The organism is Methylotenera sp. (assembly GCF_030653755.1).
In the GTDB taxonomy this organism is placed as follows: Bacteria; Pseudomonadota; Gammaproteobacteria; order Burkholderiales; family Methylophilaceae; genus Methylotenera.
Window position 1 is genome coordinate 1 of record NZ_JAURYU010000017.1, and the last position, 57,671, is coordinate 57,671.

Annotated in this window: 55 protein-coding genes, 2 tRNA genes and 1 pseudogene (1 of these 58 running past the window's edge); 43 read left to right on the plus strand and 15 right to left on the minus strand. The window is 42.3% G+C overall.

Annotated features, from left to right (window positions below; all coding sequences use genetic code 11):
- Both Q7U33_RS03380 and rpoH read left to right on the plus strand, forming a co-directional pair.
- Positions 1–91 (plus strand): annotated as a pseudogene (locus Q7U33_RS03380) (IS1595 family transposase); the annotation flags it as partial.
- Between the two features lie 324 nt (positions 92–415).
- Complete coding sequence (rpoH, locus tag Q7U33_RS03385; protein ID WP_304858177.1) at positions 416–1,273, plus strand: RNA polymerase sigma factor RpoH; 858 nt, start codon at positions 416–418, stop codon at positions 1,271–1,273.
- Positions 1,274–1,381: 108 nt separating this feature from the next.
- On the opposite strand, the gene Q7U33_RS03390 is transcribed toward rpoH, so the two are convergent.
- Positions 1,382–3,343, minus strand: a complete 1,962-nt coding sequence (locus Q7U33_RS03390) for a dynamin family protein (RefSeq protein ID WP_304858178.1) — start codon at positions 3,341–3,343, stop codon at positions 1,382–1,384.
- A 202-nt stretch (positions 3,344–3,545) separates the two neighbouring features.
- Between Q7U33_RS03390 and Q7U33_RS03395 the strand changes: the two genes are divergently transcribed.
- The 5 genes from Q7U33_RS03395 to Q7U33_RS03415 all read left to right on the plus strand — a co-directional run bounded on the left by Q7U33_RS03395 (position 3,546) and on the right by Q7U33_RS03415 (position 8,494).
- Entirely contained in the window at positions 3,546–3,926 is a 381-nt protein-coding gene (locus tag Q7U33_RS03395) for a gamma-butyrobetaine hydroxylase-like domain-containing protein (protein WP_019897576.1), read from the plus strand.
- A gap of 12 nt (positions 3,927–3,938) precedes the next feature.
- Positions 3,939–4,679, plus strand: coding sequence for a bifunctional demethylmenaquinone methyltransferase/2-methoxy-6-polyprenyl-1,4-benzoquinol methylase UbiE (ubiE, locus tag Q7U33_RS03400; RefSeq protein WP_304858179.1), 741 nt, complete (start codon positions 3,939–3,941; stop codon positions 4,677–4,679).
- An 11-nt stretch (positions 4,680–4,690) separates the two neighbouring features.
- Positions 4,691–5,359: an SCP2 domain-containing protein gene (locus Q7U33_RS03405; protein ID WP_304858180.1), complete on the plus strand. Its 669-nt coding sequence runs from the start codon at positions 4,691–4,693 to the stop codon at positions 5,357–5,359.
- Positions 5,360–5,362: 3 nt separating this feature from the next.
- Positions 5,363–6,910: a ubiquinone biosynthesis regulatory protein kinase UbiB gene (gene ubiB / locus Q7U33_RS03410; RefSeq protein ID WP_304858181.1), complete on the plus strand. Its 1,548-nt coding sequence runs from the start codon at positions 5,363–5,365 to the stop codon at positions 6,908–6,910.
- A gap of 120 nt (positions 6,911–7,030) precedes the next feature.
- A complete protein-coding gene (locus Q7U33_RS03415; RefSeq protein ID WP_304858182.1) occupies positions 7,031–8,494 on the plus strand; it encodes a sodium:solute symporter family protein in 1,464 nt (487 codons plus the stop codon).
- A gap of 32 nt (positions 8,495–8,526) precedes the next feature.
- Here Q7U33_RS03415 and mutM read toward each other — a convergent pair whose 3' ends face one another.
- The 5 genes from mutM to Q7U33_RS03440 form a co-directional block, all read right to left on the minus strand.
- A complete protein-coding gene (gene mutM / locus Q7U33_RS03420) occupies positions 8,527–9,342 on the minus strand; it encodes a bifunctional DNA-formamidopyrimidine glycosylase/DNA-(apurinic or apyrimidinic site) lyase (RefSeq protein ID WP_304858183.1) in 816 nt (271 codons plus the stop codon).
- A gap of 88 nt (positions 9,343–9,430) precedes the next feature.
- Positions 9,431–10,327 (minus strand): DUF4340 domain-containing protein, encoded by an 897-nt coding sequence (locus tag Q7U33_RS03425; RefSeq protein ID WP_304858184.1) that lies wholly within the window; start codon positions 10,325–10,327, stop codon positions 9,431–9,433.
- A 65-nt stretch (positions 10,328–10,392) separates the two neighbouring features.
- Positions 10,393–11,778 (minus strand): GldG family protein, encoded by a 1,386-nt coding sequence (locus Q7U33_RS03430; RefSeq protein WP_304858185.1) that lies wholly within the window; start codon positions 11,776–11,778, stop codon positions 10,393–10,395.
- Between the two features lie 14 nt (positions 11,779–11,792).
- The gene (locus Q7U33_RS03435; RefSeq protein ID WP_304858186.1) at positions 11,793–12,539 is read right to left on the minus strand and encodes an ABC transporter permease; all 747 of its coding nucleotides are present in this window, start codon (positions 12,537–12,539) and stop codon (positions 11,793–11,795) included.
- A 78-nt stretch (positions 12,540–12,617) separates the two neighbouring features.
- Positions 12,618–13,553, minus strand: coding sequence for an ATP-binding cassette domain-containing protein (locus tag Q7U33_RS03440; RefSeq protein WP_304858187.1), 936 nt, complete (start codon positions 13,551–13,553; stop codon positions 12,618–12,620).
- 373 nt (positions 13,554–13,926) lie between these two features.
- On the opposite strand from Q7U33_RS03440, the gene Q7U33_RS03445 reads away from it, so the two are divergent.
- From Q7U33_RS03445 to Q7U33_RS03525, 17 genes are all read left to right on the plus strand, one after another.
- The gene (locus Q7U33_RS03445; RefSeq protein WP_304858188.1) at positions 13,927–15,702 is read left to right on the plus strand and encodes a lipopolysaccharide assembly protein LapB; all 1,776 of its coding nucleotides are present in this window, start codon (positions 13,927–13,929) and stop codon (positions 15,700–15,702) included.
- Positions 15,703–15,764: 62 nt separating this feature from the next.
- Positions 15,765–16,370, plus strand: coding sequence for a lipoprotein insertase outer membrane protein LolB (gene lolB, locus Q7U33_RS03450; RefSeq protein WP_304858189.1), 606 nt, complete (start codon positions 15,765–15,767; stop codon positions 16,368–16,370).
- 62 nt (positions 16,371–16,432) lie between these two features.
- On the plus strand, positions 16,433–17,308 hold the full coding sequence (gene ispE / locus Q7U33_RS03455; protein ID WP_304858190.1) for a 4-(cytidine 5'-diphospho)-2-C-methyl-D-erythritol kinase: 876 nt from the start codon (positions 16,433–16,435) through the stop codon (positions 17,306–17,308).
- An 18-nt stretch (positions 17,309–17,326) separates the two neighbouring features.
- Positions 17,327–17,403 (plus strand) — tRNA-Gln (locus Q7U33_RS03460).
- A gap of 111 nt (positions 17,404–17,514) precedes the next feature.
- Positions 17,515–18,468 (plus strand): ribose-phosphate pyrophosphokinase, encoded by a 954-nt coding sequence (locus Q7U33_RS03465; protein ID WP_370651978.1) that lies wholly within the window; start codon positions 17,515–17,517, stop codon positions 18,466–18,468.
- Between the two features lie 74 nt (positions 18,469–18,542).
- Positions 18,543–19,157: a 50S ribosomal protein L25/general stress protein Ctc gene (locus Q7U33_RS03470; protein ID WP_304858191.1), complete on the plus strand. Its 615-nt coding sequence runs from the start codon at positions 18,543–18,545 to the stop codon at positions 19,155–19,157.
- Between the two features lie 129 nt (positions 19,158–19,286).
- Entirely contained in the window at positions 19,287–19,862 is a 576-nt protein-coding gene (pth, locus tag Q7U33_RS03475) for an aminoacyl-tRNA hydrolase (protein WP_304858192.1), read from the plus strand.
- Between the two features lie 159 nt (positions 19,863–20,021).
- Positions 20,022–21,107 (plus strand): redox-regulated ATPase YchF, encoded by a 1,086-nt coding sequence (gene ychF, locus Q7U33_RS03480; RefSeq protein ID WP_304858193.1) that lies wholly within the window; start codon positions 20,022–20,024, stop codon positions 21,105–21,107.
- 206 nt (positions 21,108–21,313) lie between these two features.
- Positions 21,314–21,390 (plus strand) — tRNA-Met (locus tag Q7U33_RS03485).
- A gap of 105 nt (positions 21,391–21,495) precedes the next feature.
- Complete coding sequence (locus Q7U33_RS03490; protein ID WP_304858194.1) at positions 21,496–22,953, plus strand: N-6 DNA methylase; 1,458 nt, start codon at positions 21,496–21,498, stop codon at positions 22,951–22,953.
- An 85-nt stretch (positions 22,954–23,038) separates the two neighbouring features.
- A complete protein-coding gene (locus tag Q7U33_RS03495; protein ID WP_304858195.1) occupies positions 23,039–23,392 on the plus strand; it encodes a GIY-YIG nuclease family protein in 354 nt (117 codons plus the stop codon).
- The gene (locus Q7U33_RS03500; RefSeq protein WP_304858196.1) at positions 23,389–24,546 is read left to right on the plus strand and encodes a restriction endonuclease subunit S; all 1,158 of its coding nucleotides are present in this window, start codon (positions 23,389–23,391) and stop codon (positions 24,544–24,546) included. Before Q7U33_RS03495 ends, Q7U33_RS03500 begins: the two co-directional genes overlap by 4 nt.
- Before the next feature lie 188 nt (positions 24,547–24,734).
- On the plus strand, positions 24,735–25,811 hold the full coding sequence (locus Q7U33_RS03505; RefSeq protein ID WP_304858197.1) for a Fic family protein: 1,077 nt from the start codon (positions 24,735–24,737) through the stop codon (positions 25,809–25,811).
- A gap of 5 nt (positions 25,812–25,816) precedes the next feature.
- On the plus strand, positions 25,817–28,159 hold the full coding sequence (hsdR, locus tag Q7U33_RS03510) for an EcoAI/FtnUII family type I restriction enzme subunit R (protein WP_304858198.1): 2,343 nt from the start codon (positions 25,817–25,819) through the stop codon (positions 28,157–28,159).
- Between the two features lie 700 nt (positions 28,160–28,859).
- Positions 28,860–29,177: a flagellar transcriptional regulator FlhD gene (flhD, locus tag Q7U33_RS03515; RefSeq protein WP_019897544.1), complete on the plus strand. Its 318-nt coding sequence runs from the start codon at positions 28,860–28,862 to the stop codon at positions 29,175–29,177.
- 12 nt (positions 29,178–29,189) lie between these two features.
- Positions 29,190–30,536: a flagellar biosynthesis protein FlhF gene (flhF, locus tag Q7U33_RS03520; RefSeq protein WP_304858199.1), complete on the plus strand. Its 1,347-nt coding sequence runs from the start codon at positions 29,190–29,192 to the stop codon at positions 30,534–30,536.
- Positions 30,529–31,362 (plus strand): MotR, encoded by an 834-nt coding sequence (locus Q7U33_RS03525; RefSeq protein ID WP_304858200.1) that lies wholly within the window; start codon positions 30,529–30,531, stop codon positions 31,360–31,362. The genes flhF and Q7U33_RS03525 overlap by 8 nt, the downstream gene beginning before the upstream one ends.
- A 92-nt stretch (positions 31,363–31,454) precedes the next feature.
- On the opposite strand, the gene Q7U33_RS03530 is transcribed toward Q7U33_RS03525, so the two are convergent.
- Complete coding sequence (locus tag Q7U33_RS03530) at positions 31,455–31,871, minus strand: BLUF domain-containing protein (protein ID WP_304858201.1); 417 nt, start codon at positions 31,869–31,871, stop codon at positions 31,455–31,457.
- 299 nt (positions 31,872–32,170) lie between these two features.
- Here Q7U33_RS03530 and Q7U33_RS03535 point away from each other — a divergent pair, with 299 nt between their 5' ends.
- Positions 32,171–32,461 (plus strand): EF-hand domain-containing protein, encoded by a 291-nt coding sequence (locus tag Q7U33_RS03535; RefSeq protein ID WP_304858202.1) that lies wholly within the window; start codon positions 32,171–32,173, stop codon positions 32,459–32,461.
- Positions 32,462–32,550: 89 nt separating this feature from the next.
- On the opposite strand, the gene Q7U33_RS03540 is transcribed toward Q7U33_RS03535, so the two are convergent.
- Complete coding sequence (locus Q7U33_RS03540; RefSeq protein ID WP_304858203.1) at positions 32,551–33,681, minus strand: GNAT family N-acetyltransferase; 1,131 nt, start codon at positions 33,679–33,681, stop codon at positions 32,551–32,553.
- 71 nt (positions 33,682–33,752) lie between these two features.
- On the opposite strand from Q7U33_RS03540, the gene Q7U33_RS03545 reads away from it, so the two are divergent.
- Positions 33,753–34,019, plus strand: a complete 267-nt coding sequence (locus tag Q7U33_RS03545) for a hypothetical protein (RefSeq protein ID WP_304858204.1) — start codon at positions 33,753–33,755, stop codon at positions 34,017–34,019.
- A gap of 176 nt (positions 34,020–34,195) precedes the next feature.
- Here the strand turns inward: Q7U33_RS03545 and Q7U33_RS03550 are convergent, their stop codons facing one another.
- On the minus strand, positions 34,196–34,708 hold the full coding sequence (locus Q7U33_RS03550) for an EF-hand domain-containing protein (protein ID WP_304858205.1): 513 nt from the start codon (positions 34,706–34,708) through the stop codon (positions 34,196–34,198).
- 377 nt (positions 34,709–35,085) lie between these two features.
- On the opposite strand from Q7U33_RS03550, the gene ompR reads away from it, so the two are divergent.
- Together ompR and Q7U33_RS03560 are read left to right on the plus strand one after the other, a co-directional pair.
- Positions 35,086–35,814, plus strand: a complete 729-nt coding sequence (ompR, locus tag Q7U33_RS03555) for a two-component system response regulator OmpR (protein WP_304858206.1) — start codon at positions 35,086–35,088, stop codon at positions 35,812–35,814.
- Positions 35,815–35,895: 81 nt separating this feature from the next.
- On the plus strand, positions 35,896–37,203 hold the full coding sequence (locus Q7U33_RS03560) for a sensor histidine kinase (RefSeq protein ID WP_304858207.1): 1,308 nt from the start codon (positions 35,896–35,898) through the stop codon (positions 37,201–37,203).
- A gap of 107 nt (positions 37,204–37,310) precedes the next feature.
- Here the strand turns inward: Q7U33_RS03560 and cysG are convergent, their stop codons facing one another.
- Positions 37,311–38,699: a siroheme synthase CysG gene (cysG, locus tag Q7U33_RS03565; RefSeq protein ID WP_304858208.1), complete on the minus strand. Its 1,389-nt coding sequence runs from the start codon at positions 38,697–38,699 to the stop codon at positions 37,311–37,313.
- A 115-nt stretch (positions 38,700–38,814) separates the two neighbouring features.
- Between cysG and miaB the strand changes: the two genes are divergently transcribed.
- From miaB to Q7U33_RS03600, 7 genes are all read left to right on the plus strand, one after another.
- A complete protein-coding gene (gene miaB / locus Q7U33_RS03570; RefSeq protein ID WP_304858209.1) occupies positions 38,815–40,143 on the plus strand; it encodes a tRNA (N6-isopentenyl adenosine(37)-C2)-methylthiotransferase MiaB in 1,329 nt (442 codons plus the stop codon).
- Positions 40,144–40,145: 2 nt separating this feature from the next.
- Positions 40,146–41,093: a PhoH family protein gene (locus Q7U33_RS03575; protein ID WP_304858211.1), complete on the plus strand. Its 948-nt coding sequence runs from the start codon at positions 40,146–40,148 to the stop codon at positions 41,091–41,093.
- A gap of 91 nt (positions 41,094–41,184) precedes the next feature.
- Positions 41,185–41,604, plus strand: a complete 420-nt coding sequence (locus tag Q7U33_RS03580; RefSeq protein WP_304858212.1) for a phosphate-starvation-inducible protein PsiE — start codon at positions 41,185–41,187, stop codon at positions 41,602–41,604.
- A gap of 9 nt (positions 41,605–41,613) precedes the next feature.
- Complete coding sequence (gene ybeY / locus Q7U33_RS03585; protein ID WP_304858213.1) at positions 41,614–42,051, plus strand: rRNA maturation RNase YbeY; 438 nt, start codon at positions 41,614–41,616, stop codon at positions 42,049–42,051.
- 11 nt (positions 42,052–42,062) lie between these two features.
- On the plus strand, positions 42,063–42,911 hold the full coding sequence (locus Q7U33_RS03590; RefSeq protein ID WP_304858215.1) for an HlyC/CorC family transporter: 849 nt from the start codon (positions 42,063–42,065) through the stop codon (positions 42,909–42,911).
- Between the two features lie 127 nt (positions 42,912–43,038).
- Positions 43,039–43,425 (plus strand): hypothetical protein, encoded by a 387-nt coding sequence (locus Q7U33_RS03595; protein ID WP_304858216.1) that lies wholly within the window; start codon positions 43,039–43,041, stop codon positions 43,423–43,425.
- A gap of 279 nt (positions 43,426–43,704) precedes the next feature.
- A complete protein-coding gene (locus tag Q7U33_RS03600) occupies positions 43,705–44,475 on the plus strand; it encodes a GNAT family N-acetyltransferase (RefSeq protein WP_304858217.1) in 771 nt (256 codons plus the stop codon).
- Here Q7U33_RS03600 and Q7U33_RS03605 read toward each other — a convergent pair.
- From Q7U33_RS03605 to mscL, 3 genes are read right to left on the minus strand one after another with little or no spacing between them, the layout of a single operon-like run.
- Positions 44,457–45,179 carry a 4'-phosphopantetheinyl transferase superfamily protein gene (locus Q7U33_RS03605; protein WP_304858219.1) on the minus strand — a complete coding sequence of 241 codons (723 nt, stop codon included), beginning with the start codon at positions 45,177–45,179 and terminating at the stop codon, positions 44,457–44,459. The genes Q7U33_RS03600 and Q7U33_RS03605 overlap by 19 nt on opposite strands.
- A gap of 2 nt (positions 45,180–45,181) precedes the next feature.
- A complete protein-coding gene (locus Q7U33_RS03610) occupies positions 45,182–47,734 on the minus strand; it encodes an AMP-binding protein (protein ID WP_304858220.1) in 2,553 nt (850 codons plus the stop codon).
- Between the two features lie 48 nt (positions 47,735–47,782).
- On the minus strand, positions 47,783–48,205 hold the full coding sequence (gene mscL, locus Q7U33_RS03615) for a large conductance mechanosensitive channel protein MscL (protein WP_304858222.1): 423 nt from the start codon (positions 48,203–48,205) through the stop codon (positions 47,783–47,785).
- 190 nt (positions 48,206–48,395) lie between these two features.
- Between mscL and lnt the strand changes: the two genes are divergently transcribed.
- The 6 genes from lnt to Q7U33_RS03645 all read left to right on the plus strand — a co-directional run bounded on the left by lnt (position 48,396) and on the right by Q7U33_RS03645 (position 55,199).
- Positions 48,396–49,907: an apolipoprotein N-acyltransferase gene (gene lnt / locus Q7U33_RS03620; protein WP_304858225.1), complete on the plus strand. Its 1,512-nt coding sequence runs from the start codon at positions 48,396–48,398 to the stop codon at positions 49,905–49,907.
- A gap of 64 nt (positions 49,908–49,971) precedes the next feature.
- Complete coding sequence (gene glyQ / locus Q7U33_RS03625; protein ID WP_304858227.1) at positions 49,972–50,928, plus strand: glycine--tRNA ligase subunit alpha; 957 nt, start codon at positions 49,972–49,974, stop codon at positions 50,926–50,928.
- Positions 50,929–50,931: 3 nt separating this feature from the next.
- The gene (glyS, locus tag Q7U33_RS03630; RefSeq protein ID WP_304858229.1) at positions 50,932–53,100 is read left to right on the plus strand and encodes a glycine--tRNA ligase subunit beta; all 2,169 of its coding nucleotides are present in this window, start codon (positions 50,932–50,934) and stop codon (positions 53,098–53,100) included.
- Positions 53,101–53,241: 141 nt separating this feature from the next.
- Complete coding sequence (gene gmhB, locus Q7U33_RS03635) at positions 53,242–53,784, plus strand: D-glycero-beta-D-manno-heptose 1,7-bisphosphate 7-phosphatase (protein WP_304858231.1); 543 nt, start codon at positions 53,242–53,244, stop codon at positions 53,782–53,784.
- Positions 53,785–53,787: 3 nt separating this feature from the next.
- A complete protein-coding gene (locus Q7U33_RS03640; protein ID WP_304858233.1) occupies positions 53,788–54,495 on the plus strand; it encodes a 1-acyl-sn-glycerol-3-phosphate acyltransferase in 708 nt (235 codons plus the stop codon).
- The gene (locus Q7U33_RS03645; RefSeq protein WP_304858235.1) at positions 54,492–55,199 is read left to right on the plus strand and encodes a M48 family metallopeptidase; all 708 of its coding nucleotides are present in this window, start codon (positions 54,492–54,494) and stop codon (positions 55,197–55,199) included. The genes Q7U33_RS03640 and Q7U33_RS03645 overlap by 4 nt, the downstream gene beginning before the upstream one ends.
- A 28-nt stretch (positions 55,200–55,227) precedes the next feature.
- On the opposite strand, the gene Q7U33_RS03650 is transcribed toward Q7U33_RS03645, so the two are convergent.
- On the minus strand, positions 55,228–55,803 hold the full coding sequence (locus Q7U33_RS03650) for an SCO family protein (protein WP_370651979.1): 576 nt from the start codon (positions 55,801–55,803) through the stop codon (positions 55,228–55,230).
- Positions 55,804–55,985: 182 nt separating this feature from the next.
- On the opposite strand from Q7U33_RS03650, the gene Q7U33_RS03655 reads away from it, so the two are divergent.
- Positions 55,986–56,930, plus strand: a complete 945-nt coding sequence (locus Q7U33_RS03655) for a branched-chain amino acid transaminase (protein WP_304858237.1) — start codon at positions 55,986–55,988, stop codon at positions 56,928–56,930.
- 54 nt (positions 56,931–56,984) lie between these two features.
- Positions 56,985–57,176 carry a zinc-finger domain-containing protein gene (locus tag Q7U33_RS03660; protein ID WP_036302191.1) on the plus strand — a complete coding sequence of 64 codons (192 nt, stop codon included), beginning with the start codon at positions 56,985–56,987 and terminating at the stop codon, positions 57,174–57,176.
- Between the two features lie 140 nt (positions 57,177–57,316).
- Here the strand turns inward: Q7U33_RS03660 and murI are convergent, their stop codons facing one another.
- A protein-coding gene (gene murI, locus Q7U33_RS03665) for a glutamate racemase (RefSeq protein WP_304858239.1) crosses the window boundary here: on the minus strand, positions 57,317–57,671 show its 3' portion. It continues 473 nt past the right edge of the window; only the last 355 of its 828 coding nucleotides appear in the window; its start codon lies off the right edge, out of view — the gene reads right to left on this strand; its stop codon occupies positions 57,317–57,319.

Below are 57,671 nucleotides of genomic sequence, written 5' to 3' on the forward strand. Positions count from 1 at the left end.
GCACCTGAAAGAGACTGAATATAGATTTAATCATCGACGTGATAACATTTACCTTGAGATACTTAAACTTTTACGAAATAAACCGCTTTAGCTTCCTAAGACCCATTTTCAAATAAAATTATTCACACACCCTAAAATTGAAAATTTTGTATTGATATGTAAAACTGAAGCATCCCGCGATGCCTTTCTAGCTGCTTTGTTTTCCAGAAAAACTGTAGTATCAAAACTTTCCTAGCGATAAACCAAATTTATTTAGCAAACACAAATTGTTCACGACTTTAATGCAATGTCTCCAACTCTAATGTAATGTCTTCGACTTTATTGTCAAAGAACACAACTGAGTTTGAACTTTCCTACACTAGCACTCTCAAACGAGGAGTGCTAAAATAACCAAATAAAGGAGGGTTACCAACTAATGACCAATGCTTTAACAGTACCTGCATTATTAGCAACTGACAGTCTAGAACAGTACTCTAGAGCGATTAAAGCCTACCCTATATTATCGGCGGAGGAAGAGCTTTCTCTCGCTGTGAAGTTTAAAAAAGAAAATGATCTTGAGGCTGCTCGTCAGTTGATTGTTTCACATCTACGCTTAGTAGCGAGTATCGCACGTGGATACATGGGCTATGGTTTACCACAAGCAGACCTGATTCAAGAAGGCAATATCGGGCTAATGAAAGCCGTTAAACGCTTTGATCCTGAACGGGGCGTGCGCTTAGTTTCGTTTGCAATGCATTGGATTAAAGCAGAAATCCATGAATATATCGTGCGCAATTGGCGTTTAGTTAAAATCGCCACCACTAAAGCACAGCGCAAGCTATTCTTCAACTTGCGCAGCATGAAAACTGGTATCAATACCATGCAGCCTAATGAGATTGCACATATTGCACATGAGCTGAATGTAAAGCCTGAAGAAGTACTGGAAATGGAATCTCGTCTGAATGGTCATGAAATTTCACTAGAGACCAATATTGATGATGACAGCGAAGAACACTACAGCCCGATTGCTTACCTGCAAGATGAGAGCCTAACACCGCCAGAAGCCCTAGAAGCCAAACAGTTTGAAATGGCTGAAACCACTGGCCTCGCATCAGCGCTTAATCATTTAGATGAACGTAGTCGTCGTGTAGTTGAAGCGCGCTGGTTACAAGAAAACGACAGCAAGACACTACATGAGCTTGCTGATGAATTTGGTGTATCTGCAGAGCGTATTAGGCAAATTGAGCAAAAAGCGATGCTAAAAATGAAAACACTCATGTTGGCGAGTCGTTAATCCCTCAGACAACTTGAGCCATAGTCTACTAGTAATCAACAACAAAAAGGCTGCTATGCAGCCTTTTTGTTAAACTATCACCCTCTACAATCAAGACTTACGATACACCTAAGCTACCGCCTTGCTTGCTTGATTTGGCTCAAATGCAAGCGCGTTGCGCATATGCATACGCAACACACTCAAGTCATCTAACTGGGCTTGTATGCTACGCTCAATCACTTCTAACTCAGCAATACGATCTTCTAAAGTATCCGTCGCTTTATAAATACGCTTAATACTTTCTAAACGCCTACGCAGTTGGAGTTGATGCTCACGCACTTGAGACTCCATAGGCGCAATCACAGCTTTCAACCAATTTTCGATATCGCGGTTAGCCACTTCAAACACATGAATTACTCGACTTGCCAATGTTTCAAAAAACTTGCTAGTAAGCGTCATTTTCTCGTGAGCAATCATATTAAATGCTGTATTAAATTGCTCTTTATATGCGCGCTCTAATTTAGATAGCTCTTTTTGATAGCGTAAAGTAGTAAAAGCTGGCGGCTCAGATTTACGTAAGCCATGCTCTTTTGAAAACTTCTCATACATCACATCCATCATCTGTTTAATCTCATCAATTTGCACATCAGACGAAATCAAGCGCGTTTTTAGCTCACTAAAGAAGTTATCCATCGCCACACGAATGGTTTTTGTGAAGCTTGCGTCAACCATGGTCTGGCGAGTTGAGTGCACATGCACTTTAAGCGACTCCATGCCCAACAAGGTAAATAAACGATTAGTGTGCTGCGAAAAGATGCTACGCAATGCCTGAAAGCGTTGCAGACCTTGCTCAAAGTTTTCTTTATCTACTTTGACCTTGTTCATCATGTGCTCGACTACGTCTTCATTTTTACCACGAAGTCCACGCAACTCAAGTAACTGGTCATTAACACCAGAAAATCTTGCATCTAAAATCATATGAGAATTAGTGATCAAATCCTCAATCTCATTTAGCGTATTGTCACGCACGATTTCTTTTTTTGCAGGAATCAACTCGTTTGATAAAGCCTTTTCCAGCTCTAAAACACGGCTTTTTATAAGCAAAGCCTCATCGCTATTCACTTTAGCAAGTAAACCCTTTTGTGCAGATACTGGATAGATGTGGTTAGGCTCCAAACCCAATAACTCTGCGCTGGTTTTTACTTGTTTAGCAAGCTCAGTTTGAATTTCCTCTTCGTCTTTTAACTCATCCCACAAGCCATCAATTTTATTTAATACGGCAATACGACCTTTTTGTTTCCAACGTGTACCACTAATATATTGGCGCCAAACATCAATTTCTGATTTAGTTACGCCAGTGTCTGCCGCTAAAATAAACAGTACTGCATGCGCATTTGGCAACATGTTCAATGTTAATTCAGGCTCTGTACCAATCGCATTAAGGCCAGGTGTATCTAAAATAACCAAACCCTGCTCGAGCAATGGGTGTGGGAAGTTAATCATGGCATAACGCCAGCATGGTACATCAATGGTACCGTCTTTGTTAATGTTTAGCGCATCATCCGCGTTATTAGGGTCATATAACCCATACTTCTCAGCTTCTTGCAAGGAAACGGCTTTAGTATTACTGACCTCTTTAAAAGCATTCACCATGCTCTCATTCGAGTCAATATCAAAAGTCACTGTTTTCCACTCATCGGGATAACGTTTATATTCTGAAGTTGTTGCGTCAGAAAGACGAGTCTCAATCGGCAACATCATAATTGAGGTTGGTTTTGATTTATCGTATAGCAATTCAGTCGGGCACATGGTTGTACGACCCGCACTAGAGGGTAACAGGCGTGTGCCATAACCTGCAAAGAATATTGCATTAATGAGTTCTGACTTGCCGCGTGAAAACTCTGCAACGAATGCAACGTTCAACTTATCTTCACGTAGCCTGTCCAACAGCTGTTGAATTCTCTGATCGACCTGCGCATCATTGAGCTCTTGCTCGTTTAGCCAGCTACGATAATCGCAAATCGTATCGACAAGCGCCTTTCGCCACTGGGAATATACTTCAAAATGATGTGCTAATTTATTATCTGCCATGATGGTCCTCAAACCATTTTTAGGTAGTGTTACTTTATCACTGTTAATTCAATATGCAAATAAAAGCATGCACTATTGTCTACATTACTTAATAGAATTCGGACAGGCGGTTAATTATTAAATATGAACGGTTACGTACTAGATTATCAGCAAACTAACTCATTCTGTTATCATCTTATTTTTTAAAGAAGTTAAGCATGCCATGAGCGAAAACACACAAAACGCACCTCGCCCAATCGATATTAAACTTCACCAAACATCGCGTTTGCTGGAGATTAAATTTGATAACAATACTGAATGTATGTTGTCTTGCGAGTTCTTACGTGTTTACTCACCTTCCGCTGAAGTACGTGGGCACGGACATGGGCAAGAGGTGCTGCAAATAGGTAAAGAAGATGTCAATATTTCTGCCATTCACCCTGTTGGGAACTATGCAGTCAAATTAGTATTTACTGACGGCCATGATACAGGTTTGTACTCATGGGATTACTTATATGACTTAGCACGTAACTACGAGTCGCTCTGGCTAGAGTATTTGGGCAAACTAAGTGCAGCTGGGCATGCTCGCAAAAACTTATCTTAAGAGAATACTGTGATGACCACCGAACAAAACACACACTTCGGCTTTAAAACTGTTGCAGAGACTGAGAAAGCAAAAAAGGTCGCTGAAGTATTTCACTCTGTCGCCAATAAGTATGACTTGATGAATGACGTCATGTCTGCGGGTTTACACCGTAGCTGGAAACGTTTTGCAGTCAGTATTAGTGGTGTAAATCCTGGCGACAAAGTGCTCGACATTGCTGGCGGCAGCGGTGACTTATCTAAACTGTTTGCGCAAAAAGTAGGGCCAGAGGGCCAAGTGATTCTGACAGATATTAATGCATCTATGTTAGGCGTTGGTCGAGACCGCATGCTGGACGCTGGCCTGAACGTGCCCGCCATGCAATGTGACGCAGAGAAACTGCCGTTTCCTGATCAACATTTCGATTGCGTGATTGTCGCATTTGGTTTGCGTAACATGACACATAAAGATAAAGCTCTAGCAGAAATGCAGCGCGTGTTGAAAGTGGGCGGTCGCTTACTGGTGCTTGAGTTTTCAAAAGTATGGCAGCCATTATCCAAAGCTTATGATGTTTATTCATTCAAGTTGTTACCTCTAATGGGTAAGCTACTGGCAAAAGATGCTGAAAGCTATCAATACTTGGCTGAATCTATTCGTATGCATCCAGACCAAGAAACACTCAAACAAATGATGGTGGATGCTGGTCTTAGCAAAGTAGATTACTACAACTTAGCCGCTGGTGTAGTGGCACTACATAAAGGCTATAAGATCTGATGTTTAAAAGCATGAGCACTCACGTTTTGCAACATCTGATAGCACAAAACACTTGGGCTTGTACTTTGCTGCAACCTTTTGCAGGGAAATCTGTGCGTATTACGATCGCGCCTGTAAGTAGCGAACTAGTAATTTTAGAGGATGGTAGCCTAGCTATGGCTGGTGAGACCAACATTCCTGATGCAAGCATTAACATAGCACCTAGTTTGCTACTCAGACTGATTGCAAAAGATGAAGCGGCTAAATTGCAAATTGAGATTACTGGCGACACGCACCTTGCAACTGCATTAGCCAAAGTATTTTCTCATCTACACTGGGATTATGAGGATGACTTAAGCAAACTGGTGGGTGATGTACCTGCCAATAAAATTGGATCATTCGCAAGAAGCTCTGTGCAAAATCTTAAAGATGCAGGTTTTAACATTGCCAGCATGCTAAGTGAGTACTGGCAAGAAGAGAAGCCGATGCTGGCTAAAAAAAGACATGTTGACCAGTTCAACAGTGAAGTAGATCGTTTGCGCTCTGATGTTGAGCGTTTTGAAAAAAGATTACAAAAGCTCGCTAAAATTAGTGACGCTAAACCAAACTGTTCCAAAGCAAATGAAACCCAGATTTCCGAAATTCAGGCAATCGAAATCAGCCCTGCCCCACACAACCAAGTTACAGATAGCGCTAAATAATTTATGCGGATTTTTCGGCTTTTTTACATTATTTTTATTACCCTGCGTTTCAGTTTAGATGAGTTAATACTGAATCACAGCAAACTCAAACCACTGCAATCCGTTATCGGTATCTTACTGTTTTGGCGTAATAAAAACACCCCGCGTGGTGCGCGCTTAAGATTAGCCTTAGAAACACTAGGCCCTATTTTTGTTAAGTTTGGGCAAATGCTATCAACCCGCCGCGATTTAATCCCAGCAGACATTGCTGATGAGTTAGCAAAACTACAAGACCAAGTTCCGCCATTTAGTTTTGCAGAAGTAGAAGCCATCATTACGCAAGCGTTTAACGAGCCCTTAGCACAGCGATTTTCACAATTTGATGAAACACCCGTTGCAAGTGCATCAGTTGCGCAAGTGCATTTTGCGCACTTACCGCACGGCGAGCCTGTTGCCGTCAAAGTATTAAGACCAAATATCGAAAAAACCATTGCGCACGACCTACTACTCATGGATACCATAGCTTTATTGTTACAAGGTATCTCTTCTGAATTTAAGCGATTAAAACCGCGCGAGATTGTGGCAGAGTTTGCAAGACATACCGAAAGCGAATTGGATTTAACATTGGAAGCAGCCAACTGTAGCCTGCTTGGCCGCAATTTTGCAGATAAATCTATGTTAATTGTGCCAGACGTACATTGGGACTGGTGCCGTAAAGAAGTCATGGTCATGCAACGTATGCATGGCACGCAAATTAGCCAGCGTGACCTATTAATTGCAAAAGGGATTGATATTTCAAAACTCGCTAGAGATGGCGTTGAAATATTTTTCACACAAGTGTTTCGTGATGGTTTTTTTCATGCAGATATGCACCCTGGCAATATACAAGTAGCAGATGACGGCAAGTACATCGCGCTTGATTTTGGCATTATGGGCTCACTAAACGATGTAGATAAATACTACCTTGCGCGTAATTTCTTAGCATTTTTTAACCGAGACTATCGTGATGTGGCTCAAGCGCACATTGACTCAGGCTGGGTACCTGCGGACACCAAACGAGAGGAGCTAGAAACTGCAGTTCGAGCGATTTGTGAGCCTATTTTTAACAAACCATTAAAAGACATTTCTTTTGCACGTACTTTACTCAGCTTGTTTCAGATGGCGCGTCGCTTTGGTGTCATCATCCAACCACAATTAATTATGTTGCAAAAAACGCTACTCAATATTGAAGGCTTAGGTAGAGAGCTAGACCCAAACTTAGACTTATGGAAAAGTGCACAACCATTTTTAACATGCTGGATGAGTGAACAAATTGGCTGGCGCTCCATGCTTAAAAACTTTAAAAATGAACTGCCACACATCATTAAAACGATGCCGCAAATGCCTAGATTAGCGCATCAGTTTTTAATGCAAACCAACCAAGCCGAGCAAGAAGTACCATTGCGAACATCGATAGAACAACTAATCAAAGCACAGCAGCAACAAGCAATATGGCAAAAACGGCTAGTGATTGCTATTGTAGTTTTGGCGCTTGTTGAAGTCCTGTTAATTGCAGGCACTTACTTTATTTAATAACAATTTACTAACGTAGCGTTACTTAAAATATTAGAACTTACATTATGAAGTTAAGCGCGCACTATTTATCCACCACTCAATTTTAGGCACATCATTAATAAACTGTAGGATTTTGCTATGCTGATTTGGTTTGTCGTCTTCTACTTATTGATATCGATTACGATAGGCTTAGTTGCCGCCACACGTGTAAAAAATACTAAAGATTACGCGGTTGCGGGGCGGCATCTGCCACTACCCGTCGTGATGGCAACCGTATTTGCCACATGGTTTGGTGCAGAGGCTATTTTTGGGGTATCTGCTACATTTGTCACAGACGGCTTAAATGGTGTCGCCGCTGACCCGTTTGGCGCCAGCATGTGCTTAATCATTGCGGGGTTCTTTTTCTCTACTCAACTTTATAAACTCAACATCATCACGCTTGGTGATTTCTACCGCATGCGTTATAACCGTTCTGTTGAAGTGCTCACGACCATTGCCATTGTTATTTCGTACTTGGGTTGGGTTGCCGCACAAATCAAAGCGCTTGGCCTTATTTTTAATATTATTACTGACGGTGCTGTAAGTGAAGAAACTGGCATGATTTTAGGCACAGCCATCGTGCTCACTTACACAACATTCGGCGGTATGCTTTCCGTTGCAGTATTAGACTTTGTGCAAATGATCGTTGTTATTGGTGGCTTACTTTATATCGGTAGCATTGTTTCTAGCATGACAGGCGGTGTTGCTCCTGTCATTGAGCACGCACGTGCAGCGGGCAAGCTCGATTTCTTTCCAAAAGGTGCAGATATCTGGGTATGGCTAAGCTTCCTTGGTGGCTGGGTCACCATGATGCTAGGCTCAATTCCACAGCAAGATGTATTTCAGCGCATCACCTCTGCCAAGAGTGCAAAAATCGCACTTTGGGGATCTATATTAGGCGCCTCTGTCTACTTCTGTTTTACCTTTGTACCCATGTTTATTGCCTATTCAGCGACATTAATTGACCCACTACATTTTGGAGCATTAGTAGTAGAAGACTCTCAGCGCGTGCTTCCTTATTTAGTATTAGAGCATACGCCGCTATTTGCACAAGTGATTTTTTTTGGTGCTGTACTTTCTGCCATTATGAGCTGTTCATCAGCAACACTATTAGCCCCGTCAGTGTCGTTCGCAGAAAATATCGTCAAAGGTTACATGCCCAATTTAAGTGACAGAGGTTTCCTCAAGGTCATGCGTGTTTGCCTATTAAGCTTTGGTTTATGCGTGTTAATCTACGCACTCAATTCTGAACGCTCAATCTTTGGCATGGTGGAGTCTGCTTATAAGATCACGTTAGCAGGCGCATTTGTGCCGCTCGTTTTTGGCGCATTCTGGAAGAAATCCACCTCACAAGGTGCACTAGCCGCCATTATTGGTGGCATCAGCACGTGGGTATTGATTGAAGTCTTGGTGGGTGAAGAATGCCTGATTCCACCACAACTCATCGGCTTAGGCGTCAGTATCATTGCGATGATTCTAGGCTCACTACTCCCCCAAAAAATCGGCGGCAGCCCAGAAAAACCAGCGGGGTATTTACATGAACATGCGGCAAGGTCTCATTAGCACTGATAGTTTATTTTAAACACCAATATACATCAGTGCTTTTGGCATACTCCACAATAAAACGTGGAGCGTTGCCCTTGCCGAATATTTAAAATAGGCTTACCGCAAATTCTACAAGGCTCATCAGTCCTACCATACACAAAATACTGCTGCTGGAAATAGCCTGGGTTACCGTCTGTGCCAAAAAAGTCACGCAGGCTACTACCTCCTGCTTTAAGTGCATCACTTAGTGTCGCTTTTATTTCCCCCACTAGTTTTTCACACTGTTTCAAACTTAGTTTATTAGCAGGTTTTGCAGGGTGAATACCTGCGCGAAATAAAGACTCACTTGCATAAATATTACCTACGCCAACCACTAAGTGGCTGTCCATTATTGTTGTTTTAATAGCTGCCGTGCGTGTACGTATGTGCTGTTGCAAATACTTACCTGTAAATGCATCATCTAAAGGCTCTGGGCCAAGCACACTTAGTAATTTGTGCTGAGCATATTGCTCACCTGCCCATAACACTGCACCAAAGCGCCTAGGGTCGCGCAAGCGAAGTACTTGCCCGTCGTTAAAGGCAACATCAAAGTGGTCATGCTTTTGGGCTGGCTCAGTTTCTTTTAACAAGCAAATACGACCAGACATCCCTAAATGCAGCAATAAAACACCATTGTCAAAATGCGCCAGAATATACTTAGCACGCCGTGTTAGTGCGCGTAAGGTTTGTCCATGTAGCAAGGTTGGCAAATCTGCTGGAATAGGCCAGCGCAATGACCCATTGCGAATCACAACCGCTGCTACGCTCTGATCTAAAAGCGACAATAGGCCTAGCCTCGTGGTCTCAACTTCTGGTAATTCTGGCATGTGTGAGTTCCTAGAAAAAAATCCCCCACGATGCAAATGTATCGTGGGGGATTTTTCAAGTTAGCAGAATAAGTGAATCAATTAAGCATTACTTACTTGGCATATTAATAGGTGGGTTCAGCATCACAAAACCAGAGTCTGATGGAAAAGTGTACATGAGGCCTTCATCTGGGCGGCCCAAAAGCAAATCTGGTGACTCTTGAATCTTATCGAAATGAACTTTACTGCCATCTGCCATTTTTATTTCAAATGAAGGATAAACGGTTTTACGATCAGGGGTATACAACTCAACTGACTTAGCAAGCGTATGTATCCATGAATAATCGACCCATTCGTTCATCTCATTTTGCAATGGCTTAGCTTCTTTGATTGAAACCTTCCATTGACCATCTACTAAATCGACATTTAACCTAGACTCTTCCCATTGCTCTAGTCGGCTAAAGTCAAAGCCAGCTACTTTCTCAGTAGGTTTTAATGGTGCTTTATCTACCATTTCAATCACTTGCGTAGAGGCCGCTTCAGCATAAGTATTAGATACTAGGTAAACCGTATTTTTGTGAAAAATATATTGCTCGTCAGTGAGTGGGTTGTAGGTACCAAATAAAAACTCTTCTGAACTGTTTTGGTCTCTAATCAACTTTAACTTCAGTGCTGGGTTAACTAGCCCAAACTTAGCCATGTCATCTGATACGATTTTTTCACGGCTTTTAGCAGCGATAATCGCCAAAATACGTTGCACGGATAACTGATCAGCACGTGTTTTATAGGGAGCTGTTAAACGCCAATATCCGTCTACTTTTTCAAAAGTGACAGCTGCCTTAGCTGGGAACTCAATCGCAATTGCATTAAATTCAGCCAGTTTATAGCTAGAAACTTCGTACTCAGCACCTTTATTCGCCTCTGCTTTAGGACGAACATACAAAAAAGTCACTAAGCTCGCTACCACAGCAAGCAAAATTAGATTTAATAACCAACGTTTTTTCATGCAACTCCCTCAAAAACTTATGACAAGGCTCGATTAAACAGCTCTAATGTTCAGTGATAATCCTATTAAGCTTTTCTGCGCTTCCACCAGAAATATAACCCAGCAATCATGAAGCCCAGTGGGATAAAATATTGGAAGCTATGAAACACAGTCCAAGCGACTAGACGACCCTGATCAGTATCTGGAATTGATACATTAATGTCTTTCAAAGGCATCGGCTGTATCGTAATCAGGTTGTCATCTCCAGCCAACCAATTAATAATATTTACGCCCAAATCCAGATTGCCACCATTGGTAATAAAGGTGTTAGATAAAAAGTTAGCATTACCCATCACCACCACGCGTTGACCTTTTTTGCCATAAATGCGCTCTAAGGCCACACCAATATTAATTGGGCCACGCTTGTCTGTCTTCTCATTAAAAACAGGTTTTGCACCTTTCGCCAACTTCGCAGAAGATAACCAGCCATTAGGCGCAACCTCAACAAGCTTACTTACTTTCCAACCATTTTCGTCATTGCCATACGCCATGACCTCATGTGACTCAGGGAACAAAGTACGTAACATAAAGTTAGTCGTGATTGGGTGCTCACCATACAAACTTGCAAATGCAACGCGCGCATCTGCACCGTACTGAGCAGACGCCATATCCAACACGACGCCAGGAGAGACTTGCAGACCTAAGTAATCAGCGACGTTCTGCATGCCTTTAAAGTCATTATCATCTAGCAACCATAGCAAATTACCGCCAGCCTCTAAGTAAGCTTTAATTTTTTGTGCTTCAATCTCGCTAATATCTACTTGCGGACTAGCCACTACCAACATAGCACCGTTACTTGGTACTGCCTGTGCAATCGTTAAATCTGGGTTAGCAAACTTAAAGCCTTTGGTTTCTAACTGCTTACCAAATTCACCCAAATCATGATTCTTAACACCAATCAAGTTACGCTCGCCATGCCCATCTAAATACATAACAGCCTGTTGATTAGTACGAGATAGTCTTACTAACAAGTTAGTAAATTCTTGCTCTGCAAACGGTGGCGTGATGTGCTCTACACGTTTTTGGTACTCCACTACCACTTCGCCGTCCACTTTAACACCAGCATCTTGAGCTAGCTTTGGCTCTACAGATGGGTTAATAAACTTAAGTCTGATATCTTTTTTATCACGTTGGTAACGTGCAACAAAGTCTACAATCCCTTTACGGAATACATCACCGCTTGATGCATCATCTTTAGTTGCATACACGGTGATGTTAACGGGCGCTTTCATCTGTTTGAGTACATTCACACTGCCCTGCGTCAAAATATTGCGATTAGCCTGTGTAATATCTTTTGCAACACGGTACTCGCTCGCTAAGAAACCTAGCAATACCACAAGCATTAAAAACAATACGACAAAAAACCAATTTTGTACTAATAACTGAAAACGTAATTTACGATTAATGTTCATGTTAAAAATTCCAATTAACCACGTAAGCGGTCAGCATCTAGGCGACGCACTGTTAAGGTTAAAAATGTCACTGCGAATAAAATAAAATATACGATATCTGCGCTATCAATCAAACCGCTAGCAAATGACTGAAAGTGACGTGTGAGCGATAAACTACCCAATATGTTAGTTGGATCATCACCAAAGAAGCGGTCTAACATCATCAATGCAAATAGTGCGATGAACGTTAAAATGGCAGCAATAACAGGCTGCTGCGTTAAGCTAGAAAAATAAATCCCTAAGGCAGAAAATCCCGCCACCATCAACAACAAACCTAGTGAGTTAGTCAATAAAAAGCCAAAGTCGATATCTGCCCAAATATTAAGCGTAGACAACATGGCACCAATAAACAGAACCAATATACTTAAAAACGCCACTAGACCAAGAAACTTGCCCACCACAATTTCAGTCAGCGAAATAGGCGCACTAAATAAAAATGGCAGAGTTTGGCTGCGGCGCTCTTCAGAAATAAGCCTCATTGACAATAAAGGCACAGCAAACAACATAATAAATGAAGCTAAGCCATAGACAGACTGCCCCACAAACTGAGTAACACCTGTTCGCTCAGCTGGGCGCATAGCACCAGACATCACGGCAAAGTAATCATTCACAGCATTTAGGTATTGTGTACCAAAAGCAAACATCAACAATGACAAAATCACCCACCCCATCGGCGAGGCAAATACACTTTTAAGTTCTTTTCTTGCGACATTAATAATCATAAATAAAACCTCAAATAACCAATTTTCATACTGAAAAGTGACTGGTGCTATACTGAAAAGTGACTGGATTAAACCTAATTAAGCAGCAATTTGCTCTTGATAAGTCAACTGCATAAACACATCTTCCAAGCTTGTTTGGTCTGGTGCGATTTGATGCAAACCCCAACCTTGCTGCACTGCTGCTTGTACGATCGCTTCTGCTGGCTCTGCATTTTCCGCATAACGTACACGAATCAAACCATTGGCTAAGCTTTCAGCTTCTGAAACACCTGATATTCTTAAAATTTCTTCAATCGCTGGAGGATTACGTAAACCGATAAGCAGTTTATTACCAATACGCTGGCGTTTAAGCACATCAATTGAGCCGTTAAAAACCAGCTTGCCTTTGTCAATAATTTGCACCTGATCACACACCATTTCAACCTCAGGCAAAATGTGTGTAGAAATAATCACGCTATGATCAGTACCAACCTCACGAATTAATGTACGAATATCACGAATTTGAATCGGGTCGAGCCCCACTGTCGGCTCATCAAGAATCACCACCATTGGGCTGTGGATGATAGCCTGTGCAATACCAACACGTTGTTGATAACCATTTGATAAGTTCTCAATCAAGCGTTTGCTCATATGCGTTAAACCACAGCGCTCTTTAGCATTTTCAACGGCTTTTTTAATATGTTTAGCACTCACTCGATGCAGTCTAGCGGCCATCGTCAAGTACTCATCTACAGTCAACTCTTTATATAAGGGTCGCATTTCTGGTAAATAGCCAATGAGTGCTTTAGCCTCTTTTGGATTTTCTATCATATCGATACCGCAAATTTTGACACTGCCATGGCTAGGCGCCAAATTGCCAGTGAGCATTTTCATGGTAGTAGATTTACCAGCACCGTTAGGGCCTAAGAACCCTAAAACCTCGCCTTTACTTAAGGTGAAATTTACATTACTTACCGCCTCACGGCCTCCGTAAAGCCGCGTAAGCTCAATTGCCTCAACTGTAAAATTATTCATAGGTACTCAAATTAAAACATTCTTTTAAATACAGACGGTTATCACCAATTTTATAAAGATATTATAAAAGTCTGACCCAGATAAAACAAATCTATAGATTTAACGCTATATGCGACAGTTCACTTCACTTGCGCTATAGTCAATCTATAATTATGTCGGAACTTGCAGCCGCTGTCACGGACTAAGAAGCAACGAGGCATGATACAGTGTTAAGCTAATAATTAGATAGACACATTCGGTGATGCAGCGCAAATATTTAGTAATTCTGGGCAAATATTTAGTTTAAACCCATTAAAATTAATGCAATCTACAAACGCGTCATTTACTATATAGCGCAAGTTAATCAACTTTATAAATAGTTTCACCTACCCTGATGACAAAAAAACTAGACATGACTACACCGCCTAAAAAAACTTACCCAATCTCAACTGCGGTGAGCGTTGCTATATGCATACTCACACTCGGCATGACTAGTTGCGCAAGCAATCAACCCAATCGTTATCATTCAGACACTTTAGTAAATAGCAGCCAACCTAATGACCGACTTGAAAGAACACTCACCTCGGAGTTTGTTTATAAGTACCTAGTCGCTGAGGTTGCAGGCCAACGTGGCGACATAGGCACAGCTGGTGCTATTTTTTATGACTTAGCTCGCGCTGAACAAGATGCGCGCCTAGCAGAACGTGCAGCCAAGATTGGTGCTTATGCCAACATTCCTAACTTAGCGATTCCCGCTGTGAAGCTTTGGGCAGAATTAGACCCAACTTCAACAGAAGCGCAGCAAGCAATGACAGAAATGCTGATCGCAACTGGACGACTTAACGAAGCAGAGCCTTATTTAGCGCAGTTACTAGTGAAAGAAGAATCTAGAGCCGGTGGGTTTTTATTTATCAACTCAATTCTTAACAGAAGTACAGATAAGAATGCTGTATTAAAACTAGTTCAATCACTAGCCAAACCATACCCGACGTTGGCAGAGGCCAACTTTGCAGTTGCACAGGCAGCATATATTGCTAATCAAGATACGATAGCGCTTGATGCACTCGAAAAAGCCGAAGACGCTCGCCCTAACTGGGTAATCGCAGCTTTATTGAAAGGACAAGTGCTATTTCGCCAATCACCCAATAAAGCCATTGCTTTTTATTATGAATATTTAAAAGTACAACCAGAGGCAAATGAGATTCGTATCAATCTTGCCAAAATTCTAGTCAATCAAAAGCAATATGCTGCGGCAAAAGCAGAGTTTCCGACAATTTTAGCGCACGCTAAAGACTCACAAGACAATAACAACGCAGAAATTTATGCCATTGTTGGATTACTTTCTTTCCAAGCCAACGATTACGATGAGGCAGAAAACTACTTCAAACAAGCAATCGCTAACAATTTCAAAGAGTCAGACCAAATTTACCTTTATCTTGGGCAAACTGCTGAAAAACAAAAACATGATGCTACCGCAATGTCTTGGTACAACAAGGTGCCTGCAGGCCCTCGCCACCTTGAGGCTCAATTTAATTTAGCTAACGTAATTGCACGAACGCAATCTGTTGATAAAGCCGTTGAATTACTAGACAACTTAGATGACTTAAACGTAGAACAACAAATCCTAGTCATCAAAGCGCAGGCTGCGTTGTTGTCTAAAGAAAAACGTCATCAAGAAGCTTTTGAATTACTGGGCAAGGCCGTAAAAAATCTGCCAAACACACCAGAGTTGGTTTATGACTACGCACTTGCCGCAGAGCGCGTGGGGAAATTTGACATCATGGAGCTAGAGTTACGCAGATCGATTGCTGAGAAGCCTGATTTCGCCGCCGCATACAACGCACTGGGCTATTCATTTGCAGACCGAAACATCAGGCTTAAAGAAGCAATTAGCCTCATTGAAAAAGCATTAATAATTTCCCCAAATGATCATTACATGTTAGATAGTTTGGGCTGGGCACATTATCGTAAAGGCAACTTAGACAAAGCGATTCAATATCTAGAACAAGCGTACAACATTAACCCAGACCCTGAAATTGCAGCGCACTTGGGCGAGGTGCTCTGGCAAAAGGGCGAATATGAAAAAGCTAAAAAAATATGGAGTGACGCACTGACTGCCGATCCTGAGAATGAAACTTTATTAATTACTGCAAACAAATTCAAATCTTGAATGCGACGGTAGTATTTTTTAGTAACTTTCAATCTATCTCTAGATTAGTCAGACCAATTCAATTGACACGTCATTTTTTAGCTTTAAGCCTAGTCACTTTATTAGCCGCGTGTGCAAGCACACCTAATCAAGTGCCAATGAGCGCAGACTCAACCATTCGCCACCAAAAACAGCTACAAGCCAATGCGGCAATTCAGCAGTTTTCGCTTCAGGGCAGAATAGGCGTGCAAACCAACAGCAAAGGTTTTTCAGGTGGTTTAAAGTGGCATCATTCAATAGCCTCCGATAACATTGGCTTATTCTCGCCACTTGGAAGCCAAATAGCGCAAATTACTAAATCCAACGATCAAATCACACTGACGGATGCTAATGGCAAAACAGCATCTGCCGTAGATGCAGAAACGCTTACCTATAACACACTAGGCTGGTCACTCCCACTATCAGGGTTAGCCGACTGGTCTTTAGGTCGCCCATCAAGCAGGCCTATTCAATCAAGCACTTGGGATGAGCAAGGTTTACTCACCACACTGCATCAAGATGACTGGAAAATTGAATTCTCAAACTACGCAGAATTTAATGGATACTGGCTACCAGGAAAAATCTTCCTCAAAAGTGATCAAGTGAACCTTAAACTATTGGTAGAAAACTGGGATAACATTCCCCACTAAACAATCACCTACTCAATACTTTAAATTTTGTTAAATCGATAAACTCAAACCATACAACAGCCATGCATGACTTTGAAGCTTTTTTAGCACCAGCCAAAATCAATTTATTCCTACATATCACTGGGCAACGTGTTGACGGCTACCACCTACTACAAACTGTTTTCAGGTTACTTGATTATTACGACACCATTTATCTAAAAACCACAAACACCAACACAATTAAACGCGTGAATGACGTTGCAGGTGTTCCAGAAGCAAATGATTTATGTGTTCGCGCCGCGCGATTGCTACAAAAACATACAGGCTGCCAACTTGGCACTGAGATATTAGTCGATAAAAAAATACCCATGGGTGGCGGTCTCGGTGGTGGCAGTTCAGATGCAGCAACCGTGCTACTTGCCCTCAATCAACGCTGGAAGCTTAACCTACCGCGTGAAGAACTATTAAAATTGGGGTTACAGCTAGGCGCAGATGTGCCGTTTTTTATCTATGGCAGTAACGCTTGGGCAGAAGGTGTGGGCGAGCAACTACAAGCCATTTCGTTAAACAATGCTTACTATGTTGTACTCACGCCAAACGTACATGTATCAACAGCACAAATTTTTTCTAATAATCAATTGACAAAGAATGCGATTCCTAAGAAAATAGCCGCCTTTTCAGAGATAGCGAAATTAAGCACTGTAAACTCAGCGTTAGGAAACATCCACGTTGGGTTTACAAATCAACTGGAAAAAGTAGTTTGTAGCATTTATCCTGAAGTAAAAGCATGCTTAGGCTGGCTAAAACAGTACGGAGATGCTAGAATGAGCGGCTCAGGTGCTTCGGTCTTTTTGGAAGTAACTGATCAGGAAACTGCAAATAGTATTTACCAACAAAAACCGAAAGAATATTTTGGGTTTGTTGCAAAAGGGTTGAATCAGCATCCTTTTTATAAGTAAATTAAGCTGATTAAATATTGGGGAGTCGCCAAGTTGGTTAAGGCACTGGGTTTTGATCCCAGCATCCGAAGGTTCGAGTCCTTCCTCCTCAGCCAAATTTTTGTAAAAGCGTGTAGATTATTTGATTTACACGCTTTTATTTTTTAGTGAGTTTTTTTTATTAGTTAGCTGGTCAATCTTGATGAGCCAGCACGATAGGAAATCGAATGGCGTCTAACGGCAATATGATGGTCTTTACTGGCAACGCCAACCCAGTGCTCGCGCAGCAAGTTGCAAAACACTTGAACATAGAGCTTGGTCAAGCGCATGTAGGCAAATTTAGCGATGGCGAAGTCATGGTTGAACTGCTTGAAAATGTGCGTGGTCGCGATGTTTTTGTATTGCAATCTACCAGCCACCCAACAAACGATAGCTTAATGGAAGTCATGGTCATGGTGGATGCGCTTCGTCGCTCATCTGCTGGCCGCATCACAGCCGCTATTCCGTACTTTGGTTACTCACGCCAAGATCGCCGCCCTCGTTCAGCACGCGTTGCTATTACAGCTAAAGTAGTAGCTAACATGCTCACTGGTGTTGGTGTTAATCGTGTACTAACGATGGATTTGCACTCAGATCAAATTCAAGGCTTTTTTGATATCCCAGTGGATAACATCTACGCAACTCCAATTTTATTGGCAGACCTGCTAGAGCAAAAACATGAGAATCTCGTGGTAGTTTCTCCTGATGTTGGCGGTGTAGTGCGTGCGCGTGCATGTGCAAAACAACTAAGCTCTGATCTTGCGATTATTGATAAACGCCGTCCAAAACCAAACGTAGCTAAAGTCATGAACATCATTGGTGATGTTGCTGGCCGTACCTGTGTGATTATGGATGACATGGTAGACACTGCAAACACACTATGTGAAGCAGCTGCCGCATTAAAAAAACATGGCGCAGTAAAAGTAGTCGCTTACGCAACTCACCCAGTATTATCTGGCGGTGCTGCAGAGCGCATTATGAATTCTGAGCTAGACGAGTTAATCGTCACAAACACAATTCAGTTGCAAGATGACTCTGCAAATTGTAAAAAAATCCGTCAATTGAGCGCTGCAGCCTTGCTAGCAGAAACAATTCGCAGAATTAGCTGCGAAGATTCTGTCAGCTCATTGTTTATGGACTAAAAGTATTTCACCCTGCCTTCTGGTCGCGGAAGGCAGATTCATTGTAGTAAAGCAGTAAATTTAGGAGTAGTAAAATGGCTATTGAAATCAATGCAGTAAAACGTGACGCTAAAGGTACGAGTGCGAGCCGCCGCCTACGTCATGCTGGCTCTGTGCCTGGTGTAGTATACGGTGGTGGTAAAGATGCATTCCCACTAGAAATCAACGCTAAAGAATTGTTCTTACAATTCCGTCACGAAGCTTTCCACGCTTCAGTGTTAACGCTGATTCTTGATGGTAAAAAAGAAAGCGTATTATTACGCGATTTCCAAATGCACCCAGTTCGTAACACGATTCAACACGTTGACTTCCAACGCGTTAGTGCAACTGAAAAAATCCACGTTAAAGTTCCATTCCACTTCATTAACGCTGATGTAGCACCAGGTGTTAAATTAGGTGGCGGTATTGTTGCTCACGTATTAACAGAAGCTGACGTAAGCTGCTTGGCAAAAGACTTGCCAGAGTTTATCGAAGTTGACGTTGCAACATTAGAAATTGGTCACTCAATCCACTTGTCACAAATCAAACTACCAAAAGGTGTTGAGTTTGTACAATTGGCGCACGGTGATGACGCGGCAGTAGCTTCTATCGCTAAAACACGCGGTGGCGTTGCTGATGCAGCAGCAACAGTTGAAACTCCAGCAGCTTAAGTATTAATTACGTAAGCTAGTTAAATAGCGCGCACTTTATTATTAAAGTGCGCGTTTTTTTTAGGGCGCTCCCTAAAAGTAAAATCATGCAACATGCGCTCAAAAAATGTATTTACAAAAGTGACTATTATGAGTGGAATTAAATTATTTGTAGGCCTAGGCAACCCTGGCGAAAAATATGTAGCCACGCGCCATAACGCAGGTTTTTGGTGGATAGATCAACTTGCCGCCGCGACCAATAGTAAATTAGCGATAGATGCTAAATTTTTTGGATTCACAGGTAAATTAAGCCCAACCGCAGACACTTGGCTGATTAAACCAACCACGTTTATGAACGCAAGTGGCAAAGCTGTTGCAGCATTAGCCAACTACTACAAAATATCACCAAATGAAATCTTGGTGATTCATGACGAATTAGACTTACCAGCTGGCAGCACCAAAATGAAATTTGGTGGTGGGCATGGCGGCCACAATGGCTTGCGTGATATTCACGCCGCACTTGGCACGCCTGATTACTGGCGCATGCGTGTGGGCATTGGCCACCCTGGCTCAAAAACTGAAGTGGTTAACTTTGTGCTCAAAGCACCCACCAAAGATGAACAAATAGCCATTGAAGACAACATTATCGATAGCACTAAATTAGTAGATTTACTGCTTACGGGCGAATTTGATAGCGCCATGTTAAAATTGCATACAAAGAAATAGATTACCTGACCTGAGCATACTGTTTTCCATTCAGATTTAGCGCAAAAATAAGGCGTGGATGATAAAAAAAGATGAATAGATGAAGACAGTACGAAAAGTACGGCGAATTGATCAAGACGAACACAACGCAACTATTGCGTTAAAGATGACTGGAAAAATATGAAATGTGGAATCGTGGGCCTACCTAATGTAGGAAAATCAACTTTATTTAATGCAATTACCAAAGCAGGGATTGCGGCCGAAAACTACCCATTCTGCACCATCGAGCCAAACGTAGGCATTGTTGAGGTACCAGATACCCGCATGCAACCGTTGATTGATATTGTAAAACCACAACGCGTACAACCAGCCATTGTAGAATTTGTTGATATTGCAGGCCTAGTGGCTGGCGCATCAAAAGGTGAAGGCTTGGGTAACAAGTTCCTTGCTAATATTCGTGAAACTGACGCAATCTCACACGTAGTACGCTGCTTTGATGATGGCAACGTTGTGCACGTGGCTGGGAAGGTTGACCCACTTTCAGACATTGAAGTGATCAACACCGAGCTTGCACTTGCTGATATGGAAACCGTTGAAAAAACACTGCAACGCGAAAGCAAAAAAGCTAAATCTGGCGACAAAGACGCTATTGCACTTGCAGGCCTTTGCGAAAGAATCCAAAAACACCTAGACACAGGTGCACCAGTACGCACACTAGGCCTAGATGCTGATGAACTCGACATTATCAAACCACTATGCCTGATTACAGTGAAACCTGTGATGTACATCGCCAATGTGGATGAAAAAGGCTTTGAAAACAACCCATACCTAGACAAAGTAGTCGCCCTAGGTAAAACCGAAGGCGCACCAGTGGTTTGCATTTGCGCAAAAATTGAAGGCGAAATTTCAGAACTAGATGATGAAGACAAAAACGTATTCTTAGCAGAGCTAGGCCAAGATGAACCAGGCCTCAACCGCGTCATCCGTGCCGCATATGATTTACTAGGCCTACAAACCTACTTCACTGCTGGCGTACAAGAAGTACGCGCTTGGACAGTTAAAAAAGGCGCTACAGCACCACAAGCGGCTGGTGTGATTCATACAGACTTTGAGCGTGGGTTTATTCGTGCAGAAGTGATTGCCTATGATGAATACGTAAAAAACAAAGGCGAGCAAGGCTCAAAAGAAGCAGGGAAAATGCGCTTAGAAGGTAAAGAATATATTGTGCAAGATGGCGATGTGATGCACTTTAGGTTTAACGTCTAGAGATTTAACGTCTAGGTTAAAAATTTACCCTAATTTCAGTTAAATCTTACGGCGTTAGCAAGGTTAAAACATCCAGTTTGCTAACGCTAAAAAAATTAGTGCACTTTAATGAAAATAACCACACTTTTAAGCAAAGTTTTTTTGACAATTCACGACTAAAACACTAGAATTGCGCCCTTGCTAATGTTTTAGCATCAGATTTACAAGGTGATGTAGCTCAGCTGGTTAGAGCACAGGATTCATAATCCTGGGGTCGAGGGTTCAAGTCCCTCTTTCACCACCATAACCAAAAAAGCCACATCTTCGGGTGTGGCTTTTTTATTTTCGGCACTACAGCCTTAAATAGACTAATCTAGCACCTAAAATAATTAAAAAAACTGAGGCGCTCATGTTTGAACAAACCTTCAAAAATATCGACGATATTCTGCATAAAGACGCAGGTGCCACTAGCGAGCTAGATTACACCGAGCAAACTTCTTGGATTTTGTTTTTAAAGTATCTGGATGCCTTAGAACAAACCAAAGCGATGGAAGCAGAGCTTGAAGGCAAAGCCTACCAGTTTATTATTGATACAGCCTACCGCTGGCCAACATGGGCAGCGCCTAAAACCGCTGATGGTAAGTTTGACCACAACAACGCCTTAACAGGTGACGACCTGAAAGAGTTTGTAAATCTAAAACTATTCCCCTACCTAAAAGGCTTTAAGCAACGCGCCACAGGGCCAAACACCATTGAATATAAAATCGGTGAGATTTTTGGCGAGATTAACAACAAAATACAAAGCGGCTATAACTTGCGTGAAGTGATTGAGCGCATTGATGAACTCAGCTTTAACACCCAAGCAGAAAAGCACGAGCTTTCACACCTGTATGAAGCGAAAATTAAGAACATGGGCAACGCAGGCCGTAACGGCGGCGAGTATTACACCCCTCGCCCACTGATTCGCGCCATGATACAAGTCACCAACCCAAAAATTGGCGAGACGATTTATGACGGCGCAGTAGGTAGCGCTGGTTTTTTATGCGAGGCATTTGATTATTTACGTAGTCAACCAAACTTAAGCACCAGCGATTTAAACACCCTGCAAACCAGCACGTTTTATGGCAAAGAGAAAAAGAGCCTAGCCTATGTCATAGCCATCATGAACATGATTTTGCATGGCATAGAAGCGCCCAATATTATCCACACCAACACGCTAGCAGAAAACATTAGCGATATTCAAGAAAAAGATCGCTACGATATTATCCTCGCCAACCCACCGTTTGGCGGCAAAGAGCGTGCAGAGGTGCAGCAAAACTTCCCCATCAAAACAGGTGAAACCGCCTTTTTGTTTTTACAGCACTTTATTAAAAGTCTCAAAGCTGGTGGCCGCGCCGCCGTGGTGATTAAAAACACCTTTTTAAGCAATACCGATAATGCCTCAGTGAGTTTACGTAAATTGTTGCTTGAGAGTTGCAATCTGCATACGGTGCTTGATTGCCCAGGCGGCACGTTTCAAGGCGCAGGCGTTAAAACCGTGGTGCTGTTTTTTGAAAAAGGCGCACCAACCCGTAATACATGGTTTTACCAGCTAGAGCCAGGCCGCAATATGGGCAAAACCAACCCGCTCAATGATGCAGACTTGGCAGAATTTATCACCCTACAAAAAACCTTTGCTGATTCCCCCAAAAGCTGGAGCATTAACACGCTTGCCCTGAGCGCAGTCGAAGGGTTCGACTTATCCGTGAAAAACCCCAACGGCAATGAAGAAGTCGCGCACCGCAGCCCGCAAGCGATTATGGAAGAAATCACCAAACTGGATGCGGAGAGTGCAGAAGTATTGGCAGGGATTAAGGCGTTGCTATGATAAACAACCTACTTTTACCGTTCGTGGTGAGCCTGTCGAACCACATCACCCTTCGACAAGCTCAGGGTGAACGGAGAGCTTCATAATGGCATTCTGGGTTTATATTTTGCACTGTGCAGATAACAGTTATTACACAGGTCATACCGATAACCTTGAGCAACGTATCGCGCAACATCACCAAGGCTATTTCCCTACTTGTTACACATACAAACGCAGACCATTAGAATTGGTTTTCTCTCAAGACTTTGCAACAAGAGAAGAGGCTTTAACCTCAGAGCAACAAATAAAAGGCTGGAGCCGTAAAAAGAAAGAAGCCATGATGCGAGGTGACTGGGCTGAGGTTTCTCGCCTCGCAAAACCCACTAACACCGTTCGCCCTGAGCTTGTCGAAGGGCATGGTTCGACAAGCTCACCACGAACGAATGGGGAGCATGTATGAAGGCTGGGTGGGAAATAAAAACCCTTAATCAAATCGCTGAAAATTTAGACAACAAGCGTGTGCCTATTACAAAATTGGCGCGAACTGAAGGGCAGTATCCATATTACGGAGCTTCAGGAATTGTTGATTATGTTGCAAGCTATATTTTCGAAGGCGATACTTTATTAATTTCAGAAGATGGGGCAAATCTTTTAGCGCGCTCTACACCAATTGCATTTCCAGCAACAGGACGGTATTGGGTAAACAATCATGCTCACATTATTAAGTTTGATAACTTGATAACTCAACGTTTTGTAGAGTTATTTTTTGAAAGCATACCTTTAGATGACTATATTACTGGCGCGGCACAGCCAAAGCTAAATCAAAAAGCATTAAACTCAATCCCAATTCCAGTACCACCATTATCTGAACAACAACGCATCGTGTCCATACTCGACCAAGCGTTTGAGAGCATTGCCAAAGCGCGCGCAAATGCAGAACAAAACCTGAAAAACGCCCGCGCCTTGTTTGAAAGCCACCTGCAATCAGTATTTACTCAGCGCGGTGAGGAGTGGGAAGTCAAAACTTTAAGTGAGGTTTGCGAAATAAAGCCACCAAAAAATGAAGCAAAAAAAATATTAAATAACTCAGACTTGGTGAGCTTTGCTCCAATGGAAGATTTAGGAATCAATCAAAAATACCTTAATACCATTAAGCAAAGAGCCTTGGAAGATGTTGCTGGTAGCTACACCTATTTTGCAGAAGGAGATGTATTACTAGCAAAAATTACACCCTGCTTTGAGAATGGGAAATTAGGTATAGCAAAAAATCTAACTAACGGCATCGGTTTTGGTTCAAGTGAATACATTGTATTCAGGCCAAACAAAAGTCTTTCAAACGAGTTTTTATATTACTTCCTTTCTAGAAAGTATTTTATTGAAGAAGGGGCTCAGAGAATGAGCGGTGCAGTTGGTCATAAGCGCGTATCCAAAGAGTTTATCGAAAGCTACAAAATAGCTTTTCCATCTATTGATAAGCAAATTGAATTAATAAAAAAAACCGATGCTTTAGCTAACGAATCCCAACGCCTAGAAGCCCTCTACCAACGCAAAATCGCCTGCCTCGATGACCTTAAAAAATCGCTCTTGCAACAGGCGTTTGCTGGCGAGTTGTAGAAAGTAACTACGTAGTTACTTTATTTCTTATGTCGATGCCATCGACATACTGTAAATATGTGTCGATAAAATGCAAAAATATCGACACATTGCACACAACGTGATAAGAAAATGCTATTTTTTGAACATGTTGTATTTAACGTGATAAGATAATGACGTTTTTTGAACATATTGTTTAGGTGCGTTGCGTGGATACTTTACAGATTCCCAAGCCAGAAAGTTTAGAGGTGAAGGCCGTTTGGCAAGCACTGGCTGAGGCGCATCGTCATTTGGCTGAGCTTAAGGGCTTGTGCGAATCACTCCCCAATAGCGCTATTTTATTGGATACGCTTTCCATTCAAGAGGCGAAAGACAGCTCTGAAATAGAGAATATTATCACCACGCATGATGAGCTTTTTGCTTATGAGCAAAGCAGTTCATCATCACCTGCCGCCAAAGAAGTCCAACACTATATTGCTGCTTTACGTGTGGGTTATCAAGTGGTGTTAGATACTGGCTTAATTTTACTTAGAACGATTTTGCGCGTGCAAGAGGAAGTAGAGCAAAACAATGCAGGCTTACGCAAAGTGCCAGGCACCGTGCTTAAAAACCAAACGACAGGCGCCGTGGTGTATGAGCCGCCGCAAGATGCGGTGCTGATTCAAAAGTTGATGGCTGACTTAGTTGATTTTATTCATGCCGGCAACCAACAAGGTGATGAGCTAGACCCATTATTACGTATGGCAATTGCACATCATCAATTTGAGAGCATACATCCTTTTTACGATGGCAACGGTCGCACTGGGCGTATTTTAAATTTGCTGATGTTGCAGCGTGAAGGTTTGCTAGATTTACCCGTATTGTATTTAAGCCGCTATATTACTTCCACCAAAGCCCAGTATTATCAATTGCTGCAATCGACTCGTGACACTGGCGATTGGGTGGATTGGTGCGTGTATATGGTAAAGGGCGTTGCGATGACTGCGAAAAGTGAAGTGAAGTTAGTGAAAGCCTTGCGTGATTTAATGCAAAATACTAAACACCGCTTACGCAATGAGTTGCCTAAAATTTACAGCCAAGAATTGCTTAATAATTTATTTCGCTACCCTTATACCAAAATTGAGTTTTTAGAAAAAGATTTAGGCGTTTCCCGCATTACAGCAGGCCGACATTTAGACACGTTGGCTGCCAGTGGCTTTGTGGAAAAGAAAAAAATTGGCCGTACAAACTTTTATATCAATCACCCATTATTTGCATTGTTGACACAAATAACGCTTGAGGACTAAAGCTGATGAATGAAGCCGAAACCCGCGCAGAACATATAGACCCGGCCCTTAGAGCCGCCGGCTGGGGCGTGGTAGATGGCAGTTATGTGAAGCGTGAACATATTACGTTGGGGCGTTTGCAAGGTGGTGGTAAGCGTAGTAAGCAAGAGATTGCTGATTACGTGTTGGTATATAAAAACCATAAGTTAGCAGTTATTGAAGCTAAAGCATGGGATAAACCTTATACCGAGGGCGTGGCACAGGCGAAAACCTACGCGCAAAAGCTGGGTAGCCGCTTTGCCTATGCCACCAATGGGCAACGCATTTATGCCATTGATATGCACACGGGCAAAGAGGCGGATGTTGCTAAATACCCTAGCCCAGATGAGTTATGGGATTTAACCTTTGCCGAGCAAAACGCTTGGCGTGATAAGTTTGCTGAGATTCCGTTTGAAGATAAAGGCGGTTATTTTGGTGCGCGATATTATCAGCACAATGCAATTGAGGCGGTGCTTGAGGCGATTGCCAATAACCAACAGCGCATATTGCTCACGCTAGCGACTGGCACGGGCAAAACCTTTATTGCGTTTCAATTGGCTTGGAAGTTGTTTTATAGCCGCTGGAATTTAAGCCGTGAACTGGATGCAAACAAAACCCGCAGACCGCGCATTTTGTTTTTAGCTGATAGAAACGGCTTAGCCGATCAAGCCTTTAATGCGTTTTCGGCTTTTGATGAAGATGCCTTGGTGCGCATTGCGCCTGATGAAATCAGCAAAAAAGGCCGCGTACCCAAAAACGGCAATATCTTTTTTACCATTTTTCAAACCTTCATGAGTGGCACCGATGCCGAAGGCAACCCTGCGCCTAACTTTGGCGAATACCCGCCAGACTTTTTTGATTTCATTATCATCGACGAGTGCCACCGTGGTGGCGCGAATGATGAAGGCAACTGGCGTGGTATTCTGGAGTATTTTTCACCTGCAGTGCAGCTTGGCTTAACCGCCACCCCCAAGCGTAAAGATAACGTAGATACTTATGCCTACTTTGGCGAGCCTGTTTATGTGTACTCACTTAAAGAAGGTATTAATGATGGTTTTTTAACGCCATTTAAAGTGAAGCAAATTGCCACGACCATGGATGAATATATCTATACGCCAGGTGATGGTGTAGTGGTGCAAGGTGAAGCTGAGCCTGGCAAGCTTTATAAGGAAAGTGATTTTAATCGCACGATTAAAATACCTGCGCGTGAGCAATATCGCGTAAAGCTGTTTATGGAATTAATTAACCAGCGTGAGAAAACCTTAGTGTTTTGCGCCTCACAAGAACATGCTCTAGAAATACGCGACTACATTAACCAGATTAAAACCAGTAAGCACCCTGACTATTGCGTGCGAGTAACCGCAGCTGATGGCGCGCTAGGAGATCAATATTTAAAAGCGTTTCAAGACAATGACAACGCGATTCCTACTATCCTCACCACTTCGCAAAAGCTTTCAACAGGGGTAGATGCACGCAATGTGCGCAATATTGTACTCATGCGCGAAGTAAACAGCATGATTGAGTTTAAGCAGATTATAGGACGCGGTACGCGCTTATACGATGGCAAAGATTACTTCACGATTTATGATTTTGTAAAAGCGCACCACCACTTTAGCGACCCTGAGTGGGATGGCGAACCTGATCCGATTGAGCCAACAGAACCAATCGAAAGTGTGGCCAAATCTAATAAAGTTGAACAACCAAAAGCATCTTACACACCAGAACCCAAACCAGAGAAGATACTGATTAAACTTTCAGATGGAAAAACGCGCCAAATTCAACACATGATGGCGACGAGTTTTTGGGGGGCTGATGGTAAACCTATGTCTACCGCACAATTCTTAGAAAGCTTATTTGGTGTATTACCTGAGTTCTTTAAAGACGAGGATGCGCTACGTGATATTTGGAGTAACCCGGAAACGCGTAAAAAATTGCTAGATGGTTTAAGTGAGAAAGGCTTTAATAAAGAAGTATTAGCAGAAATGCAGCGTATTGTAGATGCTGAAAATAGTGATTTATTTGATGTGCTGGCACATGTAGCTTTTGCTTGGCAACCACTGACACGTACTAATAGAGCAAATAACGCTAAAGATGTAATCCACCAACATTTTGCTGATAAGCAATCTGCTTTTATTGATTTTGTTTTAGGTCAATATGTTAAACAAGGTGTAGAAGAGTTAAACCAAGAAAAACTTAAAGATTTGATAGGCCTTAAATATCAGTCTATTCACGATGCTACTTCAGAATTAGGTAATACTTCAGAAATTAGGCAGTTATTTGTAGGATTTCAAAAATACCTATATCAGTCCAATACTAACGCGAACCTCTAAGAATACTAAACACAGCAATTGTTGGATTACTTCACTTTGACGTAAAAAATTATTTAGATTTTACAAACCTCTATAAATAAGGGTTCCAACGAAAAACCTTAGTTAACTACGCCTTGATTAGGATGCATCTTTCGTGAGGTTGGGTATTTTACTCACTTGAAATTAGTCCAGAATCTATAATAGCCAACACTAACCAATTATTTCATAATGAAACAATTGGTTAACTATATGAAATAATTCATTAATCATTGCCTTTTAGTATACAAGCATATGTTGTTCAGCAATATATACTCTCTCAAAGTTTAGTAGCGCTTCCTTACAGAAGCGCTATTTTTTTGTCTAGCAATTGCAGATATCCCTACTGATAAGTCTGCACTATGTCATTTCAGCGCAATTAAAAACTTAATGGCGCATTTACAATACTCATTGTTGGATTCTTATTTATCAGGTTAATTAGACCAACGCTCGGAGGGTTTAATTAATATCCTCTTTGCATAGGTTAGACCTTTTGGTTGCATAATTTAAGAATACTAACTCACCGTTTTATGATAATAATTACCCCTACCCCTTTCAACGTAAGACAAACACCTACAAAACAAATAGACGACCGCCCATTGGTTGAATCAGCCTAAAGAGTTACATTTCACCAAGCCAATAGACACACGGTTTTTTTAATAGAAACAACGAATTAGGAAGCAAAATGAATGTAAAGGATATGATGTCTGAAATTAAGGACGCAAATCTCAACTATTTGATGATGGCAAAGCAACTCATCAGCTCAGATAAAGCGACCGCGATGTTCCTTTTAGGCATCAGTAAAGAGATTGCCGATTTGCTGGAAAGCCTAAGCAATATGCAGGTTGTGAAGCTGAGCAGCACCAATATGATGCTGACGCGTTTCCGATTTGATGACAGCGCAGTGCTGGGCATGCTGACCAACTATTCAAAAGATCGCGATCAGGCGCATTTACACACATCTGTTCTGCTGGCTAGTCAATCGGCTGAGCAAATTTCCTAGTTAGAATTTAGTATGAATATTAAGCAATTTTTTGGCGTTAACTCTCGCGATGCACTTAAACAAGTGCGTATGGAGCTGGGCGAAGATGCCATTATTTTATCTAACCGTGCCGTAGAGGGCGGAAATAGAATCACTGCGTTGAAGGAAGAAGACTTAGATGCGATTGTTGATAATGCAGCTATGATGGAGGCATCATATCGCAACCATACAGAAGGTTTTGGTGAAGATAGCCCATCTGCGTTAATCTCTGTGATTAATAAAAAAATTGAAGGTTTTCATACTAACCAAGCACAGCAATTTGCACCGAGCATGATGGAGCCAGAGGCTCCAGTAGCGCAAATACAAGCTGCCCCAGATACATTTATGCAGGCGTCTATGTTAGATGCTAGCCAAAAGATGACTGAGATTTTAAACGAGATGCGCAGTATGCGTGACGTGTTTGAATCACAGCTTACCACCATTGCCTGGAGCAATGTGCAACAGCAGTACCCAACAAAAACACGAATAATGAATATATTGCTGTCATCAGGTTTTAGTGCAGCATTAGCGAGAATGTTATCGGAAAAACTACCAGCAAATCTTGATGAAGCAAAAGCATTGGCTTGGGTTAAATCTATTTTGGGTAAGAATCTGGATAGTATTCCAAATGAAATTGGCATGTTAGACCAAGGTGGCATCTTTGCATTAATCGGCCCTACTGGCGTTGGCAAAACAACCACAACCGCTAAGCTTGCCGCGCGCTATGTGATGAAGCACGGCACAGAAAGCTTAGGCTTAATTACCACCGATGCGTATCGTATCGGCGGTCATGAACAATTAAGAATATACGGTAAAATTCTTGGCGTAATGGTGCATGCTGTTAAAGATGAAGCTGACCTTAAAATTGCTTTAAACGAGCTAAAAAACAAACGTACCATTTTAATTGATACGGTCGGTGTGAGTCAGCGCGACACGATGGTAACTGAGCAAATTGCCATGTTATCAAACACTAACTCTCGCATTAAAAAGCTGTTATGCCTCAACGCGACTAGCACTGGTGAAACATTGACCGATGTGATTAGAGCTTACAAAGGCAAAGGGCTGGATGGTACGATCATCACCAAGCTTGATGAGGCGGTCACGATTGGTGGTGTGCTAGACGTTATTATCAGAGGCAAATTAAAGCTTTATTACTTAGCTAATGGTCAACGTGTGCCTGAAGATATTCATCTTGCAAATAAGAGCTACCTGATTCAAAAAGCTTTAAAAATTGGTGCGGATGGTCGCTCATTACAGTTCAAAAATGAAGAACTGCCTTTTATCATGGGCAATACCAGACAATCTGTAAATACTTTATCTACAGAGACTAGCCGTGGTTAGTTTTAAGAATGACCAAGCGGCAGGCTTACGCCGCATTATGGCTGCGCCAAAACCACGTGTAGTGTCTATTATTTCAGCCTCTGCTACGGATCAATCACGCATGATGATTAACCTAGCTGCGTCTATCCGCGCACAAGGCAACGATGTGCTGATTGTGCACGCATCAAGCGGCACGCGTGAGGCTAGCTATGAAGTTGATAAAACACCGACTTTATTTGAAGTTGCAAAAACATCTGCATCATTCTCAGTAGCGATTAAAACCACTAAGCAAGAGCTTACAGTCGCCAAATTATTACCAAAAAATCAGGTAAGCACCCCGCTTAATAACGATGCAGGGCAAGTATTGAACCAACTATTTGATGAGCTAGTACTGCAATACGAAATTGTATTGGTAGATGCAACATTAAATAGCGATGATTTATTGCCATTAAAAACACTCAATGACAGCGATATTCTGATTCAGCTCACACGAGATCCAGAATCTATTAAAGATGCATACACCCTCATTAAACGCATTTGCAGCCAACTTGGCCGACGCTCATTTGGCATTATTGTAGATGATGCCAATGATGCACAAGCTGAAGTAGTATTTAAGAACATTTCGCAAGTTGCTAAACGTTTTATGCAAATCGAATTGGAGTTTTTTGGTGCAATTCCAGCCGATGTTCATTTAGGTAAAGCCGCAAAACTCGGCCGCCCTATTATCGATGCATTTCCGCTTACACCAGCTTCAAATGCATTTAAACAAATTGCTCAACGCTTAAACAGCAAAAGCCCACGGCTCTCAGATATAGACATGCTGCATAGTAGCGGCGCTATGATTTAGAAGTTTTAACCAAATTTACAAAATAAAAGTGGCTCCTATTAAATGGAGTCACTTTTCATTCACCACCTTATTCGTACGGCATGACAAAAAGTCTATTGGTCTTTTTTAGCACTATTTAATCTTCGTAAAAAATCACGCATGGTTTCCCTAAAGCTCTCGGGGGCTATCGTTTCTGCTGCTCTTGAATTTAAGTCAAATATTTTTTGAAGGGCGACTGGTTCACATTGAATCGTACCCATTGACCAATCAGCAAACATTCTTTTATCAGTATATGAAATATAAATAATCTTACTGAGACTATTACGTGGGTCCTCACAAATAGTGACATACTTTTTAAGCACAGCAAGCTCAGGCCCCTCTAATACTTGCATAAACAAATGACCGCCGTACACTAATACACCAGTGATGTCCGCATCAAGATTGTTTTTACGAGACTGCTCTAAAATATTAGTAATATCCTGCTCAGTAATATCATGTGCAGCCTGACTGCTATATAACAACCTAATCATAAAATAACACTTAATCTATTACTACTTGTATCGACCATATTTGGAATGCACCCCTACTAATTTCTTATCAGTTTAAGCACGGATATGACCCACCAACCTAGCGCCAAGTTCGTCAACACTCATCATTCAAGCCAATACTCAGCAGGTAGCATTTATAATGATTAACATTCGAAGCCCATTAGTTTTGCACTATCTCGGCTCATAACGAAATTATTCCATATATAAATTGTCAACAGAACACTCCACTGCAACGTTAGTTAACCCAGCAGTTACTTTTTAGTCATGAAAAAGGAAGAATTATGAAAATTACACAGATTCTATTAACGAGCACCTTATTATTTGGCTTAGTCCAAGCCGCGCATGCCGATCATCATGGAGGCGAAGAAGATAAGCAGAGTTGCCACAAGGCAGACACTAACAGTGATGGCACAATTTCGCGTGATGAATTTATGGCTAAGCATCAGGCACGTGCTGAAAAAATGTTTACTAAACTAGATAAAAATAAAGACGGCAAAATTGATGTGGATGAACATAAGGCCGCGCATGAGGGTGCAGGTCATCGCCACTCTAAAGACGAGAAAAAACCTTAATATCAATAGCATCAACCTGCATGTAAAAGGCTATGAGATGCTGAGTCCTCTACACTTTTCATCATTGATGATTCAGCATCTACTTATTATCAGTTGCCTTTAGATTTAAATGGCGCACGCTCATCAAGCTCATTTGTATATGCGGCAAGTCCTTTAGACTCTTGCGCTACAAACTCTTGAATAGCAACAGCAAAGTCTGGGTTCTCAATTTTATGAAAAGAACTAGTGGATCTAGCTTTAAATCCACGCGCTAGCTTATGCTCGCCTTGTGCACCACCTTCAAAATACTCAATTTTCTCATCAATACAAAATGCTTGTGCTTGATAATAACAAAGCTCAAAGTGTAAATTGGGAACATATTGCACGGATCCCCAGTAGCGCCCATATAGCGTAGTTTTATCATAAATATTTAAAGCTGCTGCGACTGGTTGCTCACCCAAGTAAGCCATCATCAACAAAATATTCTGCGGCATATTTTTACCGATAATTTGGAAAAATTCTCGTGTTAGATATGGTGAAGATCGATGTTCAAAGTAGGTATTTTCATAACACTGATAAAAGAAATCCCACTGTTCAGTGGTGATTTCAGCGCCTTTAATTGACCGACACACCACACCTGAAGCAGCCACTTTTTTTCGTTCTTGCCGAATTTTTTTACGCTTATCGTGGCTTAATTGATTCAGAAAATCATCAAAATCCGAGTAATGCTGATTCTGCCAGCGGAACTGTACGCCATGTCGCTGCAGCCAGCCAGCTTCTTTAAACGACTGTGCAGAATCATCATCTGGAAACAACACATGTGCCGATGACATTTTATTTTTCCGCATTATTTGCGACAAGGCATTGATCAACAGCACCTTCGAATCCGTGGACTTTGTGAGAAGGCGTGCGCTAGTGATTGGTGTAAATGGAATAGATGAAACAAGCTTAGGATAATATGACAAACCACTACGCTCATAAGTTTCAGCCCATGTCCAATCAAACACATATTCACCATAAGAATGATGTTTTATATAGAGTGGCATGGCCCCTATTAATTGCGCATCGTCATACAACAACAACGGACAAGGTTGCCATCCAGTCCCTACACCTACAGAATTTGAGATTTCTAGAGCGCTTAAAAAAGCATGGCTCAGCAACGGCATATCACCGACTAAAGCATCCCATGCCTCAACAGGAAGTTGAGCAATACCGTCTACAACTTCTAGCCTTAACGCCATATATAAGCACCAAATTGATTTATGCCTAATTATGCATGAATCAATAGAGCAAAAGTATAGATACTAAGGAAATGTGGAATAATTGCCTGCGCGCGCAACTTGCTGCGTTGCGCAGTTTTTTGGTTTCGACCGCCACTTTCAGTGGCTTAACATCGGCTGGTGAATTAGCCTACACCGCAACCAAAGGTTTTAGCAACCTCGCTGCATATCGCAGATTATCTCGCATTCTTCGTTCCTTGCGTCTTTGGCGTGTGAATAATGCGCTTCAGCGCATATATTATATGGGCAAGCTAAATCAGCTGGCATATTTCACTGACAAGCCAAAAATGCTCGCTTAACGCATATATTACACGGACACGCTCTTAACGGTTACATTTTATCTCGCTCGGTGACTTGCTCCGCGCCTCTCGAACTTTAAAAACTAAGGAAATAATGATGATAGTGATGTCAGTTAAATCAACATAATCACTAATTGAATTGCAGTTGCGTTAGCGTATTGACTATTATGGATGCTCTATAGTGACTTTTTTTTAGGCGCATTAGTTGCTTGCTTGTTTTTGGCTTTAGCTTCTTCTAGCGCTTCAGCTTCAATCATTCTCTTTTGCTTTTCTAACTGTATCGCAGCTTCAGCTGCTCTGCGGCGCTCAAGAATCCTTGCCTGTGCTTCGACCAGTTCATTTAAAGAGATTACACCGTCCTGATTGGTATCAACACTGTTAAAATGTCTAGCAATTTGAGGCAGTTTTTCTGTCGCTTCTTGTCGATCTATTGTACTGTTGTTATCTGTATCCGCTTCAAAAAAACGTGCCTCAATACTTTCTTGCATTGCACGTCTGCGTTCTTCAATTTGGTCATGACTTGGATCAATGGAGCGCGCATATTCTTCAAGCGCCTTACGTAACATTTCCCTACGTTCAGGGCTAAAGTTTAAATTAAGCGTTTTTTGGTATCCATCAATTCTACTGTCGTCTTCAGCAAGACGCTCATCTTCTGCAACTCGCTTAGACTTGTCTGTTGTTGCAGACAAATTGTTTCTACTTTCAGCATTAAGACTTAAAGAAAAGCTTAAGCCCATGCACAAAATTAGGCACGCATACTTGGTCAATGACATATTGTTTAGCAAGATCAAATCCAAAGAATCAAGGTTCCAATGTTGAGCATTACAATTTAATTTGCATTATCATGAAGCACGTTTGTTAATTGAATGTTTCATTTAAAGGTGAAATTGTAAGAAATTGTAAATTTTTACGATATGTGACATGTGACTATCAATAAAATTTAAAGTTTAATCACATAAAATTGAATATAAATATAAATTTAGCATACACTTTACAGTTATTGAAAATAATATTGTAATGAATACCATTTCAGTATCATTCTATTAAAAATTAAGGTTTAAACATAATGATGGCCGATCAAAATAAAAAAATCTTAGTCGTAGACGATGATGTGCGCTTACGTGAACTGTTGCAACGCTATCTAACTGAGCAAGGCTTTACTGTCAAAACAGCAAATGACGCCAAAGAGATGGACAGCATCCTTAACAATGATGCTATTGATTTATTGGTACTAGACTTGATGTTGCCTGGTGAGGATGGCTTATCTATCTGCCGCAGAATGCGCGGGAGTGCAACCATGATGCCTATCGTGATGCTAACAGCGCGTGGCGATGAAGTAGATCGAATTATCGGCCTTGAGATGGGCGCAGATGATTATTTGCCAAAACCGTTTAATCCGAGAGAATTATTAGCTCGTATTAATGCAGTACTACGCAGGCATGAACGTTTAGTACCGAGCGCACCCGCAAATAATGCAGAGAACATTACGATTGGTGACTTTGTATTTAATGCAGCAACACGCTCTTTAAGTCGCCAAGGTACTGCTATCGCGATCACTAGCGGTGAGTTTGCATTACTGAAAGTATTTGTCGACCACCCGCGCCAACCACTATCACGGGATAGACTCATGCAATTAGCACGTGGACGTGAGTTAGACGTTTATGATCGAAGTATTGATGTGCAAGTGTCGCGTTTGCGTAAACTGATTGAGCCTGATCCTGCGCACCCGCGCTATCTGCAAACCATGTGGGGATTTGGCTACGTATTTATACCAGATGGCGAAGCGGACAATTAGTCAAAAATTAATGCGTCGAACTACCTTAAAAACAAGGACTACTTGACGCAATGCTAACTTTTCTTACTAAAGCCAACATCTTTGCGCCTTTTACCAAAAAAACTACTCTCAAGAATTATGCTACTCATCGCGCTACTATTAGCGATAGGTCAGTTTGCATCTCTAAAGATTTTTGAGTATTTCGAGCGAGAGCCTCGCGCCCAAGCAACTGCATTACAAGCGGTTACCGTTGTAAACTATACACGCGCATCCTTAATTGCATCTCAAGAAAACCTTCGCTTAGCATTGCTTTCAGAGTTAACTGGAAAAGAGGGTGTGCGTATTTATTACGCAGACTTTATGGAAGAAATTGCCCCTCTGCCAGATGACCCATTTATTAACATGGTGGCAGATAAAATCCGTGAGCGCTTAGGTGAACAAACGATTATCACCACTAATCATTATGGAGTAGATGGATTATGGGTCAGCTTTGGCATAGATCAAGATGATTTTTGGGTAGTGATCCCAAACGTACATGTAGAACGAGCCTTCCCATGGCAATGGTTGGGTTGGGTTGGCCTAGTATTAAGCTTATCTTTAGCTGGTGGTTATGTACTTGCTGCTCGCATTAATAAACCACTTAATTTGCTGGTAAGCGCAGCCGATAGATTACGTAAAGGTGAGCGCCCAGAAAAATTACCAGAAGATAGCGTGACAGAACTTCGCGAAGTAAGCACCACCTTTAACAAGATGGCTGAATCGCTCGCAGAACTAGACGCGGAGAGAACGCTTATTCTTGCTGGTGTATCTCATGATATTCGCACACCCTTAGCAAGACTGCGCCTTGCGGTAGAAATGCTGCCTGAAAAAGATTGTGGCTATCTGAAATCTGGTATGGTGCAGGATATTGCAGACATGGATAACATCATCCATCAGTTCTTAGACTTTGTACGCGGCACCGAGGGCGAGCCAACACTGATGGTAGACATCAACACCTTGCTAAAAGGTCTACATGATAGGCAAGAGCGAGCTGGACGTGATTTAGTGATTCAGCTAGCGCCTACTTACAAAGTGCCAATTAAGCCACTTGCCATGCAGCGGCTACTTGATAACCTAGTGGGGAATGCTTACAACTATGGTGGCGGGCAAGTTCGGGTAAGTAGCCAAATATTAGCAGACTGCATTGTAATTAGCGTGTTTGATAACGGGCCTGGTATTCCAGAAACCCATTTAGAAAAAATATTGCGCCCATTTGAGCGGCTTGATACCGCTCGTAGTAATGCGGGAGGCAGTGGTTTAGGCCTAGCGATTGCAGAGCGTATTGCAAAACTGCATCGTGGTAAGCTTGAGCTCATCAACCGCCCTGAAGGTGGCTTAGAGGCTCGCCTCAGCATCCCAATAAAAAACTAACGCAACACACATTACCGCTTTTAATTGGTAACTAGATCATTGATGACTCAGCAATGAATGATCTATTGAAATAAGTCATTCACAAAAAGTGGCAGTGAATAAAAGCACTACACACCAGGCTCAAACCAAGCCAATTTCTCGCGCAGATGCACGACCTCACCAATAATCGTGAGACATGGTGGTTTTAAGCCAGCTTCGATCACTTTTTCAGATAAATCTGCCAAAGTAGCTGCGACTACCTTTTGACGCTGCGTTGTACCCTGCTGCACCACAGCCACAGGCATATCTGGTGAAACACCATGCTTAATTAACTGCTCGCAAATTTGCGCTAAACCCACTAAACCCATGTAAATGACCACAGTTTGTCTTGGTCTGGCCATCGCTTGCCAATCCAAATCTAAACTACCATCTTTTAAGTGCCCAGTAATAAACAAGCAAGCCTGCGCATAATCACGGTGTGTTAGCGGGATTCCTGCATAGCTAGAAACGCCATTAGCCGCCGTGATGCCTGGCACTACTTGGAATGGAACGCCGTGCTCCATCAATGTTTCAATTTCTTCACCACCACGACCAAAAATAAAGGGGTCACCACCTTTTAAGCGGAGTACACGCTTACCTTGCAAAGCAAGTTTAGCAAGCAAGGCATTTATTTCCTCTTGCGGGAGGGTATGCTGATCACGCGATTTACCAACATAAATCAGCTCAGCATCACGGCGCACTAACTCCATCACCTCTGGGCTTACTAATTTATCGTAGACACATACATCACACTGCTGCATCAGCCGTAACGCCCTGAATGTGAGTAAGTCTGGATCACCAGGCCCGCCACCCACCAAAAATACCTCACCTTTGTTAGTGGTGATATTTTCTTGATCAATTAAATCTTGCAATAAAGCGCGTGCTGATTGTTCTTGACCTGACAAAACACGCTCTACTAAGGCGCCTTGCAGCACATCTTCCCAGAATCGACGACGCGCTTGCGTAGTGGTAAACTTTGCTTTTACTTTATCGCGAAATTCACCAGCAATGCCAGCGATACGCCCATAACCAGCGGGCAACATGGTTTCAATTTTTGTCCGAATATAACGCGCTAATACAGGAGCATTGCCCTCACTAGAAACAGCAATCACGACTGGGCTACGCTCGATAATAGACCCCATCGTAAATGTACATAAAGCTGGAGAATCAACGACGTTAACCGGGATATTCAATGACTTTGCATCGAGTGAAACTGCTTCGTTCACCGACTCATCGTCTGTTGCAGCAACGACCAAACATGCACCATCGAGCTGCTGTTTTTGATAGGTAGATTGAATACATTGAATTTTGCCATCATCTACCAGCGCCTGTAGCTCATGACATATTTCTGGTGAAACCAAGGTAATTGCAGCATTGGCTTTTAACAACATGCTAACTTTGCGCGTTGCGACATCACCGCCGCCAATCACAATGCATAATCGATTGGTAATATTGATAAAAATTGGGAGTGCTTGCATGTTTTAAATAACTATTTATTCGTTAAGTTAATCATTTTACCTTTAGTCACCAACTTTGCGTGAGGCAAGTGAGCAAATACGTTAAAATCATATTTTAAGCTTTGGCTACAACACCTTGAACACACCTAAAAAAGTTTTTATTAAGACCTTCGGCTGCCAGATGAACGAGTACGACTCATCTCGGATGGCAGATATGTTGTCTGCATCAGATGGCATGGTAGAGACGCTGACGCCTGAGGATGCAGATGTTATTTTGCTCAACACTTGCTCTGTACGCGAAAAAGCGGAAGATAAAGTGTTTAGTCACCTTGGTCGTTTTATTCCACTCAAAGAAAAAAATCCCAACCTAGTGATAGGCGTGGGCGGATGTGTGGCCTCGCAAGAAGGTGACAATATTATTAAACGCGCGCCTTATGTGGATGTAGTATTTGGCCCGCAAACTTTACACCGCTTGCCAGAAATGATTAAAAACAAGCAAGCAAGCGGCACTTCACAAGTGGATATCAGCTTTCCTGAAATTGAAAAGTTTGATCATTTACCTCCGCCACGAGTGGAAGGCGCCAGTGCATTTTTAAGCATTATGGAAGGTTGTAGCAAATATTGTAGTTTTTGTGTTGTGCCATATACACGAGGGGAAGAGGTTTCTCGCCCATTTGCAGACATTCTGACTGAAGCCGTACAACTTGCAGAACAAGGGGTGAAAGAAATTACCCTGCTAGGCCAAAACGTTAATGCCTACCGCACAGAATATGATGGTGTGGATGCTGATTTAGCCATGCTGATTGAAATGATTGCAGAAATTCCACAAATTGAGCGCATTCGCTTTACTACCAGCCACCCTAATGAAATGAATGAGCGTTTGATTAACTGTTTTGCAACCGTGCCAAAACTTGCAGCGCAATTACATTTACCAGTACAGGCTGGTAGTGACCGCATACTCATGGCCATGAAACGTAATTACACAGGGCTACAATTTAAGTCGATTATCCGTAAACTAAAAACTGCCAATCCTAATTTAACGTTTACGTCCGATTTTATTATTGGCTTTCCAGGTGAAACAGAAGCTGACTTTGATGCGACCGTGAAACTGATGCAGGATGTAGGATTTGATGCAAGCTTTAGCTTTTTGTATAGCCCTCGCCCTGGTACGCCTGCTGCTTTCCTGAAAGATGACACGCCACAAGAAACCAAGCTAGCGCGTTTAGATAAACTACAAGCAATTAACGAAGCTCAAGCTAAAGCAATTTCTGAGGCAATGCTAGGCACAACGCAACGCGTGTTGATTGAAGGAGCCTCATGGAAGGATGCTAGTTTGCTCGCTGGCAAAACTGATAATAACCGCGTAGTTGATATCGCAGGTGATGCAAGCTTGGTACATCAGTTTGTGAACGTGAAAATTACCGATGTTTCTAACCCAAGACGCTTAATTGGCGAGATTGTATAACCATGGAAATTACCTTAACCCCTGAAGACAATGCGCGACTTGCCAACCTGTGCGGGCCGCTGGATGAAAACATCAAGCAAATTGAAACCGCACTTGAGGTGAATATTAATCGCCGTGGTAGTACATTTAACCTCAGTGGCAAGCTCGATAACGTGCGACTTGCCGCTCAATTGATTGAAACCTTTTACAGCCGTGCAAAAAAACCGATTGAACTAGAAGATATTCAATTAGGCTTAGTAGAAATAGACAAGCTCAAACCTGAAGACGTTGCTACAACGGCTATGCCAGTGCTGATGACGCGCCGAGGCGACTTACATGGCCGTACGCCACGCCAAGTAGCCTATCTACAACAAATACAAGACCATGATATTACTTTCGGCATTGGCCCAGCGGGTACTGGTAAAACTTACTTAGCTGTTGCCTGTGCCGTAGATGCCATGACGCGCGACCGCGTAAAACGCATTGTGTTAGTGCGCCCAGCAGTTGAGGCTGGTGAGCGCTTAGGCTTTTTACCTGGCGATTTAAACCAAAAAGTAGACCCTTACCTACGCCCACTATACGACGCGCTATATGACTTAGCTGGCTACGACACCGTGAATAAAATGTTTGAGCGCGGTGCGATTGAAGTAGCACCACTGGCTTACATGCGAGGACGCACGCTCAATCAAAGCTTTATTATCTTAGACGAAGCGCAGAACACAACACCAGAACAGATGAAAATGTTTTTGACGCGCATCGGCTTTGGTACTAAAGCAGTGATTACTGGTGACGTCACCCAAATTGACTTACAACGACATCAGAAAAGCGGCTTAGTAGAAGCGCAAAAGGTACTCAAAGATATCAAAGGCATTGCTATGACGCACTTCTTATCTGGCGATGTTGTGCGCCATCCACTAGTTCAAAAAATCGTAAATGCTTATGAAGAGTACGAATCGCAGCGCAGAGAGTAATGCATTAAAATAATGCCAAAAACTGGCATTGCCAATGCCTAAGGTATAGCAAGGTATAATCGAAAAAACAACGCATAATTTTGGAATAAAAATGACACCAAATAAATACAGCAAGATCATGCAAAAGGGCTTAAGTGCAGTTGAGCAGTTTGTATTGATTATTATTGGCCTAGCGACAATATTAGGCGTTTTTCAGGCCATTCTAAATATCTGGGATGCGCGCACTATTCACGTAGGTGACCTATTGCTGTTATTTTTATATCTTGAAGTAATGTCCATGCTTAGTCATTACCTAAGCGCAGGAAAATTACCAGTCAGATACCCGCTATATATTGGTATTATTGCGCTGGCGCGATTCTTGGTGCTCGATATCAAAGAGCTTGATGCAATGACGATGTTTGCGCTATCTGGCTCAATCTTATTGATTGCATTGGCTATTTTAGTCGTGCGTTATGGACATGTGAAGTTTCCGTACACCGATGGCACAGATTTACAATCGAAGAATGATTAAGCTTACTATATGCCTAAATTAGCCGCCTCCATTCAATATGCAAGCGAGGCTAGCAATCTGCCAACTGCTAGCCAATTTCGCAAGTGGGCAAAGGCCGCCCTAAGAGTAGATACCGAAGTCACAATCCGCATTGTGGATGCTGAAGAAGGAAAAATGCTCAACAACACCTATCGTGGCAAAGATTACGCAACCAACGTGCTGACTTTCCCGCTCACTGAAGCCCCCCACTTGATGGGGGACATCATTATTTGCGCACCAGTCGTTGCCACTGAAGCAATGGCGCAGCATAAAAGCCTAGAAGCGCATTATGCCCATTTAACGGTACATGGCATTTTGCATTTGCATGGCTATGACCATGAAACAGACGCACAAGCCGAACTAATGGAAGGCTTAGAGACTGCAATTGTCACGAAATTAGGGTATGCTTCACCCTATCTCATTACATAGGACGCCAACTAATGGCAACCGACTCGGAAAAACCTAGCTTGTTGGAACGATTAAGTCATTTCTTATTGCGAGAACCTGAAGACCGCGAACAGCTTGTAGAGTTACTACACAGCGCCTACGAAAACAGCTTAATGGATGCAGACTCTCTCGCCATGATAGAGGGTGTGTTACAAGTAAGTGAAATGCAAGTGCGCGACATCATGATCCCGCGCTCACAGATGGATGTCATCGACATCACAGACCCTCCTGAAGTATTTATTCCGAATGTGATCGAAACTGCTCACTCACGCTTCCCTGTGATTGAAGGCAATAAAAACGATGTCATCGGCATTTTGCTGGCAAAAGATTTGTTACGCTACTATGCAGGCGATGACTTTGAAGTGCGCGACATGTTGCGTCCAGCGGTATTTATCCCTGAAGCCAAACGTTTAAACGTACTGTTAAAAGAGTTTCGTAGTAGCCGCAACCATATCGCGATTGTGGTAGATGAATATGGCGGTGTCGCTGGCATGGTCACCATTGAAGATGTGCTCGAGCAAATTGTTGGCGACATTGAAGATGAATATGACTACGACGAAGATGAAGACAATATCATTCAAAATGCAGATGGTCAGTTCCGCGTGAAAGCACTCACAGAGATTGCAGACTTTAATGAAATTATTGGCACAGCATTCAGTGATGAAGAGTTTTCAACGATAGGTGGCTTAGTGGTCAGCAAATTTGGGCACTTACCAAAGCGCAACGAAGAGGTCAGTTTTAGCGGCATTCATATAAAAGTATTACGTGCAGACAGCCGCCGTCTACATAGCATTCTGGTATCGGTTACACCAGAACCTACTACCGTCAGCACTTCATTATAGGTACTCAGTTTAACTCAAAATACTCCATTAAAATTAATCACATAGGGAACTAAGTCCTAAGATTTATTTCATAGCTTTATGTTGTGATGAATTTAAATCCCCTAGTCCAATTTTACTGGAGCTGTTTATGAAATATTTAGTATTTGTTTGGCTTTTTATTGCGCAGTCATTTTTGATACAAACGGCAGTGGCAGAGGAAGCTACAAGTGCCACGACTGCTATCCCCACCATGGAGCAGGACTTTGTAAAATCAATCAATCAATTTAGCAAAGCTCAAATCATTGAACAGTTTGGTGAGCCTGCTAAGGCAGACGATGTAAAAGTAAAGGGCACAGGCAAAATTGTGGCCTCTATTTGGTTATATCATTTTATTAATACCGCGGCTGATGGCTCATATTACGAAACAACTGAATTAGACTTTATTGATGATAAAGTCGTCATGGTTGCGTTCTTAAAAAATGATGGCAGTGAAGGGCCTGAAGCAACTCAGCAATATGAAGTGCCTTTAAAGTAATAAATTAATATAGTTGCATTTCAAATACACTGCCATTAAAGCTTAATTCTCAACAAATATAGCTTTAATGGCTTTATAACAACGAAGACTTTATTCAGTTAGCAACAACGCTCAGTACCATGTAACTTAAACAAATCATGAAGCTAGAAGATGATAAATAACACAGGCCAATCTGGTTATTTATCTGAATTTAGATACGCCCTGCATTTAGCAGTATGCCTGCCTATAAGCTTCCACTCGCTTATCAACCAACTATTTAAACTAGGCTATACTAGTCTAATGGATAAAAAAAATGTTGAAAGAATTATCATTGACAGCCTGTTTCTTACTGCGCACAGACCCGAGTCAACTCTGTTAAAACTGGAAGGCGTACGTGGATACCTGTCACCTTTTAAACTAGCTTACGCAAATCGCGTGCAATTAGTTAATGCATTCAATGTAGATAGTTCAATCCAATCAACAATAGATTTCTTCAAAACAAGAAACGCTGGTTTAACTTGGGTGGTTACATCTAAAGACATTGACCTAGGTTTACCCGAAAAGCTGGTGATGAATGGATTTTCCCCATGTAGATTCCATAAAATATCTGGAATGTATCTTGAATGTTCTGATGCCCCTCTGGAAGAAAACCCAGTTATAAAAATTGAAGAAATATTTACTGATGGTAATACAGAAATGATTGCCCGTGCGTATGGCTATAACGATATTGATTATCCTAAATACCTCTACAGTGTAACTTCTAATCATGGTGACATTCAAAATCGGCTTTATCAAGCTTATGTACAGGATAAAAACAATCCCATAGGCTATGGATTTTGTTCCTATATAGAGAATAATTCCATCGCCCTAATGAGAGGTGCTGCTGTGTTGCCAGAGTATCGAGGGAAAGGCGTCTATAAAGCACTTTTTAGACGGCGACTCGCTGATGCATGTCAAACTGGAATTCAGAGATTCGTGACCCAAGCCGCACGTGATACATCTTACTCAACATGCCTTAGCCTAGGATTCGAGGAAATTTGCCCTTTAGAGCTTTATGAATGGTCTCCGTAATAAATAAAATCTAGCGGCTCTTCAATTTCAATGTAGTGCCAATCTCTGCCTTTTGCCGCCACTGCTGCGGAATAGCCATCAGGGGCGTTAATGTATGTTAAACGCCACTCTTTAGTCGCAAGATGGTTCATTTCATCTTCGCATAAAGCGTCAATGTCGTTTGGGACAGATGAAACAGAAAATGTGTACAAAGGTCGTGAAAACCCAGCACCCAATGCCTTAACATATGCCTCCTTCCGCACCCAAATTTCCGAGAAGGCCATTTTCCTTTCAACGCTATTTAATGACAACAAATAAGCAACTTCTGATGGAGAGTACACAAACTCAGATACTGACTCAGGATCTACGGCCTGCTCCACAGCCTGAATATCTATGCCAACGTCACGACAGCTTGAAACTGCAATCATGGCGATGTTTTTGCTATAAGACATATTGAAGTTGAGGTCAACTTTGTAGCTAAGCGAAGGTTTGCCGCTCGGACCATAGTTAAAGTCTTGAAATGCCCATTCCTTCCCTATGTAACAACTCAGGACTTTACGTAAAGCAGCTCTTGCCCTAATGAATCGTTGCCTTTTATGCAAATCAACGAAGCCGTTTGCCCTAGATATTTCTGAATGTGTTAGCAAAGAAACATCTGCATTACATCTATTTAGATCGATTGTCCAAATATGAACCTCATCTTTAGATAATATGGGTAACGCCATATTCAATCTGAAATCACTCGTTTAATGCACGCTTGCAATGTCTTTGCGACATCTTCCACTTTGGGTAACCTTACCAAATCGCTATGACTGACGTTAAAATTATGGACTCTTACCGAGCCTTTGAGCCATTTTTGCCAGCCAAGAAAGTTGCGACTTACATTCCCAGCAGACTCTTCAGCAATAAAAAAATCAACTTCCTGTGAAGTATCTTGAGGCTGATAGGACATGTGCGCATACTTGTGAGCTTTACGTACCCCCTCGATTTTAAGAAATTTTTTCAGTCTAAATGTGGTGAGTAGGACTGAATATATCAAATTACGTAAACGGTGCGTTTTACCATGACATAGCAGTCTAATAGCCTTGTACCATCGATGTACTTGGTAAACCGATGGGCAAAAAGTATCCAGCATGGCTAATAAAGCCACTTTCTCACCACTTAGATTCAGTTGCTGGACCATTTCATATGCAACAACACCACCACTAGAGTAGCCCGCAATTAAGTATGGTCCTTGGGGCTGAATCTGACGCATGGCGATGATGCAGTTGGCTGCAATTACTTTAATATCGTAGTCTGGAATCCCGTTTCCAAAAACACCTCGCGCCTGTAAGCCATAAACAGTCTGCTCTGGATCAAGATAACGCACCAACTCGTAGTAATCGACAAGATAGCCCCCCATGATATGGACAGCAAATAAAGGCTGACGTGACCCTTTTTTAATTAGCACCAACTCAGGATTGAATCCAAACTGATACTGGTCACGGAGCACTCTGGCTATTGAGTCTATGGTGCCTTCATGAAACCAAAGAAAATCTAAAGGCAGTGTCTTTTGGAAAGTTTTTTGAATCTGCTCCATCATTTGTGCAGCCAGCAAGGAATGTCCGCCAAGGTCAAAAAAATTATCATGAATTCCCACTGGAGAGACCTTGAGTAGGTTCTCCCATATAGCAATGAGATGATGTTCAAAAGAGTCATGATGTTTCTGCGACCTCGTACTAACAACCCTCTTTGGTTGCAGATGCAACAATGCTATGCGATCCACTTTACCACTAGCTGTTAACGGAAGCTCCGATAACAATACAAAATTACGGGGAATCATGTATTCAGGCAACACTTGCTTTAACGCAATCCTAAGCGCCTCTACGCTCGCATGATGAACTCTTGGTACAAGGTATGCTGTTAGAAATTTATGGTCAGGGCTATCCTCACTTAGCATTACAACAGCATGCCGAACTTGCGGTAATGTCTGAAGTGCACCTTCAATCTCTCCCAATTCCACACGGTACCCTCTGATCTTTATTTGGCTGTCCGCTCGCCCTAAAACTTGCAAATACCCATTAGGCATCCAGCGTCCTCTATCGCCACTTTTGAATAGTCTTTTTCCAGGTATGCTGGAAAATGGGTTAGACACAAACTTCTGTAAGGTAAGATGTGAATCATTAAAATATCCTTTTGCCATTTGCCCACCAAGATAGATTTCCCCTTCAACCCCGATTGATACAGGTTGCATTTCGCCATCTAACACATAAACCTCCATCATTGATCCAGGGCGCCCAGTAGCCTGTAAATCATGCTGCTCACCTCTGCGTAACGTCATAGAAACTGCACCAGGCACCTCTGTACATCCATAGATTATGTGTAGTTCTGCATCAAGTCGTGACAGGAAGTCTTTTTTTAATTGGAGAGGAATATTTTCGCCAGAGCAAGTTACAGACTTTAAAGAGTGACAATAAGGAAGATGGTCTGAATCCAACAATACTCGCAGTGCGGTCGGAGTCGAAATTAAATGTGTAATATTATGTTTACTGATATAAAGAGATAGCTCTTGAAAGTTCTTTTCTAGTCCAAGTGGTAGGATAAATAACTGCTGACCACTAAGTAACGGTCGTAATATTTCAGCCCTAGTAAATGTTGTGCCAGAGTCTGTTTTTAGGATGTGTCGCTCGCTTCCTGGTACTGTAGCATTCTGTTCAGACATATAGCCATAAGTTGACATGACAGCTTTAGGCGTACCAGATGAGCCAGATGTAAAGAAAATATAAGATAAATTTTCTGGACTAAGCTCTCCAGCAGATAAGGAAATGTTTGTACTATTATCAGAACACTCAACCTCGTCCATCACAATCAACGAAGCTTCAATATTTTGCAATTTTTGACGATATTTTTTTGTTGTCAGAATTACGGTCGGCTTAACTTCAGCAAACATCACCTCCAAGCGCCTAAGAGTGACAGCTGGTTCAATAAATGCACAAGCACCGCCAGCCTTGTGAATAGCAATAGTCCCGACAACAAGTTCAGGAGAGCGATCCATATATAAGACAACAACTTGTTCTGGGCCAACATTATAGGTCTTGAGCATCCGCCCAAAATAGTTGGCCCTCCAGTTTAGTTGAGCATAGGTAAGTTGCCCCCCCTCATAGAAAACAGCGATAGAGTCTGGTATTTCATTGACATACTCCTCAAATCTACGATGCGGCAGATTGGGTTTCAATGGCATTGCTGGACCAAGACTAAACTCCAAAGCTTTAAAATCTATGGCGGGTTCGTTAGTCTTCAATTAAAGTATATTTCCAATGTAAGCATATAGACAGAGAGGCTCGTCTACCTATTTTTTCAAAGCATCTCGAATTTCACGTAATAAAATAATATCTTCAGCGGTTGGTGCAGGGGCTGCGGCTGGCTCAGCTCTTTTTAGGCGATTCATTTGTTTAACCAACATAAAAATCACAAAAGCTAAGATGATAAAGTTAATTACGATCGTTAAAAAATTACCGTAAGCAAGCATTGGCACACCCGCTTGCTTAAGCGCTGCATAAGTGCCTGTACTACCCTCTGGCACTGCCGCCAAAGCAATAAACATATTACTAAAATCTACATTACCCACTATTTTTCCAATAAGCGGCATAATGATATCGCCCACTAAAGAATCAACAATCTTTCCAAAAGCAGCGCCAATGATGACACCTACTGCTAAATCCATGACATTGCCTTTTAAGGCAAACTGCTTAAATTCTGACGCGATACTCATGCACTTCTCCATGTCTTAAAGTTAATAAATTCAAAGCCCATTTAAAACGGATATGATTAATTTAAATATTTTCACTAGCTTAGGAAATATATGTCTTATCCAACTGACATGTCAACACAAGCCACTTTTTAAACACAAGTTAAATGTTAATTTTTGTTATCTAAGGCTGTAACAAGCTACAATTCGCAACATGCGATTATCTATATCAACCCCTTTATTAAAAACTGCTGCACTGCTTGCTTTAGGTGCTTTTGGCGTATTAGGCTTTGCGCCTTTTTACTTTTACCCTGCTACCATCTTGTCTCTTATTGGTGTTATTTACTTCATGGTATTAAGTGTCACGCCTAAATCTGCCTTTATTGCAGGCTTTACTTATGGTTTAGGCCTGTTTGGCGTTGGCTTTTATTGGATTTACATTAGCCTGCATACTTACGGTGGCATGCCTAGTGTGATGGCTGCTTTCTCAACGTTGGTACTAGCCGCATTTATGGCCTTATTTACTGGTGCTGTTGGCTTATTAAGCAAACAGATATCTAAGCGACAACCAGCACTACTCATCGTCGCCATCCCAGTATTTTGGGCATTAGCAGACTGGGTAAGAAGCTGGATATTTACTGGGTTTCCATGGTTGACGATTGGTTACAGCCAAGTACCAGCAAGCCCGTTAGCTGGCTATATGCCGATTATAGGCGTGTATGGGGTTACGCTACTCACCGTACTTATTGCCAGTATTGTTGGCTATTTACTTGCAGACAAACATAATAGAAAAATCTGGCAACACAAGGCAATTGTTTCAATTTTATTACTATCGGTGACAGGTTATTTGTTAAAACATATTGAATGGACAACGCCAACAGACAAACCACTGAGCGTTAGCTTACTACAAGGCAATGTTGAACAGAGCCTAAAATGGGCGCCTGAAATTGCTGAACACACGATGCAACAATATCTTGCCATGGTAGAAAACAGTGATGCAAAATTAATTGTACTGCCAGAAACCGCACTACCCATACTCGCCAGTGATATTCCTGACGGCTTAAAAGCCAGACTACTCGCCCATGCTCATAGAAACCAAGGAGATATTTTGGTGGGAATGGTCGAGCGCGAACATGGCGAATACTTTAACAGCGTGCTTAGTTACGGCAGCGCTGGCAGTTACACTTACCGTAAATCTCACCTAGTACCATTTGGTGAGTTTATTCCGCTTAAAGTAGCATTTGGCTGGATCTATCGAGATTGGCTTAATATGCCATTAAGTGATTTATCACGTGGCGCTCGATATCAACAACCGATGCCAGTCGCTGGTGAAAAAGTAGCAGTCAATATTTGTTACGAGGACGTGTTCGGCGAGGAAATCATTCGTCAATTACCAATGGCCTCGTTATTAGTCAACGTCAGCAATGATGCGTGGTACGGCGAATCGTACGCGGCAGACCAACACTTGCAGTTCTCTCAAGCGCGCGCACTTGAAACAGGCCGCATGATGCTACGTGCAACCAACACAGGCGCGACAGCCATTATTGACCAAAAAGGCTATCTCACAGCACACGCGCCACACTTTGTGCAAACTTCGCTGAATGGATATGCTCAAGGCTACAGAGGCACAACCCCTTATGTATACTGGGGAAACTGGCTATTTCTGGCCATATGTTTCGGCTTATTGTTGCTGTTATGGAAACGTAACAGAATGTCGTCAAGATAAAACCTATTGCAAGATTACAAAACAAAGTAAAATTGCACTTTTCGCCAATTTCAACGAACACACCATGGCTTTAACATTTCAAGAGATTATTCTCACCCTACAAAAATACTGGAGCGACAAAGGCTGTGCGCTTCTACAATCTTACGACATGGAAGTAGGCGCTGGCACCTCGCACACCGCCACTTTTTTACGCTCATTAGGCCCTGAGCCATGGAAAGCAGCTTACGTGCAACCAAGCCGCCGTCCTAAAGATGGCCGTTATGGCGAAAATCCAAACCGCTTACAACACTACTACCAGTTTCAAGTCGTGTTAAAGCCAGCACCCGCAGACATTCTAGAGCTTTATTTAGGCTCTTTAGAAGCACTGGGGTTTGACCTAAAACAGAATGACATCCGCTTTGTAGAAGACGACTGGGAAAACCCAACACTGGGTGCATGGGGCTTAGGCTGGGAGGTTTGGCTAAATGGCATGGAAGTGACGCAGTTTACTTATTTCCAACAAGTTGGCGGCATTGATTGCAAACCAATTACGGGCGAAATCACCTATGGTTTGGAACGTTTAGCCATGTACCTGCAAGGGGTTGATAACGTATACAACCTAACTTGGACAGTGGATTCAAATGGTAAAGCCTTAAGCTATGGCGATGTATACCTACAAAACGAACAAGAGCAGAGTGCTTACAACTTTGAACACTCAGACGCTGAGTTCTTATTTACCGCATTCAATGCCCATGAAAAACAAGCCAAGCATTTGATGGAAAATCAATTAGCGCTACCTGCTTACGAACAAGTATTAAAAGCCGCGCATACTTTTAACTTATTGGATGCTCGTGGTGCTATTTCCGTCACTGAGCGTGCTGGTTATATCGGCCGCATTCGTAACTTGGCGCGTTCCGTTGCGGCAAGCTATTTAGATAGCCGCGCAAGGCTTGGCTTCCCAATGGCACCAAAAGACTGGGCAGATGAAGTATTAGCAAAGCTTGATAAAGAAAAACAAGAAAAAGATAAGAAGGTTGCTTAAATCATGTCACAACAAAACTTACTTGTAGAATTATTTGTAGAAGAGCTACCACCAAAAGCACTAAAAAGCTTGGGATTTTCATTCTCGAGCACAATTGCTGATGAACTAAAAAAAACTGGTCTGATTGAGTCAATTATATTCGACGATCCTTTAGCTAAGAACCGAAACAATCGAACAAACAACATAAACGAATCCGTTGTTTTAGTCTACGCCACACCTCGCCGTTTAGGAGTTCATATAACAAACGTTGAGTCAAAAGCAGCTGATAAACAAATCTCGCAAAAATTGATGCCAGTGAGCGTAGGCTTGGATGCCAATGGCAACGCTACCCCTGCTCTAATTAAACGTTTAAATGGTATGGGTTTAGACGAAACCGCGGTGTCACAGCTAAGCAAACAAATAGATGGCAAAAACGAAGCCTTGTTTTTAGAAGTGACGCAAAAAGGCGCAGCGCTGAACGATGGCTTACAAAAAGCAATTGAAGAAGCCATACAGAAACTACCTATTCCTAAAGTCATGACCTACCAACTGGCAGATGGCTGGAGCAGTGTTAACTTTGTGCGTCCCGCACATGGCTTAATCGCATTACACGGCAGTGATATTGTGGCAACTAGCGTACTAGGCCTAAATGCAAGCAATCAAACGCAAGGCCACCGCTTTGAGGCTAAATCAGCCAATGTCATCATTAAAAACGCAGACAGTTATGCAGAACAACTTAAAACAGAAGGCGCAGTGATTGCCAGCTTTGCTGAACGTCGTGCTGAAATCGTACGCCAACTCACAACGGCCGCAGCTAAAGAAGGCCTGAAGCCAATTGATGATGATGCATTGCTTGATGAAGTCACTGCATTGGTTGAGCGCCCAAATGTTCTACTTGGTCAATTCGAAGAAATCTATTTAGAAGTTCCGCAAGAGTGTTTGATTCTTACCATGAAGGCGAATCAAAAATACTTCCCACTGCTAGACAGCAATGACAAACTTACCAATAAGTTCTTAATTGTTTCTAACATTTGTCCAGCTGACCCCAGCGCAGTGATTGGTGGTAACGAGCGCGTAGTGCGTCCACGCTTAGCGGATGCTAAGTTCTTTTTTGACCAAGACCGTAAAAAGACCTTGGAATCACGCATTACCAGTTTAGGAAAAGTGGTCTACCACAACAAACTGGGCTCGCAAGGTCAACGTACAGAGCGCGTAGGTGCTATTGCCATTGCCATTGGCAAACAATTAGGTGGTGCTGATTTAGCAACAAAAGCTGTTCTAGCTGCCCAGCTGGCAAAAACTGACTTAATTACTGACATGGTAGGCGAGTTTCCTGAACTACAAGGCATCATGGGCCGCTATTACGCACAACATGAAGGCTTAGATGACGAAGTCGCTTTTGCAATTGAAGACCATTACAAACCTCGCTTTGCTGGCGATGATTTACCCCGCAATCAGGTTGGTATCACCGTAGCGCTGGCAGACAAACTAGAAACCCTAGTTGGTTTATTTAGTATCGGTGAAAAACCTACTGGTGACAAAGACCCATTCGCTTTGCGCAGGCAAGCTTTGGGTATTATCCGCATGTTAATTGAAGGTAAACTATCATTAGCTTTTGAGCCACTTATTCAAGATGTACTTTCCGTATTTGAGCAAGATTCAGCTAATACCGCAGCAACGGTACAAGCCATCAAAGAATTTTGCTTTGACCGTTTAAGCGTTAATTTGCGTGAAAATGGCGCTACAGCACAAGAAGTAGACGCGGTACTTTCACTAGACCCTGCATTACTGAGCGAAATTCCACAACGTCTTACAGCCGTACGTACATTCGCCGAGCTTGCAGAAGCCCCTGCACTTGCCGCCGCTAACAAACGCGTCAGTAACATACTGAAAAAAGTTGAAGCTGAGATTCAAGCACAAGTGAATGTGAGCTTGTTACAAGAGCCCGCTGAAATTGCGCTAAACAACGCACTCATTTCAGTGAAACCAGAAGCCGACAAACTGTTTGAAAATGGCGACTACACCAACTCATTAAAAGCACTGGCTGCACTAAAAGCGCCTGTCGATGACTTCTTTGATAACGTGATGGTCAATGCAGAAGATGCAGCGCTTAAAGCAAACCGCCTAGGTTTGTTAGCGACATTGCACCAAACCATGAACCGTGTGGCAGATTTGTCTAAACTTGCTAGTTAATCACTATATTTTCCCAATCGTCATTCCCGCGTAGGCGGGAATCCAGTCAAGGTGAAATACAGAAATGATAGTTTACTGTAAGAATACTAGAATTTTGAATTACCTAGATTCCCGCCTGCGCGGGAATGACGGAGTGTAAATATGAAACTTGTCATCCTTGATCGTGACGGCGTTATTAATCAAGACTCCGCCAATTTCATTAAAAACCCTAATGAGTGGATTGCAATCCCAGGTAGCCTTGAAGCGATTGCCTTATTGAATCAATCAGGGTTTAGAGTGGTCGTGGCAACCAACCAATCAGGGGTGAGCCGCGGCTTGTTTGATATGGCAACGCTCAATAGCATTCATGACAAAATGCATCGAGAACTCCTGTCGCTAGGCGGACGTATTGATGCAGTTTTTTATTGCCCTCACTCGGCTGACGACAATTGCAACTGCCGCAAACCAAAAACTGGCATGATTAAGGAAATTGGCAAACGCTTTTCTGTTGATCTCAACCAAGTGATTGGTGTTGGTGATGCATTCAGAGATTTACAAGCGTTTGCAAACGCAGGTTGCCAGCCTATTTTGGTGCGCACAGGTAAAGGTGAAGATACGTTAAAGTCTAATGACTTACCCGCCAACACCCTCGTTTTTGCAGATTTAAGCGAAGCAGTGCAACATATCATTTCAGAAAACACTTAAACCATGCTGCTGTTACGTTCTACGCTATTTTTACTTGGGCAGATTATTACTGCGCCAATTTTCACATTCATTGCATTGCTCTCTATGCCGCTTCACCCTGTAACACGCAACGTGCTTATTTCAGGCTGGGCACGCAGCATGATTTGGTGGCTACGTATTACTTGCAATATCCGTCATGAAATCAAAGGGCTAGAGCACTTACCTAGCACCCCTAGCATCATTTTGGCAAAGCATCAGTCAGCATGGGAAACATTAGCGTTTCAGGCTATTTTCCCTACGCAAGTGTATGTGCTTAAACGTGAGTTATTATGGATTCCAATATTTGGCTGGGGCTTAGCCATGTCATCCCCGATTGCAATTGATCGTAGCGCAGGACGCGAAGCGCTCAAAAAGCTTGTAGCAAAAGGTAAAGCTAGGTTAGAAAAAGGCTTATGGGTTGTCATTTTCCCTGAAGGCACACGTAAAGCGCCAGGTGAACGTGGTAAATACCACATTGGCGGTGCGTGGCTTGCAAGCCATACACAAACGCAAGTAGTACCTGTGGCACACAATGCAGGCGAGTTTTGGGCTAAAAATTCTTTTATTAAAAAGCCTGGTGTTATTCAGATACACATTGGTCAGCCGATTCAAACTACTGATGTAAAAACTGACGTATTAAATAGCCAAGTTGAGCATTGGATAGAATCTGAAATGGCAACACTTAAAGCATGAGCCACACCATTCAACTTCCATCGGGCGAACAGATACATTACACATTAGAACGTAGGCAGCGCCGTACCGTAGGTTTAAAAATTACACAAGATGGTTTAGTCATACACGCCCCTAAGCGCATTGCACAATCATACCTAGAAAGCCTGATTGCACTCAAAGCGGACTGGATTCTTAAAAAGTTAGAAACACGTAGTGCCAACCAACATCCACCGATGCAATGGCTAGATGGTAATCAGTTGCTACTGCTGGGCAACTCCATCACCCTTGTAGCAAAACCTGATGTTCGCTCAAGAGCGGTTGAATACACCCCTGGCTTTTTACAATTAGCCATGCCTAATCACGATGAACCAAGCGCGGTTGAGCGAAAAGTGCTGCAATGGTACAAAAAACAGGCACTCACTGACTTTTCCAGACGTTTATCACTGTTTGCCACTAAGTTAGGGGTACCTACCCCTGAACTATATCTCTCCAATGCTCGCTCGCGCTGGGGCAGTTGTAACTCAAGAAAAGAAATTCGGCTAAATTGGCGCTTATTGCAAGCGCCACCCCACATTATCAATTACGTGGTCTGCCATGAGTTGGCTCACTTAAAAGAGATGAATCATTCTGCAAAGTTTTGGGCGGTAGTTGCCAGTATTTTTCCCGATTACAAAGCCGCAGAAAAAGAACTCAAAGCATGGTCGCCAAAACTACACGTCATATAAGTCGATATAGCAGACGATTCAATAAAGTTTACAGCAATTGCTTTACATCACTCGCAATCGCCTCTGGCTTAGTGCCATAATCCACATATAGGCGAATCTTGCCAGTTTTATCAAATAAATAAACACCCGCACTGTGATCAATAGTGTAGCCGCTACGTCCTTTATTTTCGACTTTTGCTGCAAAGATTTTAAAGTCTTTTAATACCGATGCAGTTTGTTCCTTTGACCCATACAAGCCAAGAAATCTTGCATCAAAAGCTGGCACATACTCTGCTAACAACGCTTGCGTGTCGCGCTCTGGATCTAAGGTCACAAATAACACCTGTAGTTCATTAGCATGCCCATCAAGCAGCTTCATTGCCTGTTTAAAATCAGTCAGCGTTGTTGGGCAAACATCAGGGCAATGGGTATAGCCAAAAAACAAGGCAACCACTTTACCCTTAAAATCATTGAGCGACCTCGGCTTACCCGTATGGTCAGTCAAGTTAAGCGTATTACCAAAATCTACGCCTGTAATATCTGTCGCATTAAATTTTTGTTCATTATTTGCCGCGTTACATCCTGCTAAAACAACCATGAAAAGCGCAAGCAATATTAATCTCATGAATTTATTCACTGAATCACACCTTTTGTAGCAACATTAATAGATAAAGATTCTACCATGCACAATAAATTCAACACCTTGCATGATAAATTTATCTGTAAATGCTATAAATTACTGCAAACCAAGTCCGCACTCGTTTACAATATTACTTTTGCAAATTTCAAGCATTTTAAGGACTCAGCATGGCTAACCCTGCAGCAACTTCTGGCGGTATGGCAGACCGCGATGGCGTAATCTGGTATGACGGTAAAATGGTGAACTGGCGTGATGCCACCACTCACGTTTTAACACACACTTTGCACTACGGCATGGGCGTATTTGAAGGTGTTCGCGCTTACAAAACAGACAAAGGTACTGCAATTTTCCGTTTGAAAGAGCATACAGATAGACTATTCCGCTCTGCACATATTCTTGGCATGAAAATGCCTTACAGCAAAGAAGAAATGATAGAAGCGCAAAAAGCAGCAGTGCGCGAAAACAACCTAGAGTCAGCTTACATGCGCCCAATGGCATTTTATGGCGCAGAAGCAATGGGCATCTCAGCAAAAACACTGTCTACACATGTCATCGTAGCCGCGTGGAAGTGGGGCGCATACATGGGTCAAGACGCACTAGATAACGGTATTCGCGTTAAGACGTCCTCATTTTCACGCCACCATGTAAACATCACCATGTGTAAAGCCAAAGCTAATGGCAACTACATGAATAGCATTTTGGCGCACCAAGAAGCAGCGCAAGACGGTTATCAAGAAGCGTTATTGCTAGATGTAGATGGTTTTGTTGCAGAAGGTTCAGGCGAGAACATATTTATTGTTCGTAACGGTAAGCTATACACACCAGACCTGACTAGCGCACTAGAAGGCATCACGCGCGACACCATTGTGCAACTAGCCACTGAGTTAGGCATTCAAGTGATTGAAAAACGCATCACACGCGACGAAGTTTATGGCGCTGATGAAGCTTTCTTTACAGGTACAGCGGCTGAAGTTACACCAATCCGTGAGCTAGATAACCGCGCTATCGGTGCAGGCACTGCTGGCCCGATTACTAAACAACTACAAAAACTATACTTTGACGTTGTGACAGGTAAATCTGCAAAACACGCAGACTGGTTAACATTAGTATAAACACTAGCACCGCCATTCTCGCAAAAGTGAGAATGGCGAAATAAGGATATTTTAATGTCTGATGTAAAAGAAATCGAAGTTTCAGCCAAAGACTTACCACTGCATTGTCCAACGCCAGAAGTAGCGCTGTGGTCATCTCACCCGCGTGTGTTTCTAGACGTAGCAAAGACAGGTCATGTTGCCTGCCCTTACTGTGGCACAAAATACAAATTAAAAGCTGGCGAAGTCGTTGGTCACCATCACTAATTTAAAGTAGTGGTTGATTGATACTCAACAGTTTTAATTTCACTGCCATCCAAATCTTAGTAATGCATGCTCTTTTACTTTGAACTCACTACATACTAAGTTCAAAGCAAAAGACCATGAGACTTACTCGCGGTATCAAGTTATAAAAAACTAACTTCCGCCTTCTGTTTCCATAGAGCCTCTATCACCTGCTGAGCCTCCAAAGCTGGATTATTCGTCCAAAACTTCACATCTGCCAGCGCTGAGCTACTAGAAAGCAAGTCTAGTACTGTTAACCGCTTCTGCAATTGTTTAGCCACAGCAGCACCTGTATCAATTAAAGTGATATGCTCACCCACGACACGCTCTATCAATGGTCGAAGAAATGGATAATGTGTACAGCCAAGCACAATAGTATCGGCCCCCTCGTCTAACAATGGCTGACAATATTTTTTAACCAATCGCAAAGTATTCTCGGCTTGTAACTCACCCCGCTCCACACACTCCACCAAGCCG

Coding starts and splice junctions, on each gene's coding strand:
- Q7U33_RS03500 (WP_304858196.1), top strand. CDS start 23,389: ATGAAGGCTGGGTGGGAAATAAAAACCCTTAATCAAATCGCTGAAAAT.
- Q7U33_RS03605 (WP_304858219.1), bottom strand. CDS start 45,179: ATGGCGTTACCCATATTATCTAAAGATGAGGTTCATATTTGGACAATC.
- Q7U33_RS03415 (WP_304858182.1), top strand. CDS start 7,031: ATGCTGATTTGGTTTGTCGTCTTCTACTTATTGATATCGATTACGATA.
- flhF (WP_304858199.1), top strand. CDS start 29,190: ATGAATATTAAGCAATTTTTTGGCGTTAACTCTCGCGATGCACTTAAA.
- Q7U33_RS03490 (WP_304858194.1), top strand. CDS start 21,496: ATGTTTGAACAAACCTTCAAAAATATCGACGATATTCTGCATAAAGAC.
- glyQ (WP_304858227.1), top strand. CDS start 49,972: ATGGCTTTAACATTTCAAGAGATTATTCTCACCCTACAAAAATACTGG.
- Q7U33_RS03425 (WP_304858184.1), bottom strand. CDS start 10,327: ATGAAAAAACGTTGGTTATTAAATCTAATTTTGCTTGCTGTGGTAGCG.
- Q7U33_RS03650 (WP_370651979.1), bottom strand. CDS start 55,803: ATGAGATTAATATTGCTTGCGCTTTTCATGGTTGTTTTAGCAGGATGT.
- Q7U33_RS03470 (WP_304858191.1), top strand. CDS start 18,543: ATGGCTATTGAAATCAATGCAGTAAAACGTGACGCTAAAGGTACGAGT.
- Q7U33_RS03655 (WP_304858237.1), top strand. CDS start 55,986: ATGGCTAACCCTGCAGCAACTTCTGGCGGTATGGCAGACCGCGATGGC.
- Q7U33_RS03530 (WP_304858201.1), bottom strand. CDS start 31,871: ATGATTAGGTTGTTATATAGCAGTCAGGCTGCACATGATATTACTGAG.
- Q7U33_RS03595 (WP_304858216.1), top strand. CDS start 43,039: ATGAAATATTTAGTATTTGTTTGGCTTTTTATTGCGCAGTCATTTTTG.
- Q7U33_RS03465 (WP_370651978.1), top strand. CDS start 17,515: ATGGCGTCTAACGGCAATATGATGGTCTTTACTGGCAACGCCAACCCA.
- Q7U33_RS03405 (WP_304858180.1), top strand. CDS start 4,691: ATGAGCACTCACGTTTTGCAACATCTGATAGCACAAAACACTTGGGCT.
- rpoH (WP_304858177.1), top strand. CDS start 416: ATGACCAATGCTTTAACAGTACCTGCATTATTAGCAACTGACAGTCTA.
- gmhB (WP_304858231.1), top strand. CDS start 53,242: ATGAAACTTGTCATCCTTGATCGTGACGGCGTTATTAATCAAGACTCC.
- Q7U33_RS03395 (WP_019897576.1), top strand. CDS start 3,546: ATGAGCGAAAACACACAAAACGCACCTCGCCCAATCGATATTAAACTT.
- Q7U33_RS03580 (WP_304858212.1), top strand. CDS start 41,185: ATGACACCAAATAAATACAGCAAGATCATGCAAAAGGGCTTAAGTGCA.
- mutM (WP_304858183.1), bottom strand. CDS start 9,342: ATGCCAGAATTACCAGAAGTTGAGACCACGAGGCTAGGCCTATTGTCG.
- pth (WP_304858192.1), top strand. CDS start 19,287: ATGAGTGGAATTAAATTATTTGTAGGCCTAGGCAACCCTGGCGAAAAA.
- Q7U33_RS03440 (WP_304858187.1), bottom strand. CDS start 13,553: ATGAATAATTTTACAGTTGAGGCAATTGAGCTTACGCGGCTTTACGGA.
- Q7U33_RS03435 (WP_304858186.1), bottom strand. CDS start 12,539: ATGATTATTAATGTCGCAAGAAAAGAACTTAAAAGTGTATTTGCCTCG.
- ispE (WP_304858190.1), top strand. CDS start 16,433: ATGCATGACTTTGAAGCTTTTTTAGCACCAGCCAAAATCAATTTATTC.
- flhD (WP_019897544.1), top strand. CDS start 28,860: ATGAATGTAAAGGATATGATGTCTGAAATTAAGGACGCAAATCTCAAC.
- Q7U33_RS03540 (WP_304858203.1), bottom strand. CDS start 33,681: ATGGCGTTAAGGCTAGAAGTTGTAGACGGTATTGCTCAACTTCCTGTT.
- cysG (WP_304858208.1), bottom strand. CDS start 38,699: ATGCAAGCACTCCCAATTTTTATCAATATTACCAATCGATTATGCATT.
- Q7U33_RS03640 (WP_304858233.1), top strand. CDS start 53,788: ATGCTGCTGTTACGTTCTACGCTATTTTTACTTGGGCAGATTATTACT.
- ybeY (WP_304858213.1), top strand. CDS start 41,614: ATGCCTAAATTAGCCGCCTCCATTCAATATGCAAGCGAGGCTAGCAAT.
- Q7U33_RS03645 (WP_304858235.1), top strand. CDS start 54,492: ATGAGCCACACCATTCAACTTCCATCGGGCGAACAGATACATTACACA.
- Q7U33_RS03390 (WP_304858178.1), bottom strand. CDS start 3,343: ATGGCAGATAATAAATTAGCACATCATTTTGAAGTATATTCCCAGTGG.
- ychF (WP_304858193.1), top strand. CDS start 20,022: ATGAAATGTGGAATCGTGGGCCTACCTAATGTAGGAAAATCAACTTTA.
- Q7U33_RS03660 (WP_036302191.1), top strand. CDS start 56,985: ATGTCTGATGTAAAAGAAATCGAAGTTTCAGCCAAAGACTTACCACTG.
- Q7U33_RS03445 (WP_304858188.1), top strand. CDS start 13,927: ATGACAAAAAAACTAGACATGACTACACCGCCTAAAAAAACTTACCCA.
- mscL (WP_304858222.1), bottom strand. CDS start 48,205: ATGAGTATCGCGTCAGAATTTAAGCAGTTTGCCTTAAAAGGCAATGTC.
- hsdR (WP_304858198.1), top strand. CDS start 25,817: ATGAATGAAGCCGAAACCCGCGCAGAACATATAGACCCGGCCCTTAGA.
- ompR (WP_304858206.1), top strand. CDS start 35,086: ATGATGGCCGATCAAAATAAAAAAATCTTAGTCGTAGACGATGATGTG.
- glyS (WP_304858229.1), top strand. CDS start 50,932: ATGTCACAACAAAACTTACTTGTAGAATTATTTGTAGAAGAGCTACCA.
- ubiE (WP_304858179.1), top strand. CDS start 3,939: ATGACCACCGAACAAAACACACACTTCGGCTTTAAAACTGTTGCAGAG.
- Q7U33_RS03495 (WP_304858195.1), top strand. CDS start 23,039: ATGGCATTCTGGGTTTATATTTTGCACTGTGCAGATAACAGTTATTAC.
- Q7U33_RS03545 (WP_304858204.1), top strand. CDS start 33,753: ATGTGGAATAATTGCCTGCGCGCGCAACTTGCTGCGTTGCGCAGTTTT.
- ubiB (WP_304858181.1), top strand. CDS start 5,363: ATGCGGATTTTTCGGCTTTTTTACATTATTTTTATTACCCTGCGTTTC.
- Q7U33_RS03600 (WP_304858217.1), top strand. CDS start 43,705: ATGGATAAAAAAAATGTTGAAAGAATTATCATTGACAGCCTGTTTCTT.
- lnt (WP_304858225.1), top strand. CDS start 48,396: ATGCGATTATCTATATCAACCCCTTTATTAAAAACTGCTGCACTGCTT.
- Q7U33_RS03575 (WP_304858211.1), top strand. CDS start 40,146: ATGGAAATTACCTTAACCCCTGAAGACAATGCGCGACTTGCCAACCTG.
- Q7U33_RS03430 (WP_304858185.1), bottom strand. CDS start 11,778: ATGAACATTAATCGTAAATTACGTTTTCAGTTATTAGTACAAAATTGG.
- Q7U33_RS03535 (WP_304858202.1), top strand. CDS start 32,171: ATGAAAATTACACAGATTCTATTAACGAGCACCTTATTATTTGGCTTA.
- Q7U33_RS03590 (WP_304858215.1), top strand. CDS start 42,063: ATGGCAACCGACTCGGAAAAACCTAGCTTGTTGGAACGATTAAGTCAT.